The organism is Tepidimonas aquatica (assembly GCF_007556585.1).
Classification (GTDB): domain Bacteria; phylum Pseudomonadota; class Gammaproteobacteria; order Burkholderiales; family Burkholderiaceae_C; genus Tepidimonas; species Tepidimonas aquatica.
Genome location: NZ_VJNA01000006.1, coordinates 56965 through 112832 on the forward strand (window position 1 = coordinate 56965; position 55868 = coordinate 112832).

General features: G+C 67.1%; 48 protein-coding genes and 2 tRNA genes (1 of these 50 running past the window's edge). 37 read left to right on the plus strand and 13 right to left on the minus strand.

Annotated features, from left to right (window positions below; all coding sequences use genetic code 11):
* Together dapD and dapC are read right to left on the minus strand one after the other, a co-directional pair.
* Nucleotides 1–13, minus strand: partial view of a 2,3,4,5-tetrahydropyridine-2,6-dicarboxylate N-succinyltransferase gene (gene dapD, locus Taqua_RS03280; protein WP_144324689.1) — the start only. Its footprint begins 815 nt before the window's first position; the window shows 13 of its 828 coding nt (coding positions 1–13); the start codon lies at nt 11–13; its stop codon lies beyond the left edge, outside the window.
* A 33-nt stretch (nt 14–46) separates the two neighbouring features.
* Entirely contained in the window at nt 47–1288 is a 1242-nt protein-coding gene (dapC, locus tag Taqua_RS03285) for a succinyldiaminopimelate transaminase (protein ID WP_144324691.1), read from the minus strand.
* 42 nt (nt 1289–1330) lie between these two features.
* Between dapC and smc the strand changes: the two genes are divergently transcribed.
* Complete coding sequence (gene smc, locus Taqua_RS03290; protein ID WP_144324693.1) at nt 1331–4864, plus strand: chromosome segregation protein SMC; 3534 nt, start codon at nt 1331–1333, stop codon at nt 4862–4864.
* A complete protein-coding gene (locus Taqua_RS03295; protein WP_144324695.1) occupies nt 4861–5889 on the plus strand; it encodes a cell division protein FtsZ in 1029 nt (342 codons plus the stop codon). Before smc ends, Taqua_RS03295 begins: the two co-directional genes overlap by 4 nt.
* 3 nt (nt 5890–5892) lie before the next feature.
* Here the strand turns inward: Taqua_RS03295 and Taqua_RS03300 are convergent, their stop codons facing one another.
* Nucleotides 5893–6234, minus strand: coding sequence for an Hpt domain-containing protein (locus Taqua_RS03300; protein ID WP_144324697.1), 342 nt, complete (start codon nt 6232–6234; stop codon nt 5893–5895).
* A gap of 226 nt (nt 6235–6460) precedes the next feature.
* On the opposite strand from Taqua_RS03300, the gene Taqua_RS03305 reads away from it, so the two are divergent.
* Entirely contained in the window at nt 6461–6727 is a 267-nt protein-coding gene (locus Taqua_RS03305; RefSeq protein ID WP_144324699.1) for a hypothetical protein, read from the plus strand.
* 65 nt (nt 6728–6792) lie between these two features.
* On the opposite strand, the gene Taqua_RS03310 is transcribed toward Taqua_RS03305, so the two are convergent.
* Together Taqua_RS03310 and Taqua_RS03315 are read right to left on the minus strand one after the other, a co-directional pair.
* Complete coding sequence (locus Taqua_RS03310; RefSeq protein WP_144324701.1) at nt 6793–7338, minus strand: NUDIX hydrolase; 546 nt, start codon at nt 7336–7338, stop codon at nt 6793–6795.
* Nucleotides 7339–7381: 43 nt separating this feature from the next.
* Entirely contained in the window at nt 7382–8425 is a 1044-nt protein-coding gene (locus tag Taqua_RS03315) for a TRAP transporter substrate-binding protein (protein ID WP_144324703.1), read from the minus strand.
* 198 nt (nt 8426–8623) lie between these two features.
* On the opposite strand from Taqua_RS03315, the gene maiA reads away from it, so the two are divergent.
* The 6 genes from maiA to dusA all read left to right on the plus strand — a co-directional run bounded on the left by maiA (nt 8624) and on the right by dusA (nt 15147).
* A complete protein-coding gene (gene maiA / locus Taqua_RS03320; RefSeq protein WP_144324705.1) occupies nt 8624–9298 on the plus strand; it encodes a maleylacetoacetate isomerase in 675 nt (224 codons plus the stop codon).
* Nucleotides 9288–10106 (plus strand): purine nucleoside phosphorylase YfiH/LACC1 family protein, encoded by an 819-nt coding sequence (locus tag Taqua_RS03325; RefSeq protein WP_246094602.1) that lies wholly within the window; start codon nt 9288–9290, stop codon nt 10104–10106. Before maiA ends, Taqua_RS03325 begins: the two co-directional genes overlap by 11 nt.
* Nucleotides 10107–10277: 171 nt before the next feature.
* Complete coding sequence (gene phaC, locus Taqua_RS03330; RefSeq protein WP_144324707.1) at nt 10278–12080, plus strand: class I poly(R)-hydroxyalkanoic acid synthase; 1803 nt, start codon at nt 10278–10280, stop codon at nt 12078–12080.
* Between the two features lie 5 nt (nt 12081–12085).
* A complete protein-coding gene (locus Taqua_RS03335; RefSeq protein WP_144324708.1) occupies nt 12086–13264 on the plus strand; it encodes an acetyl-CoA C-acetyltransferase in 1179 nt (392 codons plus the stop codon).
* A gap of 52 nt (nt 13265–13316) precedes the next feature.
* Nucleotides 13317–14057, plus strand: a complete 741-nt coding sequence (gene phbB, locus Taqua_RS03340; protein ID WP_144324710.1) for an acetoacetyl-CoA reductase — start codon at nt 13317–13319, stop codon at nt 14055–14057.
* Nucleotides 14058–14091: 34 nt separating this feature from the next.
* Entirely contained in the window at nt 14092–15147 is a 1056-nt protein-coding gene (gene dusA / locus Taqua_RS03345) for a tRNA dihydrouridine(20/20a) synthase DusA (RefSeq protein WP_144324712.1), read from the plus strand.
* On the opposite strand, the gene Taqua_RS03350 is transcribed toward dusA, so the two are convergent.
* On the minus strand, nt 15148–15795 hold the full coding sequence (locus Taqua_RS03350) for a GntR family transcriptional regulator (protein ID WP_144324714.1): 648 nt from the start codon (nt 15793–15795) through the stop codon (nt 15148–15150).
* Between the two features lie 93 nt (nt 15796–15888).
* Between Taqua_RS03350 and scpA the strand changes: the two genes are divergently transcribed.
* Genes scpA through Taqua_RS03380 form a run of 6 tightly spaced genes read left to right on the plus strand, consistent with a single transcriptional unit; the run spans nt 15889 to nt 23979 of the window.
* Nucleotides 15889–18063 carry a methylmalonyl-CoA mutase gene (gene scpA, locus Taqua_RS03355; protein ID WP_144324716.1) on the plus strand — a complete coding sequence of 725 codons (2175 nt, stop codon included), beginning with the start codon at nt 15889–15891 and terminating at the stop codon, nt 18061–18063.
* Nucleotides 18060–19082 (plus strand): methylmalonyl Co-A mutase-associated GTPase MeaB, encoded by a 1023-nt coding sequence (meaB, locus tag Taqua_RS03360; protein WP_144324718.1) that lies wholly within the window; start codon nt 18060–18062, stop codon nt 19080–19082. Before scpA ends, meaB begins: the two co-directional genes overlap by 4 nt.
* Nucleotides 19076–19858: a BUD32 family EKC/KEOPS complex subunit gene (locus Taqua_RS03365; RefSeq protein WP_144324720.1), complete on the plus strand. Its 783-nt coding sequence runs from the start codon at nt 19076–19078 to the stop codon at nt 19856–19858. The genes meaB and Taqua_RS03365 overlap by 7 nt, the downstream gene beginning before the upstream one ends.
* Before the next feature lie 16 nt (nt 19859–19874).
* The gene (locus tag Taqua_RS03370; protein WP_144324722.1) at nt 19875–21407 is read left to right on the plus strand and encodes an acyl-CoA carboxylase subunit beta; all 1533 of its coding nucleotides are present in this window, start codon (nt 19875–19877) and stop codon (nt 21405–21407) included.
* 23 nt (nt 21408–21430) lie between these two features.
* Nucleotides 21431–23497: an acetyl-CoA carboxylase biotin carboxylase subunit gene (gene accC, locus Taqua_RS03375; RefSeq protein WP_144324723.1), complete on the plus strand. Its 2067-nt coding sequence runs from the start codon at nt 21431–21433 to the stop codon at nt 23495–23497.
* The gene (locus Taqua_RS03380) at nt 23494–23979 is read left to right on the plus strand and encodes a VOC family protein (RefSeq protein WP_144324725.1); all 486 of its coding nucleotides are present in this window, start codon (nt 23494–23496) and stop codon (nt 23977–23979) included. The genes accC and Taqua_RS03380 overlap by 4 nt, the downstream gene beginning before the upstream one ends.
* On the opposite strand, the gene rsxB is transcribed toward Taqua_RS03380, so the two are convergent.
* From rsxB to Taqua_RS03395, 3 genes are all read right to left on the minus strand, one after another.
* Nucleotides 23967–24644: an electron transport complex subunit RsxB gene (rsxB, locus tag Taqua_RS03385; protein WP_246094603.1), complete on the minus strand. Its 678-nt coding sequence runs from the start codon at nt 24642–24644 to the stop codon at nt 23967–23969. The genes Taqua_RS03380 and rsxB overlap by 13 nt on opposite strands.
* A gap of 6 nt (nt 24645–24650) precedes the next feature.
* The gene (locus tag Taqua_RS03390) at nt 24651–26054 is read right to left on the minus strand and encodes a polyhydroxyalkanoate depolymerase (protein ID WP_144324727.1); all 1404 of its coding nucleotides are present in this window, start codon (nt 26052–26054) and stop codon (nt 24651–24653) included.
* 110 nt (nt 26055–26164) lie between these two features.
* Nucleotides 26165–27361 (minus strand): amino acid aminotransferase, encoded by a 1197-nt coding sequence (locus tag Taqua_RS03395; protein ID WP_144324729.1) that lies wholly within the window; start codon nt 27359–27361, stop codon nt 26165–26167.
* A 169-nt stretch (nt 27362–27530) separates the two neighbouring features.
* On the opposite strand from Taqua_RS03395, the gene uvrB reads away from it, so the two are divergent.
* From uvrB to Taqua_RS03490, 19 genes are all read left to right on the plus strand, one after another.
* Complete coding sequence (gene uvrB / locus Taqua_RS03400) at nt 27531–29600, plus strand: excinuclease ABC subunit UvrB (protein WP_144324731.1); 2070 nt, start codon at nt 27531–27533, stop codon at nt 29598–29600.
* A 56-nt stretch (nt 29601–29656) separates the two neighbouring features.
* Entirely contained in the window at nt 29657–30310 is a 654-nt protein-coding gene (locus Taqua_RS03405) for a LuxR C-terminal-related transcriptional regulator (RefSeq protein WP_144324733.1), read from the plus strand.
* Nucleotides 30307–32256: a sensor histidine kinase gene (locus Taqua_RS03410; RefSeq protein ID WP_144324735.1), complete on the plus strand. Its 1950-nt coding sequence runs from the start codon at nt 30307–30309 to the stop codon at nt 32254–32256. Before Taqua_RS03405 ends, Taqua_RS03410 begins: the two co-directional genes overlap by 4 nt.
* Nucleotides 32257–32381: 125 nt before the next feature.
* Nucleotides 32382–32915, plus strand: a complete 534-nt coding sequence (locus Taqua_RS03415; RefSeq protein WP_132961501.1) for a Fe-S cluster assembly transcription factor — start codon at nt 32382–32384, stop codon at nt 32913–32915.
* Nucleotides 32916–32948: 33 nt separating this feature from the next.
* Nucleotides 32949–34169, plus strand: a complete 1221-nt coding sequence (locus Taqua_RS03420; RefSeq protein WP_144324737.1) for an IscS subfamily cysteine desulfurase — start codon at nt 32949–32951, stop codon at nt 34167–34169.
* 40 nt (nt 34170–34209) lie between these two features.
* The gene (iscU, locus tag Taqua_RS03425; RefSeq protein WP_144324739.1) at nt 34210–34617 is read left to right on the plus strand and encodes a Fe-S cluster assembly scaffold IscU; all 408 of its coding nucleotides are present in this window, start codon (nt 34210–34212) and stop codon (nt 34615–34617) included.
* Nucleotides 34618–34619: 2 nt separating this feature from the next.
* Complete coding sequence (gene iscA, locus Taqua_RS03430) at nt 34620–34943, plus strand: iron-sulfur cluster assembly protein IscA (protein WP_132961498.1); 324 nt, start codon at nt 34620–34622, stop codon at nt 34941–34943.
* Nucleotides 34921–35487, plus strand: coding sequence for a Fe-S protein assembly co-chaperone HscB (gene hscB / locus Taqua_RS03435; protein WP_246094604.1), 567 nt, complete (start codon nt 34921–34923; stop codon nt 35485–35487). The genes iscA and hscB overlap by 23 nt, the downstream gene beginning before the upstream one ends.
* Nucleotides 35487–37382, plus strand: a complete 1896-nt coding sequence (gene hscA, locus Taqua_RS03440) for a Fe-S protein assembly chaperone HscA (protein ID WP_144324741.1) — start codon at nt 35487–35489, stop codon at nt 37380–37382. Before hscB ends, hscA begins: the two co-directional genes overlap by 1 nt.
* Before the next feature lie 2 nt (nt 37383–37384).
* Entirely contained in the window at nt 37385–37723 is a 339-nt protein-coding gene (fdx, locus tag Taqua_RS03445; protein ID WP_144324743.1) for an ISC system 2Fe-2S type ferredoxin, read from the plus strand.
* A 38-nt stretch (nt 37724–37761) separates the two neighbouring features.
* On the plus strand, nt 37762–38472 hold the full coding sequence (gene dnaQ / locus Taqua_RS03450; protein WP_144324745.1) for a DNA polymerase III subunit epsilon: 711 nt from the start codon (nt 37762–37764) through the stop codon (nt 38470–38472).
* Between the two features lie 89 nt (nt 38473–38561).
* Nucleotides 38562–38636, plus strand: a tRNA-Val gene (locus tag Taqua_RS03455).
* A gap of 133 nt (nt 38637–38769) precedes the next feature.
* Nucleotides 38770–40674: a propionate--CoA ligase gene (locus tag Taqua_RS03460; RefSeq protein WP_144324747.1), complete on the plus strand. Its 1905-nt coding sequence runs from the start codon at nt 38770–38772 to the stop codon at nt 40672–40674.
* A gap of 67 nt (nt 40675–40741) precedes the next feature.
* Complete coding sequence (locus tag Taqua_RS03465) at nt 40742–41113, plus strand: ArsR/SmtB family transcription factor (protein WP_144324748.1); 372 nt, start codon at nt 40742–40744, stop codon at nt 41111–41113.
* A gap of 213 nt (nt 41114–41326) precedes the next feature.
* On the plus strand, nt 41327–44209 hold the full coding sequence (locus tag Taqua_RS03470; RefSeq protein WP_144324750.1) for a 2-oxoglutarate dehydrogenase E1 component: 2883 nt from the start codon (nt 41327–41329) through the stop codon (nt 44207–44209).
* Nucleotides 44210–44297: 88 nt separating this feature from the next.
* Nucleotides 44298–45554, plus strand: a complete 1257-nt coding sequence (gene odhB / locus Taqua_RS03475; protein WP_144324752.1) for a 2-oxoglutarate dehydrogenase complex dihydrolipoyllysine-residue succinyltransferase — start codon at nt 44298–44300, stop codon at nt 45552–45554.
* A 19-nt stretch (nt 45555–45573) separates the two neighbouring features.
* Nucleotides 45574–47001 (plus strand): dihydrolipoyl dehydrogenase, encoded by a 1428-nt coding sequence (gene lpdA, locus Taqua_RS03480; protein ID WP_144324754.1) that lies wholly within the window; start codon nt 45574–45576, stop codon nt 46999–47001.
* A gap of 24 nt (nt 47002–47025) precedes the next feature.
* On the plus strand, nt 47026–48177 hold the full coding sequence (zapE, locus tag Taqua_RS03485) for a cell division protein ZapE (protein ID WP_425472578.1): 1152 nt from the start codon (nt 47026–47028) through the stop codon (nt 48175–48177).
* Nucleotides 48178–48293: 116 nt separating this feature from the next.
* The gene (locus Taqua_RS03490; protein WP_144324756.1) at nt 48294–49985 is read left to right on the plus strand and encodes an acyl-CoA dehydrogenase family protein; all 1692 of its coding nucleotides are present in this window, start codon (nt 48294–48296) and stop codon (nt 49983–49985) included.
* Between the two features lie 45 nt (nt 49986–50030).
* On the opposite strand, the gene Taqua_RS03495 is transcribed toward Taqua_RS03490, so the two are convergent.
* The 3 genes from Taqua_RS03495 to Taqua_RS03505 all read right to left on the minus strand — a co-directional run bounded on the left by Taqua_RS03495 (nt 50031) and on the right by Taqua_RS03505 (nt 51544).
* A tRNA-Ser gene (locus Taqua_RS03495) sits at nt 50031–50121 on the minus strand.
* A 48-nt stretch (nt 50122–50169) separates the two neighbouring features.
* On the minus strand, nt 50170–51096 hold the full coding sequence (locus Taqua_RS03500) for an SPFH domain-containing protein (protein ID WP_144324758.1): 927 nt from the start codon (nt 51094–51096) through the stop codon (nt 50170–50172).
* A 28-nt stretch (nt 51097–51124) separates the two neighbouring features.
* On the minus strand, nt 51125–51544 hold the full coding sequence (locus Taqua_RS03505) for an NfeD family protein (RefSeq protein WP_144324760.1): 420 nt from the start codon (nt 51542–51544) through the stop codon (nt 51125–51127).
* Between the two features lie 32 nt (nt 51545–51576).
* Between Taqua_RS03505 and Taqua_RS03510 the strand changes: the two genes are divergently transcribed.
* A complete protein-coding gene (locus Taqua_RS03510) occupies nt 51577–53868 on the plus strand; it encodes an arginine/lysine/ornithine decarboxylase (protein ID WP_144324762.1) in 2292 nt (763 codons plus the stop codon).
* 111 nt (nt 53869–53979) lie between these two features.
* The gene (locus Taqua_RS03515) at nt 53980–54201 is read left to right on the plus strand and encodes an HP1242/YdcH family protein (RefSeq protein ID WP_144324764.1); all 222 of its coding nucleotides are present in this window, start codon (nt 53980–53982) and stop codon (nt 54199–54201) included.
* Nucleotides 54202–54213: 12 nt separating this feature from the next.
* Here the strand turns inward: Taqua_RS03515 and Taqua_RS03520 are convergent, their stop codons facing one another.
* Entirely contained in the window at nt 54214–54765 is a 552-nt protein-coding gene (locus Taqua_RS03520; protein ID WP_144324766.1) for a C40 family peptidase, read from the minus strand.
* 118 nt (nt 54766–54883) lie between these two features.
* Here Taqua_RS03520 and Taqua_RS03525 point away from each other — a divergent pair, with 118 nt between their 5' ends.
* Nucleotides 54884–55480 (plus strand): isochorismatase family protein, encoded by a 597-nt coding sequence (locus Taqua_RS03525; RefSeq protein ID WP_144324768.1) that lies wholly within the window; start codon nt 54884–54886, stop codon nt 55478–55480.
* Nucleotides 55481–55868: the final 388 nt, after the last annotated feature.

Genomic DNA, 55868 nt, shown 5'->3' on the forward strand with positions numbered 1-55868 from the left:
CGTCTTGCGTCATGGTGGGTGCGTGGCGTGATGGGTGGTTGGGGTATCAGGCGCGCACGAAGCGCACGATGCGCTCGGCGGCTTCCAGGCATTCGTCCAGCCCGGCCACCAGCGCCATGCGTACTCGGCCGGCGCCAGGGTTGTGACCCGCGTGCATGCGCGCCAGGAAGCTGCCAGGCAAAACGGTCACATTGTATTGGGCCAGCAACAGCCGCGCGAAATCGGTGTCATCGCCACCATCGACGCCGCCAAAGCGCGCGGGCACCTTGGCCCACAGGTAAAACCCGGCGTCGGGCAGGCGCACGTCCATCACCTCGGCCAGCCGCGGCGTCACGCGCTCGAACTTGGCGCGGTACAGTGCACGGTTGGCCTCGACGTGCGCCTCGTCGGCCCAGGCTGCGGCGCTGGCCTGTTGCACCGCCACGCCCATCGCGCTGCCGTGGTAGGTGCGGTACAGCGTGAAGGCGCGCACGAGGGCCGCGTCGCCTGCCACGAAGCCGCTGCGCAGCCCCGGCGCGTTGCTGCGTTTGGACAGGCTGGTCAGCATCAGCAGCCGCCGAAAATCCCGCCGTCCCAGCGCCACCGCCGCCTGCAGCGCCCCCAGCGGCGGCTCGTCGCGGAAATAAATCTCGCTGTAGCACTCGTCGCTGGCGATGACAAAGCCGAAGCGGTCGCTCAACTCGAACAATCGGCGCCATTCGTCCAGCGGCATCACCGCCCCAGTGGGGTTGCCCGGGGAACAGGCGTACACCAACTGCGTGCGTGCCCACACCGACTCGGGCACGCTGTCCCAATCGGTGGCGAAGTTGCGCGCCGGGTTGCTGGGCGCGTACCAGGGCTGTGCACCCGCCAGCAGCGCTGCTCCCTCGTAGATCTGGTAAAACGGGTTGGGGCACACCACCACCGGCTCGGTGCCGCGCGCAAACGCACGCGGGTCCACCACCACCTGCGCCAGGGCAAACAGCGCCTCGCGCGAGCCCAGCGTCGGCAACACCTGGGTGGCTGGGTCCAGCGTCACGCCGTAGCGTCGTTGCAGCCACGCCGCGCACGCCGCTTTGAGCTCAGCCGTGCCAGCGGTGGCCGGGTAGGTGGCCAGGCCCGCCGGGCTGTCGATGGCCACGTGCAACGCCTGGGTCAGCACCGCCGGGGTCGGGTGGCGCGGCTCGCCGATGCCTAGGTTGATCGGCGTGTAGTCCGGGTTAGGGGTGATGTCGGCGGTCAGCGCGCGCAAGCGCTCGAACGGGTAGGGCTGCAGCCGCTGCAGCAGGGGGTTGCCGGCAAAGTCCATGGGGCGCAATGGTAGCGGCTGGCGCCCGTACACTAGCGCCCCGTGCGCTTGCAGACCATCAAACTTTCCGGCTTCAAGTCCTTTGCCGAGCCCACCACCCTGCACTTGCCCGGGCAGCGCATTGGCGTTGTGGGCCCCAACGGTTGCGGCAAGTCCAACATCATGGACGCCGTGCGCTGGGTGCTGGGCGAGTCCAAGGCCAGCGAGTTGCGTGGCGAGTCCATGCAGGACGTGATCTTCAACGGCACCACCACGCGCAAGCCGGCCCAGCGCGCCAGCGTCGAGCTGGTATTCGACAACAGCGCGCGGCGCGCCGGTGGGCCATGGAACCAGTACACCGAGATCGCCGTGCGCCGCGTCCTGACGCGTGACGGTACCAGCAGCTACTTCATCAACAACCAGCCGGTGCGCCGGCGCGACGTGCACGATGTCTTCATGGGCACCGGCCTGGGGCCGCGCGCCTACGCCATCATCGGGCAGGGCACGATCAGCCGCATCATCGAAAGCCGTCCCGAGGAGTTGCGCCTGTTTCTGGAAGAGGCGGCGGGCGTGTCCAAGTACAAAGAGCGCCGCCGCGAGACCGAACACCGCCTGGCCGACACGCGCGACAACCTGACGCGGGTGGAAGACATCCTGCGCGAGCTGGAGGGACAACTGCAGCGCCTGACCCAACAGGCCGAGGTGGCGCAACGCTACCGCGCGTTGCAGGCGCGCCTGACGCGGCGGCAGCACCAGCAATGGTGGCTGAAGCGGCGCGCCGCGCAGCAGCAAGCCGACCAGCTGCGCGCGCAAGGCCAGCAGGCGGCCGCCGCGCTGCAGGCGCATGCGGCGGAGCTCAGCACGCTGCAAGCGCAGCTGGAGGCGCTGCGCCAAGCGCACTTGGACGCCGGTGAGGCACTGAACCAGGCCCAGGCGGGCTTGTACGAAGCGGGCGCCGAGGTCGCCCAGTGGGAAGCTCAGATCCGCTACGCCGAACAAAGCCGCCAGCGTGCGCTGCAGCGCCAACAGGCGTTGCAGGCGCAGCTGGCCGACTGGCACACCCGGGCCGAGGTGGCCGAGCAGGAACGTGCGGCGACGCTGCAGCAGCTGGACGCCGCCGCGGCCGACGCCGAAGCGCTAAGCGCCCAACTGGACGAATGCGCGCCCCAGCTGCAGGCGCACGACGACGCGCTGACCCAGGCGCGCACCCAACTGCAGCGCCAGCGTGACGGCGTGCACGACGTGCAGCGGGCCTTGGCGGGACTCAGCGCCGAGCAACGTGCGCTGGACGAGCAGCGCCGCGCGCTGACCGAGCGGGCCGAGCGGCTGCAGGCGCAGGCCCGTGCGCTGCAAGCGCCCGACGCGCAGCAGTTGCAGCACTGGCAAGCCGAAGAGCAGCGGGCCGACGAAGCCCGGCAGCAGGCGCAGGCGCGGCTGCAGACCTTGCAGGCCGCCAGCGCCGAGCACGAGACCACGCTTGCCGCGGCGCAGCGCGACGCCCAAGCCCAGGCGCAGCGGTTGGCCGAACTGCAAGCGCGCGTGCAGGCGTTGCAGGCGTTGCAAGACAAGCTGCAGGCCGACGAGCGCTTGCTGCCGTGGTTGCGCGAGCACGGGCTCGACGGCCTGGTCGCGTTGTGGCGCCAACTGCCCAGCGACACCGGCTGGGCCACGGCGCTGGAGGCGGTGCTGCGCGAGCGGGTGCGGGCGCTGGCGGTGGGCCAGCTCGACACGCTGGGCCGCATGGCGCAGACCCCGCCACCGGCGCGGCTGGCGCTGCACGCCGCGCAAGCCGGTGCGGCGGCGGTCGCGGCGGCGTCACCCCCGCCCGGGTGCGTGGCGCTGTTGCAGCATCTGCATCTGCACGATGCCACTTTGTACGCCCTGTTGGCCGACTGGCTGCAAGGCTGGTGGGCGGCCGACGACCTGACGCAGGCGCTGCAGGCGCGCGCACACCTGCGCCCGGGTGAGCGCATCGTCACCCCGCAGGGGCACAGCGTGGGCCGCCACGACGTCAGCTTTTACGCCGCTGACGAACCCCAGGCCGGGCTGTTGGCACGCGCGCACGAGCTCGACCAACTGCAACGCGCGTTGCGAGCGCAGGCCCTGATCGAGGAGCAAGCCCGCCAAGCCGCGCAACGGGCGCAGGCCCAGCTGAGCGAGCTGCGTGCCGCGACCGAAGCGGCGCGGCGCGACGTGGCCGAGGCGCAGCAACGCTGGCATGGCGCGCAGCTGGAGCGACTGCGGCTGCAGCAGCAACACAGCCAAGCCACCGAGCAGCGCCAGCGGCTGCACGACGAGCTCAGCGAAGTGCACGCCGCGCTGGAGGCGTTGGCCGAACGTGCCGAGATGCTGCAGGGGCGGCTGGAAGCGCTGGACGAGGACTTGGCCGTGGCGCAAAACGCGCTAGTGCAAGCCGAAGACGCCGTGCACGAGGCCGAACGGCGCCGCGCGGCCGTGCAAGAGCAGCAGCGCGCGTTGGAGCGGCGCGCGCAAGAGGCGGCGTTCGCGCAGCGCAGCTTGCAGGGCCGGCTGGACGAGCTGCACCGCCAGCACGACACCGCCGTGGCCCAGCAGCAGCGCTTGCAAGCCGAACTTGACGCCCTGCACGCCGAGCTGCAAACCCACACCGACGACGCAGCGCGTGCCGCGCTGGCCGAGGCGCTGCAGCGCCGTGCGCAGGCCGAAGCGCAGCTGGCCGCATGCCGCAGCCGCTACGACGAGCTGGGCATGCAGTGGCGCGCGCTGGACGAGCAGCGCCTGCGTGCCGAGCGCGAGCTGGAGCCCCTGCGCGTCCGCATCACCGAGCTGCAACTGCAGCTGCAAGCCGCCGAGCTGGCCGTGCAACAGCACACCGACGCCCTGCAGCAGGCCGGCGCGCAGGACGAGGCGGTGGCCGCCAGCGTGGCCGAGGACGCCCTGGCGCTGAGCGCGATCGAGGCGGAGCTGCCGCGGCTGCAACGCGAGCTGGCGGCGTTGGGGGCGGTCAACCTGGCCGCGCTGGAAGAGCTGGCCGCAGCGCGCGAGCGCGAACAGTTCCTGCGCCAGCAATCCGACGACCTGCGCCAAGCCATCCACACGCTGCAGGATGCCATCCAGCGCATCGACGCCGAAACGCGCGCGTTGCTGCAGCGCACCTTCGACACCGTCAACGAGCACTTTGGCCGCATGTTCCCCGAACTGTTTGGCGGCGGGCAGGCGCGCCTGATCATGACCGGCGACGAGATCCTGGACGCCGGGGTGCAGGTGATGGCGCAGCCCCCGGGCAAGCGCAACCAGACCATCCACCTGCTGTCCGGCGGCGAAAAGGCGCTGACCGCCATCGCGCTGGTGTTTGCAATATTCCAGCTCAACCCCGCACCGTTTTGCCTGCTGGACGAAGTCGACGCACCGCTGGACGATGCCAACACCGAGCGCTATGCCCGCCTGGTCACGCGCATGAGCCGTGACACGCAGTTCCTGTTCATCAGCCACAACCGCATCGCCATGGAAATGGCCGAGCAGCTGGTCGGCGTCACGATGCAGGAGCAGGGTGTGTCGCGCATCGTGGCGGTGGACCTGCAGCAAGCCGTCGGCATGATGGACAATCCGCAGCCATGAGCGAACACCTTGCGTTGCCGCTGGCCTTAGCGCTGTTCGGGGGGGCGGTGTTGTTGGGCGTTTGGGCCTACCACCAATGGCGAATCCGGCGCCTGCTGCCCCCGGCACCGCGCACCGAACCAGCGCCCGTGGTGGCGCCCGAGCGTGTCGAGCCGCACCTCGAACCCACGCCCCCGACGACGAGCGAGGAGGCCACGGCCCGGCGCGTGCTGTCGCCGACACTGGACGCCATCGTCGAGCTGGCGCTGGAGCGCGTCGTCAGCGGCGAGGCGGTGGTGGCCTCGCTGCCGGCCACCCGGCGCGTCGGCACCAAGCCGTTTGCCATCGAAGCGCTGCCCGAAGGTGCACCGCCTGACGCCTGGGAGCTGCCCCGCGCGGGCCAGCGGTACGCCCGGCTGCGCGCCGGGGTGCAGTTGGCCAACCGCGCCGGCGCGCTCAACGAGATCGAATACTCCGAATTCGTTCACAAGGTCGGCCAATGGGCCGAGCACCTGGTGGCCGCGCCGCCCGACTTTCCCGACATGCTTGGCGTCGTGCAGCGCGCGCGCGAGCTCGATCAGTTCGCTGCCGAGCACGATGCGCAGCTGGCCGTGACCCTGCGCGCACGCCGCACCGCCTGGAACCCGGGGTACGTCACCCAACACGCGCTGCGGCTGGGGTTCGTGCCAGGCACCTTGCCGGGGCGCATGGTGTGGCCAGGCGAGGACGGCACACCGTGCGTGGTGTTGCAGTTCGAATCCCAGGCCGCGCTGGCCGACGACCCCTCGCTGGCGGTGCTGCGCGAGGTGCGTTTGGTGTTGGACGCGCCGCAGATCGCGCAACAGGCGCAACCCTATGCCCGCTTGCGTGAACTGGCCACCGCGCTGGCCCAGGCGATGGACGGCTGGATCGGCGACGACCAAGGCCAGGCGTTGGACGAACGGGCGCTGGACGCCATTGGTACGGAGCTGCAAACCCTGTACGAGCGGTTGCAAGCCCGCGGGCTGCCAGCCGGTTCGCCGCAAGCGCGGCGCCTGTTCAGCTAGGGCTTACACGTAGCCTGCTTCCAGCAGCGCCGAGCGCGTTTGAGCCACCAGCGGCGCCAGGGCCGCCAGCGCCGCGTCGGCCGCCTGGGCGTCGGCGTGCTGCGCTGCGCACTCCAGCAGTGCGGCCTGGCCGGCCAATGCCGCCGCCCCGACATTGCCGCTGCTGCCCTTGAGCATATGGGCCAGCCGCCGCAGCAACGCCCAATCCTGTTGCTGCCGGGCCTGCTCCATGCTGCGCAGCTCGCTATCCAGTTGCGCCGCGTATTGCCGCACGATGGCACGGAAATCCTCGCCGAGCAAATCCAGCATCGTGTCAAGGTTGGCGGTGTCGAGCAAAGCAGACATGGGAAGGGGTGGCCGTGGGTGCGCGTCGCGATGGTAACCGAAGCCTCAGCCGTCCATGCTATGCTGGCACGCCATGAGCGCGCTCGAGCCCAAGCCGACCCATGTCGCGCCGGCCGCGGAGGCGCCGACCCCCCGCATGTGCTGGTGGTGGGCGACGATGACCACACCCGCGCGATGGTCGCGGCGCTGCTGCGGCGTGACGGCTTGCAAGTGACCGAAGCCTCCGATGGCGAGCAAGGCGTGGCGGCTCGACGACGACACGCTGAGCTGGAGCGACGAGTTCGAGCCTTTGGTGGGCATCCGGGTCACGCAAGGGGTGCTGCGCGAAACATTCGTGCAACGGGTGCACGCGCAGGACGCCGCACGCTTGGGCCGCGGTCGATTGGACCTGGGGTTTCGCACCACCCTGCAGGGTGGCGGGCGCATTTTGCGCCAGGTGGGGCAGGCCCTGGAGCAAGGCGGCGAGGGGGTATGGGTCATGGCCGCCCGATGACGGCCGCGGAGCTTGAGGCGTTGGTGCGGCGCGTGCCAGGCACGCGCGCTTGATCCGCGTCGGACTCAGACGATATCGCCGGTGTGCACCCCAAAGTGACCACGGCGGCGGTCGTCGAAGTAGCACCGCAGCGTTTCGTGCACGGTGCGGAAGGCCAGCTCGTCCCACGGCACCTCGTGTTCGGCGAACAGGCGAGCCTCGAGCGTTTCGTGGCCAGGGTCAAAGCGGTCGCTCAACAGCCGCGCGCGGTAGTAAATGTGCACCTGCCCCACACGCGCCACGTTGAGCAGCGTGAACAGTCCTTCCAGCGCGACGTCGGCGCCGGCCTCCTCACGCGTTTCCCGCAAGGCGCCTTCGGCCGTGGTTTCACCCAGCTCCATGAAGCCTGCCGGCAGCGTCCATTTGCCGCGCCGCGGCTCGATGGCACGCCGGCACAGCAGCACCCGGTCGCCCCACACCGGCACGGTGCCCACCACGTTGAGCGGGTTTTCGTAGTGGATGGTTCCGCAGCTCGAGCACACGGCCCGCGCGCGGCTGTCGCCGTCGTCAGGGACACGGTACTCCACCGCGGCCGCGCAGGCACGGCAAAAACGAATCGGGTTGCGCCACATGCGCCGCAGTGTAGCCGCCGCACGGCCCCGAAGGCTGCGGCGGTCAGGCCTTGGTGTGTTTCTCGATCAGCTTGTGTGCCGTTTCAAGCAGATCGCGCCCGTTGAAGCCGCGCTTGTCCATGTCCTGCACCCACTCGACCTCGACCTGACGTGCCTGGCGCCGGAACGCCTGGGCCTCGGCCAGCCCGATGGTGTGGATCTTGTTGCCGCGCTCGACCGCCAACTTGCGCGCCGGGGCGTCGCCCGCCTGTTGGACGCGGCCCAGGAAGGCCGATGTCTCGATCCCCGAGTTGGCGTCAATGACCTTCTTGAGGTCCGGCGGCAACGACTCGTAGCGCGCCTTGTTCATCGCCATCACGAACGTCGTCGTGTACAAGGCCCTGCCCTCGCGGTCGAATTCGCTGTGGAAGGTGGTCAGCTCATGCACCTTGACCGAGGGCACCACCTCCCACGGGATCACGCAGCCGTCGATGACGCCTTTGGACAGCGCATCGGGAATTTGCGGCAGCGGCATGCCCACCGGCGTGGCGCCAAGGTTGCCCAACAGCTTGGTGATCTGGCGCGTCGGGCCGCGCATCTTGAGTCTACGCAGATCGCCCGGTTGCGTGATCAGCTTGGTCTTGACGTGGAACATGCCGGGGCCGTGCACCTGCAGGGCGATCGGGCGCACGTCGCGGAACTCGTCCGGTGCCTTGGTTTGCACGTACTCCCACAGTGCGCGGGAGGTGGCTTCGGCGTTGGTCATCATGAACGGCAGCTCGAACACCTCGATGCGGGGGAAGCGCCCCGGCGTGTTGCCCGGCAGCGTCCAGACGATGTCCACCACGCCGTCCTTGGCCTGGTCGAACAGTTGCACCGGCGAGCCCCCCAGTTGCATGGCCGGGTAGGCTTCGAACTTGATGCGGCCGCCCGAGTCCCTGGTGACTTTGTCCATCCAGGCCTTGTGCATGTTAAGCCAGACGTTGGACGTCGGGGACATGAACGTGTGGAACTTCAGCGTCACGCTGGCCTGGGCAAACCCCGCCAGGGCGGGGGCGCCCAGCGCCACGGCGGCGCCCGATTGAAGCAAGGTGCGGCGGCGAATCATGGTCAGGGTCTCCTACGACGTCGAGCGCTCAGGTGGGCCGCGGTGGTCTCGTGGGCCTTGGAGGCCCACAACGCTGTCAAGGCCGCAGTGTAGCCGCTCAAGGCCAGCGCGGCGCGTCGATCGCCTCGAGGTTTACCCCAGGGTCGCGCGGCGCTCGGCTAGACTTGCAACATCCCCCTCGTTCACCATCGCGCCATCATGAAGCTGTACAACTACTTTCGCTCCGGCACCTCGTTTCGGGTGCGCATCGCCCTCAACCTCAAGGGGCTGTCGTACGACTACATCCCGGTGCACCTGGCCAAGGGCGAGCAACACAGCGACGCCTACCGCGCCATCAGCCCGGACGGCCTGGTGCCGGTGCTCGACGTCGAGGGGCAGCCCGACCACGCGCTGCTGAGCCAGTCGATGGCGATCATCGAATACCTGGACGAAACCCACCCCGAGCCGCCGCTGCTGCCGCGCGACCCTTTGGGCCGCGCGCGTGTGCGGGCGCTGGCGCAGACCATCGCGTGTGAGATCCACCCCATCAACAACCTGCGCATCCTCAAGTACCTGGCCGGACCGCTGGGCCTGAGCGAGGCGCAACGCACCGCCTGGTACAACCACTGGGTCATGGAAGGCCTGCGCGCTTACGAGCGGCGTCTGCAAGACCTGGCGCAGGAGCGTGCGCGCCTGGGTTTGCCACCGTCGGTGTACTCGTACGGTGACACGCCGACGCTGGCCGACTGCTGCCTGGTGCCGCAAATCGTCAACGGACAGCGCTTTGGTCTGGTCTACGAGGGCATACCGCTGACGTTGGCGGTGTTTGAGCGCTGCATGCAGCTCGACGCCTTCCAACGCGCGCACCCCAGCCGCTGCCCCGATGCCGAGTGAGCCTGGCCCGCGTTGGCTCGCGCGCGGTGGCCTGCCGGGGTTGGCGGCGACGCTGGGCGATGGCGCGCACGGTTGGATGAGCACCCGCGTCGGAGGCGTGTCGGTGGGGCCGTGGGCAGCGTTGAACCTGGGTGACCACGTCGGCGACGACCCCCAGGCCGTGGCCACCAACCGCGCGCGGCTGCAGGCGGCGTTAGGTGTGCGACCGGTCTGGTTGCGCCAAGTGCATGGCGTCGGCGTGGTCCGCGTGGATGGCGGCACACCGCCGGGCCAGGTGGCCGACGCCGCCTGGACCGACGCCCCCGGGGTGGCGTGCGTGGTGCTGGTGGCGGACTGCCTGCCGATCCTCGTGGCCAGCGGCGACGGCACGTCGGTGGCGGCGGTGCACGCCGGCTGGCGCGGGCTGTTGGGGCAGGGTGGCGTGGGCGTGCTGGAAGCGTTGGCCGCCGACTGGCCGGCGTGGCGCCTGCGGCGCGACCGCGCCCGCAGCCGGGTCTGGATCGGCGCGGCCATCGGCGCGCAGGCGTTCGAAGTGGGGCCCGAGGTGCAGGCCGCGTTCGTGCAGGCGTGCCGCGACGACGCCGCGGCGTTCGTGCCGTCGCCCCACCAACGCGGGCACTGGTTGGCCAACCTGGCGGCGCTGGCCCGCGCACGGCTGCAGCGCTTGGGGGTGGAGTGCGTGCTGGGGCACGACGGCTCGTCCGCCTGGTGCACCGTCGCCCAGCCCACGGTGTTTTTTTCCCACCGCCGCGACGCGCCACGGTATGGCGCCAGCGGCCGCATGGCGGCCGCCGTGTGGCTGGGGTGAGGACGGCGCACGGTTGGCCAGCGTGTCCGGGTGTGTCATCGGCGCGACGCCGTAAGCGAGGAGACATGCAACCGCGTTACCATGGCAACATGGGCAAGAAAGGGGGCGGCGCCACGCCGCAGCCGGCGGCTTGGTATGCGCACCCCGTCCACAGCATGAGGAGACGACCCCATGGCACAACCGCCACGCAACGACACCACCCCCTGGGCCACCTGGGCTTCGTTCGACGCCAACCCGTGGACGCAGTGGGCGCAGCAAGCGTGGGCCTCGGCCACCAGCGGGTCCGCGCCAGCGTCCGCGCTGGCCGGATTGACCCAAGTGTTGCGCGGCCTGGGGGGGCAGCCGTTGCAGCTCGACGCGGCGCAATGGTTGCAGATCCAGCAAGACTACCTGCGTGAACTGACCGAGCTGTGGCAGCAGGGCACGCACGTCCCCCCGCCGGCGGACAAGCGCTTTGCGGGCCAAGCCTGGGCGAGCAACCCGGTGGCGGCATTCCAGGCCGCGTTGTACCTGCTCAACGCCCGCACGCTGATGCGCATGGCCGAAGCGGTGCAGGCCGACGCCAAGACGCGCGCGCGCATCCGTTTTGCGGTGCAGCAGTGGATCGACGCCACCGCGCCCAGCAATTTTCTGGCATTCAACGCCGAAGCGCTGCAAAAAGCCATCGACACCCGTGGCGAGAGCCTGGCGCGTGGCCTGCTCAACCTGTTGCAAGACCTGCAGCGCGGCCAGGTCTCGATGACCGACCCCAACGCTTTTGAAGTGGGGCGCAACGTCGCCACCACCGAAGGGCAGGTGGTGTTCGAAAACGCGCTGTTTCAGCTGATCGAGTACAAGCCGCTGACGCCCAAGGTGTACGAGCGTCCGCTGCTGGTGGTGCCACCGTGCATCAACAAGTACTACATCCTGGACTTGCAGCCGGACAACTCGTTCCTGCGCTACGCAGTCGAGCAGGGCCACCGGACCTTCGTCATCAGTTGGCGCAATCCCGACGCGTCGCTGGCCCAGGCCACGTGGGACGACTACATCGACGACGCCGTCATCCGTGCCATCGACATCGTGCGCGACATCGGCAAGGCCGACACCATCAACACCCTGGGCTTTTGCGTCGGCGGCACGATGCTGGGCACGGCCCTGGCGGTGTTGGCCGCGCGTGGCCAGCGCAAGGTGCACAGCGTGACCTTCCTGACCACGCTGCTGGACTTCACCGAAACAGGCGTGCTCGACGTCTTCATCGACGAGGCGTTCGTCACGATGCGCGAGTTGCAGTTTGCCAACGGCGGTCTGTTGCCGGGGCGCGACCTGGCCACGACGTTCAGCTTTTTGCGCCCCAACGACCTCGTCTGGAACTACGTCGTCGGCAACTACCTCAAGGGCGAAACGCCGCCGCCGTTTGACCTCCTGTACTGGAACAGCGACAGCACCAACCTGCCCGGCAAGTGGTACGCCTGGTACCTGCGCCATACCTACCTGCAAAACGAGCTGTGCCAGCCCGGCAAGTTGCAGGTCTGCGGGGTGCCGGTCGATCTGGGCGCGATCGACATCCCTGCCTACATCTACGGCTCGCGCGAAGACCATATCGTGCCGATTGGCGCGGCCTACGCCACCACGCGCCACCTGGGCGGCCCGATGCGCTTCGTCATGGGCGCCTCGGGCCACATCGCGGGGGTCATCAACCCCGCCGCCAAGGGCAAGCGCAGCTTCTGGACGGGGCCGAACGACCACTTCCCGCCGACAGTGGACGAATGGATCGGGGCCGCCACCGAACACAAAGGTAGCTGGTGGACCGACTGGTCGCCGTGGCTGGCCGCGCAGGCCGGACGGCAGGTCGCCGCGCCGCGCAGCTACGGCAACCGTCGCTACAAGCCGATCGAACCCGCGCCGGGGCGCTACGTGCGTGTCAAGGCCGACGAAGCCCTGGCCACGCTGCTGTCTGCGCCGCTGGCCTCCGTCAACCCGCAAGCGAAAGGATGAAACCCATGGACGATATCGTCATCGTCGGTGCCGTGCGCACCGCCATTGGCAAATTTGGCGGCACACTGTCGAAAACCCCGGCCACCGAACTCGGGGCCACGGTCGTGCGTGCGCTGCTGGAACGCACCGGCGTGGCGCCGGAGCAGGTGGGTGAAGTCATCATGGGGCAGGTGCTGGCGGCGGGCTGTGGGCAAAACCCTGCACGGCAGGCCTCGATGAAGGCCGGCGTGCCGAAGGAAACGCCAGCGCTGACGATCAACGCCGTGTGCGGCTCGGGCCTCAAGGCGGTGATGTTGGCCGCGCAGGCGGTGGCGTGGGGTGACAGCGAGATCGTCATCGCCGGCGGCCAGGAAAATATGTCGCTGGCGCCGCACGTCCTGCTGGGCAGCCGCGAAGGGCAGCGCATGGGCGACTGGAAGCTGATCGACTCGATGATCGTCGACGGCCTGTGGGACGTCTACAACCAGTACCACATGGGCATCACCGCCGAAAACGTCGCCAAAGCCCATGGCATCACGCGTGAGATGCAGGACGCGCTGGCGCTGGCCAGCCAACAAAAGGCCGCCGCCGCCCAGGACGCCGGCAAGTTCAAGGACGAAATCGTGCCGGTGTCGATCCCGCAGCGCAAGGGCGACCCGCTGGTGTTCGACACCGACGAGTACATCAACCGCAAGACCAGCGCGGAAGCGTTGGCCGGACTCAAGCCCGCGTTTGACAAAGCCGGCAGCGTCACCGCCGGCAACGCCAGCGGCATCAACGACGGCGCGGCAGCGGTGATGGTGATGAAGGCCAGCAAGGCCGCGCAGTTGGGCTTGACGCCGCTGGCACGCATCGCCAGCTTCGCCACCAGCGGCCTGGACCCCGCCACGATGGGCATGGGGCCGGTGCCGGCTTCGCAAAAGGCCTTGCAGCGGGCCGGATGGTCGGTGGACGACGTGGAGCTGGCCGAGCTCAACGAAGCCTTCGCGGCGCAGGCCTGTGCGGTCAACCAGGCCCTGGGCATCGACCCGGCCAAGGTCAACGTCAATGGCGGCGCCATCGCGCTGGGCCACCCCATCGGCGCCTCGGGCTGCCGCATCCTGGTGACGCTGTTGCACGAAATGCAACGCCGCAACGCCCGCAAGGGTCTGGCGGCGCTGTGCATCGGCGGCGGCATGGGCGTGGCGCTCACCGTCGAGCGCTGATCGACCCCGCCTTCCCCCAAGCTTCCAACCCACCAGAGAGGAGACTCCCACCATGGCTCAACAACGCGTCGCCTACGTCACCGGCGGCATGGGTGGCATTGGCACCGCCATTTGCCAGGCTTTGCACGACAACGGCTTCAAAGTCATCGCCGGCTGCGGCCCCACGCGCGACTACCAAAAGTGGCTCGACGAGCAAAAGGCGCTGGGCTACACGTTCTATGCCAGCGTCGGCAACGTCGCCGATTGGGACAGCGTCGTGCAGGCCTTTGCCAAGGCCAAGGCCGAGCACGGCCCGATCGACGTGCTGGTCAACAACGCCGGCATCACGCGCGACCGCTTGTTCGTCAAGATGACAAAGGAAGACTGGGACGCCGTCATCAACACCAACCTGACGTCGATGTTCAACGTCACCAAGCAGGTGGTGCCGGACATGATCGAGCGCGGCTGGGGGCGCATCATCCAGATTTCGTCGGTCAACGGCGAAAAAGGCCAGGCGGGCCAGACCAACTACTCGGCCGCCAAAGCCGGCATGCACGGCTTCACGATGGCGTTGGCGCAGGAGCTGGCCTCCAAGGGCATCACCGTCAACACGGTCAGCCCGGGCTACATCGCCACCGACATGGTCAAGGCCATTCGGCCCGACGTGCTGGAAAAGATCATCGCGCAAATCCCCGTCAAGCGGCTGGGTCAGCCGCGCGAAATCGCCTCCATCGTCGCGTGGCTGGCCAGCGACGACGCCGGTTTTGCCACGGGGGCGGACTTCTCGATCAACGGCGGCTTGCACATGGGCTGACGCCGCGTGCCCAACGGGTGGACAATACGGGGTGATGAACGACACCGCCCCGAGCCCCCAGCCTCCCTTACCAGCGGGTGACCATGCCCGGGCCGCCGCGTGGCGGCTGAGCGTGGCCCCGATGATGGAGTGGACGGACCGCCACTGCCGTTGGCTGCACCGCCTACTCACGCGCCGGGCGCGCCTGTACACCGAAATGGTGACCACGGGCGCGTTGCTGCACGGCGACATCGCACGCCATTTGGCGTTTGATCCGGTCGAACACCCGGTGGCGTTGCAGTTGGGTGGCAACGACCCACGTGAGCTGGCTGTGTGCGCCCGCATGGGCGAGGCTTGGGGCTACGACGAGATCAACCTCAACTGCGGCTGCCCCAGCCCCCGCGTGCAGCGGGGGGCGTTCGGCGCCTGCCTGATGGAGCACCCGCGCCTCGTGGCTGACAGCATGCGGGCCATGCGCGACGCCGTGCGCGTGCCGGTCACCGTCAAGCACCGCATCGGCATCGACCGGGTGGAGGACTACGGCTTCGTGCGTGATTTCGTCGGCACGGTGGCCGAGGCCGGCTGCGACGTCTTCATCGTGCACGCGCGCAACGCCTGGCTGGACGGACTCAGCCCCGCCGAAAACCGCACCGTACCGCCGTTGCGCTACGAGGTGGTGCACCGGCTCAAGCGCGACTTCCCCCACCTGGTCATCGTCGTCAACGGCGGCATCACCACCGATGCGCAGGTGGCCGAGCAGCTGCGCCACGTCGACGGCGTCATGGTCGGGCGCGAGGCGTACCACAATCCCTGGTGGCTGGCCGCGTGGGACGCCTCCTACTTCGGTGCCAGCGGCCCGGCCGTGGACCGCGATGCGGTTGAGGCGGCGATGGTGGACTACATGGCCCGGGTCGGTCCAGCGCTACCCGGCGGGTGGTACGCCATCGCGCGCCACATGCTGGGGCTGCGCCACGGCCAGCCGGGTGCGCGGCGCTGGCGTCAGGTCTGGAGCGACCACCGGCTCAAACGCCGTCCGGTGCATGAGGTGGCCGCGCTGGCACGCGAGGCGCTGCAGGCCGCAGCCCGCACGCCCGAGCGGCCTCTGGCCTGATCACACTGCGGCCTGCAGGCCGTTGGCAAAGTGGCGCCGCACCGCCTCGGCGGCGGCCTTGGGGTTGCGTGCGCACAGCGCGTCCAGGATGGCGCGGTGCTCGGCCAGCGACTCGGCCACCCGTCCTTGCTTGAACAACGACCCGTGGCGGTTGAGCTTCATGACTTTGCGCAGGTCCTGCACCAATTGCTTGCGCCAGCGGTTGTGGCCCAGGTCGAGCACGCGCAAGTGAAACGCCTCGTTGAGCTCGAAAAACCGCTCGCGTGAACCGGTGGCGGGGTCCGCGGCGGCTTCGAGCTGCTCGTGCATGCGGCGCAGCTCGGCCAGCTCCTCGTCGGTGGCGCGCCAGCACGCCGCTTCGGCCGCGTCGGCTTCCAGCAGCGCCAGCAGCTCGTACACCTCGCGCAAGTCCTGCTGCGAAACCTCGGTGACGTAGGCGCCGCGGCGCACTTTCATCGTCACCAGGCCCTCTGCGGCCAGCACCTTGATCGCCTCGCGCAGCGGCGTGCGGCTGATGCCCAGCTCCTGCGCGATCTTCATCTCGTCGATCCACGTCCCCGGCGGCAGCTCACGGCTGAAGATGCGCTGGCGCAGCCAGTCGGCCACTTCTTCGTACAACGCGCGAGAAAGCAGGGGCACGGCGGTCATGGGGCGTATGATACAGGCGCCTGCATGCGTCATCAATAATTATGAATGCGGTAAACTTGCCGCATCCAAGCACGTCACCCCGCTGAGAACCCCATGACCACCACGCCTGAATTCCGTCCCGCCACCCTGGCCGAGTGGGAAGCCGCCGCGCGCAAGTCGCTCAAGGGCGCGCCGCTGGAAAGCCTGAACTGGGTCACGCCCGAGGGCATCACGGTCAAGCCGCTGTACACCGCGGCCGATGTGCGCGACCTGCCGTACACCGACACGCTGCCGGGGTTCGAGCCGTTCATCCGCGGCCCGCAGGCCACGATGTACGCCGTCAAGCCCTGGACGATCCGTCAATACGCCGGGTTTTCCACCGCCGAAGAATCCAACGCCTTTTACCGCAAGGCCTTGGCCGCCGGCGCGCAAGGCGTCAGCGTGGCCTTCGACCTGGCCACCCACCGCGGCTACGACAGCGACAACCCGCGCGTGGTCGGCGACGTCGGTAAGGCCGGCGTGGCCATCGACAGCGTGGAGGATATGAAGATCCTGTTCGAAGGCATCCCGCTGGACAAGGTGTCGGTGTCGATGACGATGAACGGCGCGGTGCTGCCCGTGCTGGCCGGCTACGTGGTGGCGGCCGAGGAGCAGGGCGTGCGCCAGGACCAACTCTCGGGGACGATCCAAAACGACATCCTCAAGGAGTTCATGGTCCGCAACACCTATATCTACCCGCCCGAGCCCTCGATGCGCATCATCGGCGACATCATCGAGTACACGGCGCGGCACATGCCGAAGTTCAACTCGATCAGCATCTCCGGCTACCACATGCAGGAGGCCGGCGCCAACCAGGCGCTGGAGCTGGCCTTCACGCTGGCCGACGGCAAGGAGTACGTCAAGACCGCGCTGGCCAAGGGCTTGGATGTGGACGAGTTCGCCGGGCGGCTGAGCTTTTTTTGGGCGATCGGGATGAACTTTTACCTCGAGATCGCCAAGATGCGGGCGGCGCGCCTGCTGTGGTGCCGCATCATGAAGGGCTTTGGCGCCAAGAACCCCAAGAGCCTGATGCTGCGCACGCACTGCCAGACCTCGGGCTGGAGCCTGACCGAGCAAGACCCCTACAACAACATCGTGCGCACCACCATCGAAGCGATGGCGGCCGTGTTTGGTGGCACGCAGTCGCTGCACACCAACAGCTTCGACGAGGCCATCGCGCTGCCGACCGAGTTTTCGGCCCGCATCGCACGCAACACCCAACTGATTCTGCAAGAAGAAACGCACATCACCAACGTCATCGACCCCTGGGGCGGCAGCTATATGATGGAGGCGCTGACCCAGCAAATGGCCGACAAGGCCTGGGCGTTGATCGAGGAGATCGACGCCATGGGGGGCATGACGCGCGCCGTCCAAAGCGGCTGGGCTAAGCTCAAGATCGAAGCCAGCGCGGCCGAAAAGCAGGCCCGCATCGACAGCGGCAAAGACGTCATCGTCGGCGTCAACAAGTACCGGCTCGACAAAGAGGACCCGGTCGAGATTCTCGAGGTGGACAACCTCAAGGTGCGTCAGGCGCAGATCGCGCGGCTGCAACGCATCCGCGCCACGCGCGACGCCGCGGCGGTGCAGCGTGCGCTGGACGCGCTGACCGAGTGCGCGCGCACGGGCCAGGGCAACCTGCTGGCCCTGTCGATCGAGGCCATGCGCGTCCGCGCGACGGTGGGCGAAGTCTCGGACGCGCTGGAAAAAGTGTTTGGGCGCCACCGCGCCGATACGCAAAAGGTGACCGGGGTGTACGCTGCCGCTTATGACAGTGCCGAGGGCTGGAACAAGCTCAAGGCCGAAATCGACGCCTTTGCCGCCGAGTTTGGCCGACGCCCTCGCGTGATGATCGCCAAGCTGGGCCAGGACGGGCACGACCGCGGTGCCAAGGTCGTGGCCACAGCGTACGCCGACCTGGGCTTCGACGTGGACATCGGTCCGCTGTTCCAAACGCCCGAGGAATGCGCGCGGCAAGCGATCGAAAACGACGTGCACGCGGTGGGCATCAGCACGCTGGCTGCTGGGCACAAGACGCTGGTGCCGGCCATCATCGAGGAGCTGCGCAAGCAGGGGGCGGACGACATCGTCGTTTTCGTCGGCGGCGTCATCCCGCGCCAGGATTACGAATTCCTCTACGAAGCGGGCGTCAAGGGCATATATGGCCCCGGTACACCCATCCCGGCCAGCGCCAAGGACGTGCTGGAAAAAATCCGCCAGGCCCTCACCGAGCGCGGCGCCCAGCGGTCATGAACCCGGCCACCGAAAGCCTGCTGCAGGCCCTGCTGCACGGCGCCCTCATGCAGCAGCGCCGCGCGATGGCCAAGGCCATCACGCTGCTGGAATCGACCCGCGCCGACCACCGCCAACAAGCCGACGCGTTGCTGGATGCGCTGCTGCCGCACACGGGTAAGGCGCTGCGCTTGGGCATCAGCGGCGTGCCCGGCGTGGGCAAGAGCACGTTCATCGAGGCCCTGGGGCTGTGGCTGGTGGCGCGCGGCCACCGGGTGGCGGTGCTGGCCGTCGACCCCAGCAGCAGCGTGTCGGGTGGCTCGATTTTGGGCGACAAAACCCGCATGGAAAAGCTGTCCGTGCACGAGCGTGCCTTCATCCGACCCAGCCCCAGCGGCGGCACGTTGGGCGGTGTGGCTGCCAAGACGCGCGAGGCGATGCTGGTGTGTGAGGCCGCGGGCTACGACATCGTCATCGTCGAGACCGTCGGTGTCGGCCAGAGCGAAACCGCCGTGGCGGGCATGACCGACCTGTTGTGCGTGCTGCAACTGCCCAACACGGGTGACGACCTGCAGGCGATCAAAAAAGGCATCATGGAGGTGGCCGACCTCATCGTCATCAACAAAGCCGACCTCGACCCCGACGCCGCCACCCGGGCGCAAGCCACCATCACCAGCGCGCTGCGGCTGCTGGGGTTGCACGGGCGAGCCACCGATGCCGATGATGACGGCGCGCCGCGCGTGATGCAGCTCAGCGCCTTGCAGGGGCAGGGCATCGAGGCGTTTTGGGACGCGGTGCAGTCGTTCGTCGATCGGCAGCGCCAAAGCGGGCGCATGCAGTCGCGGCGCCAGCGTCAGGCCCAGGCCTGGATGTGGGAGCGCATCGATGCGGGCCTGCGCGAAGCGTTTGCCGGCCACCCCGGCGTGCGCGAGCGCCTGGCCCCGTTGACCGAGGCGGTGCTGGCCGGCCGCACGGTGCCGTCGGTGGCCGCGCGCGAGTTGTTAGCTGTGTTCCTCCGCTCGCAGGAGATGGCATGCTGAGCGCGCGTTCGATCGAAATCATCGAGTCTTCGCCAGGCTGGCGTCGCCATCGGATCGAGTTTTTCGATTTGCCTGAAGGCCGGATGGTGGTCAAGGGACAGCGTCCCGCGCGTGGTCCGTGGGCGCATCGCGTGCTCAATGGAATAGCCGCGTTGGCGGGTGTGCCGTGTCTGAAAGCCGTGCCGGTGCACGGCGGACAAAAGGCTCAGGACGTCGAGGTGAGGCGTTTGCGTGCCCTGGCGGCTGTTGGCGTGCGAGTGCCGAAGGTGCTGCACGTCGCGCAGGACTACTTCGTCATGGAGAACATGGGTAGCACCAACCTGGTGTGTCAGCTTGCCGAGGGGGGGGGGGAAATTGCCCGACAAGCCTGGCTGCGTTGCGCTCAGTATGTGCTTGACGCGCACATGGCGGGCGTCTATTTCAGTCAGTGCTTTGCGCGCAACTTGATTATGCTGCCGCAGGGGGTGGGGGCCATCGATTTCGAGGATGATCCCCTGGAGGTCATGAACTTGACCGATGCGCAAGCCAGGGATTGGCTTGCCTTTTTTCAATCTTCGCTGTGGCTGCTTGATGTCTCACACCGCTGGATCGACGAGCAGCTCGACTTCATCCTATCTCAGGAAACCCCAAAAGTGCAGCGCGCGCTGGCGCTAGCAGCGAATCGGCTGGCCTGGCTGCGGCACTTGTCCAACAATCGCAAGCTATGGGGACGCGACGGCATTGCCATTCGCGCAGCAGCCCTGCATCTGCACCGGTATCGACTTCGACATCCATAAACATCGGAGAGCCTTCATGCAAGACATTCTCGAACAGCTCGAGCGCAAGCGCGCCGCAGCGCGGCTGGGCGGAGGCCCCAAGCGTATCGAAGCCCAGCACGGCAAAGGCAAGCTCACGGCCCGTGAGCGCATCGAGGCGTTGCTCGACGAAGGCAGCTTCGAAGAGTGGGATATGTTCGTCGAGCACCGCTGCACCGATTTCGGCATGGCCGACAACAAAATCCCCGGCGATGGGGTCGTCACCGGTTACGGCACCATCAACGGCCGCCTGGTGTTCGTGTTCAGCCAGGATTTCACCGTCTTCGGCGGTGCACTGTCCGAGGCACACGCCGAAAAAATCTGCAAGATCATGGACCAGGCCATGAAGGTCGGCGCGCCCGTCATTGGCCTGAACGACTCCGGCGGCGCGCGCATCCAGGAAGGCGTTGCCTCCCTGGGCGGCTACGCCGAGGTGTTCCAGCGCAACGTGCTGGCCTCGGGCGTCATCCCGCAAATCAGCGTCATCATGGGGCCGTGCGCGGGCGGCGCGGTGTACAGCCCCGCGATGACCGACTTCATCTTCATGGTCAAGGACACCTCCTACATGTTCGTCACCGGACCGGAGGTGGTCAAGACCGTCACGCACGAAGAAGTCACCGCCGAGGAGCTGGGCGGGGCTGTGACGCACACGACCAAAAGCGGGGTGGCCGACCGCGCGTTCGACAACGACGTCGAAGCGTTGTTGATGGTGCGCCGCCTGTTCAACTACCTGCCGCTGTCCAACCGCGAAAAACCCCCGGTGCGCCGCACCGGTGACCCCATCGACCGCTGCGAGCTCAGCCTGGATACGCTGGTGCCGGACAACCCCAACAAGCCGTACGACATGAAGGAGTTGATCCTCAAGACGGTCGACGACGGCGACTTTTTCGAAATCCAGCCGGAGTACGCCCAAAACATCATCGTCGGCTTTGCCCGCATGGATGGGCAAACGGTGGGCATCGTGGCCAACCAACCGCTGGTGTTGGCCGGCTGCCTGGACATCAAGTCGTCGATCAAGGCGGCGCGCTTCGTGCGCTTTTGCGACGCCTTCCATATCCCCGTCATCACGTTTGTCGATGTGCCGGGGTTTTTGCCCGGCACCGCGCAGGAGTACGGCGGCATCATCAAGCACGGCGCCAAGCTGCTGTATGCCTACGCCGAAGCGACGGTGCCGAAGATCACCGTCATCACCCGCAAGGCCTACGGCGGCGCCTACGACGTGATGGCCTCCAAGCACCTGCGCGGCGACGTCAACCTGGCCTGGCCCAACGCGGAAATCGCGGTCATGGGTGCCAAGGGGGCGGTGGAAATTATTTTCCGCGAGGACAAAAAAGACCCCGCCAAGCTGGCCGAGCGTGAGGCCGAATACAAACGCCGTTTTGCCAACCCGTTCGTCGCGGCCGAGCGCGGCTACATCGACGATGTCATTTTGCCGCACGAGACGCGCAAGCGCATTTGCCGCTCGTTGGCCATACTGAAGGACAAAAAGCTCGACAACCCGTGGCGCAAGCACGGCAACATCCCGTTGTGATGGCGCGTCGATGGAGAACGCCTATGTTTAAAAAAATCCTAATTGCCAACCGCGGCGAAATCGCCTGCCGCGTCATCGCCACCGCCAAAAAAATGGGCATTGCCACCGTGGCGGTGTATTCCGAAGCCGACCGCGAGGCTCGCCATGTGCGCCTGGCCGACGAGGCCGTGTACCTCGGCCCGGCGCCCAGCCGCGAAAGCTACCTGGTGGCCGACAAGATCATCGCCGCGGCCAAGTCCACCGGGGCGCAGGCCATCCACCCGGGTTACGGTTTTCTGAGCGAGAACGAAGAGTTCGCCCACCGCGTGGAGGAAGAGGGCCTGGTTTTCATCGGCCCCAAGCATCAGGCGATCGCCGCGATGGGCGACAAGATCGCGTCCAAAAAGCTGGCCAAGGAGGCCGGGGTCAACACCATCCCAGGTTACAACGACCCCATCGACACGCCCGAGCAGGCGGTGCAGATCGCGCGCGAGATTGGCTACCCGGTGATGATCAAGGCCAGCGCGGGCGGCGGCGGCAAGGGGCTGCGGGTGGCCTACAACGACAAGGAGGCGCTGGAGGGCTTCACCTCGTGCCGCAACGAGGCGCGCGCCAGCTTCGGTGACGACCGCGTCTTCATTGAAAAGTTTGTCGAGGAGCCGCGCCACATCGAGATTCAGGTGCTGGGCGACGCGTACGGCAACGTCGTGTACCTGTGGGAGCGCGAGTGTTCGATCCAGCGCCGTCACCAAAAGGTCATCGAAGAAGCCCCGTCACCCTTCATCAGCGAAGGAACCCGCGCCGCCATGGGTGCGCAGGCCGTGGCACTGGCCAAGGCGGTGAGCTACCAAAGTGCCGGCACGGTGGAGTTCGTGGTCGGCAAGGACCAGAGCTTTTATTTCCTGGAGATGAACACCCGGCTGCAGGTCGAGCATCCGGTGACCGAATGCATCACCGGCCTAGACCTGGTGGAGCTGATGATCCGCGTGGCCGCTGGCGAAAAGCTCCCCTTCACCCAGGCCGACATCCGGCGCGAGGGCTGGGCCATCGAGTGCCGCATCAACGCCGAAGACCCGATGCGCAACTTTTTGCCGTCCACCGGGCGGCTGGTGCATTTCAAGCCGCCGCAGGCCACGATGTGGGCCGGCGACACCGCGCACCGCTACGGCGTGCGCATCGACACCGGGGTGTTCGAGGGCGGCGAGATACCGATGTACTATGACTCGATGATCGCCAAGCTGATCGTGCATGGCAAGGACCGCCAGGATGCCATTGGTATGATGCGCGAGGCGCTCAACGGCTTTGTCATCCGCGGCATCAGCAGCAACATTCCGTTTCAGGCCGCGCTGCTGGCGAACCCGGACTTTGTCGCCGGGCGCTTCAACACCGGTTTTATCGCGCAGCACTACGGGCAAGGGTTCCGTCCGGAGGACATCACCCACGACGATCCCGACTTCCTCGTGGCGCTGGCCGCGTTCGTGCGCCGCAAAAGCCGTGAGTTCGCAGCCAGCATCAGCGGGCAGATGCCGGGCTACGGCGCCAAGATCAGCAAGGACTACGTTGTCATCACGCTGGACGCCGTCGGCGGACAGCATCGTTACACACCGGTCCATGTGGACGAGTATGTGGGTGAAACGGGCTACGCCAGTGTGCGTGTGGGGCAGGGCGACGACGCGCCACGCTACAAGATCACGTCCACCTCGCGCCTGAACGACATCGTCATCCGCGGCGAGTGCAACGGCCGGCCGTTCACCGCCCAGGTCGAGCGTGGCTCGCCGACGCAGCCGCTGGCGTTGGTCGTGCAGCACAACGGCACGCGCCTGACGTGCCTGGTCGTGTCGCCGCGGGTGGCGCAGCTGCACCGCTTGATGCCGCACAAGGCACCGCCCGACATGAGCCGTTACGTGCTGTCGCCGATGCCGGGGCTGCTGGTGGACGTGGCGGTGCAGCCCGGGCAGCGCGTGCAGGCCGGCGAGCGCGTGGCGGTGATCGAGGCCATGAAGATGGAAAACATTCTGTTTGCGCCGGCCGATGGCGTGGTGGCCAAGGTGCTGGCCGCCAAGGGCGACAGCCTGGTCGTCGATCAGCCGATCGTGGAGTTCGAGCGATGAACACGCGTCCGTTTCGGGTGTTGGGTATCCAGCAAATCGCCGTCGGCGGGCCGGACAAGGCGCGGCTGCGGCGGCTATGGGTGGAACTGTTGGGCCTGCAAGTCACCGGCACGTTCGTCAGCGCGCGCGAAAACGTCGATGAGGATATTTGCGCCGTCGGCCACGGACCGCTGCGGGTGGAGGTGGACCTGATGCAACCGCTGGACCCGGACCAAAAGCCCGCAGTGCACGCCACGCCGTTGAACCACGTGGGGCTGTGGGTGGATGATCTGCCGAAAGCGGTCGAATGGCTGACGGCGCAGGGCGTGCGCTTTGCCCCTGGCGGCATCCGCCAAGGGGCGGCCGGCTACGACATCTGCTTCATCCACCCCAAAGGCAACGACGCCTTCCCGCAAGGTGGCGAGGGCGTGTTGATCGAGCTGGTGCAGGCGCCGCCGGAAGTGGTGCGTGCGTTCGAGGCGCTGGCCGCTCAGCCGACCTGACGGCGCGCGGCGCGCGCTTTGTCGATGGCCGCCTGCACCAGCGCCCGCTTGCGTTCCAGCAGCGCGGGGTCGGTGTGTTTGGAATGCGCGGCCAGGTCGGCCAGTTTGGCCTCGGCCTTGGCCAGTTGGCGGGCCTGGTGCTCGTCGGCTTGCCGCTGCAGCCGCTGGCGACGCGCGTGGTAACGCTGGCGCGCGCGTTCGGCCTGCGCGTCGCTCCACGCGGCCCAGCCGGTGCGCCCGGGCGTGGTCACCACCATCTGGATGCAGTCCACCGGGCACACAGGGATGCACAACTCGCAGCCGGTGCACTCGGGCTCGATGACGGTGTGCATCCGCTTGTGCGCGCCGACGATGGCGTCGGTCGGGCAGGCTTTCAGGCACAGCGTGCAGCCGATGCACCAATCCTCGTCGATGACGGCCACGCCCATCGGGCCTTCGGTTCCGCAGTCGGGGTCCAGCGGGATGACCGCCTGGCCGGTCAGCGCGGCCAGGCGCTGCACACCTTGTTGCCCCCCGGGCGGGCAGCGGTTGATGGCCGCGCCCTGGGTTGCGATGGCCTCGGCGTAGGCACGGCAGTCCGGGTAGCCGCAGCGCGTGCACTGGGTTTGCGGCAGCGCCGCGTCGATCCGCGCGGCAAGCTCGGCCTTGTCCACGGTGGATGGCACCGTACCTTACGCTCCGGGTTGTGCACGGCGACGCCGGCGGCTTGCGGCCGGGGTGGTTGACGGCTCGACGCTGCTGTCGCGCTGGATCGCCGCGGCCATCAGTGCCGCTTCGGATTCGTCGTCGGCCGTTTCGACACCGGCCGCTTTCGGTTGGTGGCGGGCGATGAAGTCGCGCACCACCGGGTAGACCTTCTCGCGCCAGCGTCGGCCACTGAAAATGCCGTAGTGCCCGGCACCTTGCACCTCGAAGTGCTCGCGTTCGTCGGCGGCAATGCCGGTGCACAGGTCGTGCGCGGCGCGCGTTTGCCCGCTGCCGGAGATATCGTCCAGCTCGCCCTCCACGGTCAACAGTCCCGTGTTGCGGATATCCTGCGGGCGCACCCGCTCCAGGCGGCCGTCCGGGGCGCGCACGTCCCATGTCCCATGCACGAGGCGAAACTCCTGGAACACCGTGCGGATCGTTTCCAGGTAGTAGTTGGCGTCCATGTCCAGCACCGCGTTGTATTCGTCGTAAAACTGGCGGTGGGCCTCGGCGCTTTCGTTGTCGCCTTGGATGAGGTGTTGAAAGTAGTCGTAGTGGCTGTTGAGGTGCCGGTCCGGGTTCATTGCGATAAACCCGGCATGCTGCAAAAAGCCCGGGTAGACCCGCCGGCCTTCGCCCGGAAAGCCCGGCGGCACACGGTAGACGACGTTGTTTTCGAACCAGGCCAGGCTGCGTTGGGTGGCCAGGTTGTTGACCGCGGTGGGTGAGCGGCGCGCGTCGATCGGGCCGCCCATCATCGTCATCGACAGCGGCGTGCGCTCGCCGCGGCTGGCCATCAGCGACACCGCCGCCAGCACCGGCACCGTGGGCTGGCACACGCTCATCACATGGCAGTTGCCGTAATTGCGCTGCAGGTAGTGGATGAACTCGATGACGTAGTGGACATAATCGTCCAGGTGAAAGTCACCGTCGGCCAGCGGCACCATGCGCGCGTTTTTCCAGTCGGTGATGTACACCTTGTGGTCACGCAACATCGTGCGCACCGTGTCGCGCAGCAGCGTCGCGTGGTGGCCTGACAACGGCGCCACGATCAGCACGACCGGTTCGTCCTTCAGCCGCGCCAGCGTGGCGGGGTCGTCGGCGTAGCGCTTGAAGCGGCGCAGCTGGCAAAACGGCTTGTCGATCTCGACGCGCTCGTGAACCGCCACCTGTACGCCTTCGATCTCGAAGGTGCGGATGCCGAACTCGGGTTTTTCGTAGTCCTTGCCCAGGCGGTGCAGCAGGTCGTACGCGGCGGCGATGCGCTGCGCGAACGGCACCTGCGCCAGTGGCGAGGTGGGCGTGGCGAACATCTTCGCGGCCACCGCCGCGAAGTCGGAAAACGGTTCGATCAACGCGCGCTGCGCCTCGTACAGGTGGTACAGCATGCCAGCTCCTTGGTGTCAATGTTGCGGTGCAGCAAATATAACAGGAAGCTGATGCGCGCGCCACTGGCACAATCCCCGTGGGTCGGTCACCTCGGGGACAACAAGCAAGCTCACAGCACCGCTGCGATGGCCTTGCACACGTAGTCGATGTTGCGGCTGTTGAGCGCCGCCACGCACATGCGCCCGGTGTCGGTGCCGTAGACGCCGAACTCACTGCGCAGGCGCTGCATTTGCTCCTTGGTCAACCCAGAGTAGCTGAACATACCCATCTGGCGGGTGATGAACGACATGTCGCGCTGCACGCCGGCCGCCTGCAAGCCGGTGACCAGCTGCTCGCGCATGGCCTTGATGCGGGTGCGCATGGCACCCAGCTCCTGCTCCCACAAGGCCCGCAGCTCGGGCGTGCCCAGCACTTTGGCCACCACGGCGGCGCCGTGGGTGGGCGGGTTGGAGTAGTTGGTGCGCACGACGATTTTGAGCTGCGACAGCACACGCTCGGCCTCATCCTTGTCGGCGCACACCACCGACAAGGCGCCCACACGCTCGCCGTACAGGCTAAAGCTCTTGGAAAACGAGGTCGCCACGAATACGTCCAACCCCGCCTCGACAAATTTGCGCACGGCGGCGCCGTCTTCGGCGATGCCATGGCCAAAGCCCTGGTAGGCCATGTCCAAAAACGGCACCAGACCGCGCTCACGCACGACGGCCACCACGGCGTCCCATTGCTCGGGCGTGAGGTCGTAGCCGGTGGGGTTGTGGCAGCAGGCGTGCAGCACGACGATGGTGCCGGGGGCGGCCGCGCGCAGGCTGGCCAGCATGCCGTCGACGTTGACGCCGCGCGCTGCGGCGTCGTAGTAGGCGTAGGTGGCCACGGCAAAGCCCGCGTTGCTGAACAACGCGCGGTGGTTTTCCCAGCTTGGGTCGCTGATCAACACCTGGGCGTTGGGGTTGAGCTTGCGCAAAAAGTCCGCCCCGATCTTGAGCGCGCCCGTGCCACCCAGCGCCTGCACGGTGGCCACACGGCCGCTGCGCACCACGTCGCTGTCGGCGCCAAACACCAGCGCCTTGACGGCGTTGTCGTAGGCGGGCAGGCCGTCGATGGGCAGGTAGCCGCGCGGCACCGGCTGCGCCATCAGTTGGGCCTCGGCTTGCTGCACGCACTGCAGCAGCGGCAGCTTGCCGTTGTCGTCGTAGTACACCCCCACGCCCAGGTTGACTTTGGTGGGGCGGGGGTCGGCGGCAAACTGTTCGTTGAGGCCCAAAATGGGGTCGCGCGGGGCCATTTCGACGTGGGCAAACAGCGTCATGATCGGGGGTCTTTCGGGGTCTGAGGGCGGTGGACGGTGCGCAGCGCAAGGTGGTCGCGGCGGCGGCCATGAAGGGAGCGCCCGCGCACGCGCGCAACCGGCTATTGTACGGTCGCCGCAGCGCCCCGCGGCGGGTGCAGCGCCGCGGCGCTCGCTACACTGCGGGCGTATGAGCACTGAGCCGCATGGATCGTTCGTCAGGTTCGAGGGATCGCCCTTCGAGTTGTACCAGCCGTACCCGCCCGCGGGCGACCAGCCCGAGGCGATCGAGCGCCTGGTGGAAGGGGTGCGCGACGGCGAAGCGTTTCAGACGCTGCTGGGGGTGACGGGCTCCGGCAAAACCTACACGATGGCCAACGTCATCGCCCGTCTGGGGCGGCCGGCCATCGTGTTTGCACCCAACAAAACACTGGCCGCGCAGCTGTACAGCGAATTCCGCGAATTTTTTCCGCACAACGCGGTCGAGTATTTCGTCAGCTACTACGACTACTATCAGCCCGAAGCCTACGTGCCGCAGCGCGACCTGTACATCGAAAAGGACAGCGCCATCAACGAGCACATCGAGCAGCTGCGTCTCAGCGCCACCAAAAGCCTGCTGGAGCGGCGCGACGTGCTGATCGTGGCCACGGTCAGCGCCATCTACGGCATAGGCGATCCGCAGAACTACCACCGCATGGTGCTCACGCTGCGCACCGGCGACCGCCTGGGGCAGCGCGACATCATCGCGCAGTTGGTGCGCATGCAGTACCAGCGCAACGAGCAGGAGTTCGTGCGCGGCAAGTTTCGCGTGCGGGGCGATGTGATCGACGTCTTTCCGGCCGAGCATTCGGAACTGGCGCTGCGCATCGAGCTGTTCGACGACGAGGTTGAGCGCCTGAGCCTGTTCGACCCGCTGACCGGCCGCATCGAGCGCACCTTGGCGCGGTTCACGGTCTACCCCGGCAGCCACTACGTCACGCCACGCGAACAGATTCTGCGCGCCATCGACACCATCCAGGCCGAGCTGCGTGAGCGCGTGCGCTGGTTCACCGAGCAGGGCAAGCTGCTGGAAGCCCAGCGGTTGGAACAACGCACCCGGTTCGACCTGGAGATGCTGGCCGAAGTGGGCCATTGCAAGGGCATCGAAAACTACACACGGCACCTCTCGGGCGCCCGCCCAGGCGAGCCGCCGCCGACGCTGGTGGACTACCTGCCGCCCGACGCGTTGATGTTTTTGGACGAAAGCCACGTGATGACAGGGCAGCTGGCCGGCATGTACAACGGTGACCGTGCACGCAAGCAAACCCTGGTCGACTACGGTTTTCGCCTGCCCAGCGCGCTGGACAACCGGCCGTTGAAGTTCGAGGAATTCGAGCAGCGCATGCGCCAGGTCATTTTTGTGTCGGCCACGCCGGGCGAGTACGAGCTGCGCCGCAGCGGGCAGGTGGTCGAGCAGGTGGTGCGCCCGACGGGGTTGGTGGACCCGGTGGTCGAGGTGCGGCCGGCCAGCACCCAGGTCGACGATGCCCTGCACGAGATCCACCTGCGCGTGCAGCGACACGAGCGGGTGCTGATCACCGTGCTGACCAAGCGCATGGCCGAGCAGTTGACCGAATACCTGCACGACAACGGCGTGCGGGTGCGCTACATGCACTCCGACATCGACACCGTGGAGCGGGCCGAAATCATCCGCGACCTGCGGCTGGGGACGTTCGATGTGCTGGTGGGCATCAACCTGCTGCGCGAAGGGCTGGATATCCCCGAGGTGTCGTTGGTAGCGATTATGGACGCCGACAAAGAAGGGTTCCTGCGCTCCGAACGCAGCCTGATCCAGACCATTGGCCGCGCCGCGCGCAACCTCAACGGCATGGCCATTTTGTACGCCGACAGCGTCACCGATTCGATGCGCCGTGCCATCGACGAAACCGAGCGTCGCCGCGCCAAGCAGTTGGCCTACAACGCCGCGCACGGCATCACCCCACGGGGGGTGCGCAAACGCATCAAAGACCTGATCGACGGCGTGGCCAGCGACCGCGCCCAGGTCGTGGCGCAGCGTGCGGCCGAGGTGCGCGCCAGCGTCCAAGAGCTGCAGGACATGGACGAAAAAGACCTCGCGCGTGCCATCAAACAGCTGGAAAAGCAAATGCTGGAGCACGCGCGCAACCTCGAGTTCGAGGCCGCGGCGCGCGTGCGCGACCAACTGCTGGCGCTCAAAGCGCGCGTGCTCGGCGCGCAGCATCCCGACGTCGTCGAAGGTTGACGACCTCCCCCGTTTGGGGGAGGCGGCGCGGCCCGTGCTTGGCCGACAATTTCGCCATGACGGGCACCATGCGCATCTACCTGATCGAAGACGACCGCAGTATCCTGCGCTTCGTCGAAGACGCCCTGGCTGCGCGCAGCGATTTCAAGCTGGTGGGGTACTCCGACACGTTCGCCCACGCGCAGCGTATGGCCCCGCACAGCCGGGCCGACGTGTTTCTGGTCGACCTGGGCCTGCCCGACGGGCGGGGCGAAGATATGCTGCGCGCGCTGGCCAAAGTGCGCCCCGACGCCGAGCTGCTGGTGTTCACCGTGTTCGGCGACGAGTCGCGTCTGATCCGCGCGCTGCAGCTGGGCGCCACCGGCTACGTGCTCAAGGGCTGCAGCGCCGAGGAGCTGATCGAGGCGATCGAACAAATTCGGCAGGGGGGCGCGCCGATTTCACCGCTGCTGGCGCGCATGCTGCTGAAGCAATTTCGCCAGGCCGAGGACGAGCCCGATCCCGCCGATGGCCCGGTGCCGGTGCTGTCGGAGCGCGAAACCGACGTGTTGCGGCTGGTGGCGCAAGGCTACGTCAACAAGGAGATTGCTCAACGGCTGGGTATCGGCGTGTCCACCGTCAGCACCCACATCAAAAACCTGTACCGCAAGCTGGCCGTGCGCACCCGTGTGCAGGTGGTGCGTGCCGCGCAGGCTCGGGGGCTGCTGTGACGACTGGCACCGGCCAACCCGTGGCCGCCCCGCGCTCGGCGGTGCGGGTGTCGTCGCGGGTTCTGACGGTGGTGCTGGCCCTGGCGTTGGCCGGCTTGTTGTGGGTATTGTACATGCTCACCCGGCCGTGGCAGCCGCCGGGCACCTTCAAAGTGGAGACGGCCTTGTTGTCGCTGCCGCATGACCCCGGGCAGCCGCCGCGGCGCGTGACGTTGCCGCACGTCCTCGACGATGAAGGGCCGGCGTGGTGGGATCAAGCGCGCTACCGCATCACCTGGCCCGCCGGGCTGAGCTACGTTGCGGGCGACACGCCGCGGCTGGCGATGCTGATGCCGCGGGTGGGCACGCGGCTGCGGGTGTTGCTCAACGGGCAGGAGATCTACCAGTTTGGCTGGGACGCCGCGCCCGAGGCCAGCGTGCTGGGCCATGCCGTGCCCCACCTGGTGGCCTTGCCCGCCGCGTTGCTGACGGCCCAACCGGCCGACAACGAACTCGTCGTCGAGGTGCAGGCCCGCGTGCTGGAGCGCAGCGGCCTGTGGCCGATCGTGCTAGGTCCCCAGGCCATGTTGCAGGAGCGCCATCAGTCCCTGTTGATGTGGCAAGTCACGGGCTCTTGGGTGATGGCCGCGTTGGCGTTGTTCATCGGCGCGTTGGCGCTGCTGCTGTGGCGGGCCTTGGGAGAGCGGCTGTTCGCGCTGATGGCGGTGGCGGCGCTGGCGCTGGGGGCACGCACCGCGCTGGTCACCGCCGTCGAGCCGCCGCTGCCCCTGGATTGGCTGATTCTGCTGCGCTGGAGCGCCTTCGGTGTGTATGTCGGGTTTTTCGTGCTGACGATCGAGGAGCTGTTCGGCCGGCGGCTGGCCTGGGTACGCCAGGGCGCGTGGGCGACGATGGCGCTGTCGCCGCTGTGGACGGCCGCTGCCTTGTGGTTGCAGTCCTACGACTTGATTCGCGTGTGGGCGGCGCTGATGACCGTGTTTGCCGCCGTGGCGTTGCTCGCCGCGGTGGTGGACCAATGGCGCGCACGGGCGTTGCTGCAGCAGCACCTGCTGGTGGCGTTGGTGGCGCTGTTCACGTGGTTGACGGCCGTGCGGGACTTTGCGGTCATCCAGCTCAACATGCCCGGTGACGGTGACCTGCGCTGGATGACGGTCGGCAGCCTCGTGTTGACGTTGACGCTGGGTTGGGTGTTGGTGGAGCGTGCGGCCGCCTGGGCCCAAACCGTGCACCGCCTCAACGCGACGCTGGCGCAGCGCATCGCGCAGCGCGAGCGTGAGCTCAACGAGGCGTTTGCGCAGCTGCAAGCGGCCGAGCGCCAACGCGTCATCGAAGAGGAGCGCCGGCGCCTGATGCGCGACATGCACGACGGGTTGGGCAGCCAACTGGTGCAAACGCTCAACCTGGTGCGCAACCCCAACGCCCAGCTCGACCGCGACGCGCTGGCGACCATGCTGCGCCAGGCGCTGGACGAGTTGCGCCTGACGCTGGACTCGTTCGAACCGATGGACGGTGACCTGCCAGCCATTCTGGGCACGCTGCGCCGGCGGCTGGGGCCGGCGCTGGAGAGCGTGGGGCTGGAGTTGCGCTGGGAGGTGCAGGACGTGCCACCGTTGGCGATGCTCGACTCGCGCGGGGTCTTGCACCTGTTTCGCTGCCTGCAGGAAATTTTTGCCAACGTGGTCAAGCACGCACGGGCCCGGCGCATCACGGTCAGCACCTGGGTGCGCGAGGACCACGTGATCCTGGCCATCGAAGACGACGGCGTCGGCCTGCCGCCCGTCGAGCAGCGCCCGGCCGAGGGGCGTGGTCTGCGCAACGTGCTGGCGCGTGCGGCCCGCCTGGGCGCCATGGTGCGCTTTTACGATGCCCATCCCGGCACCGGTATCGAGTTCGCTTTCCCGATCGGGCAGGGCAGGCCGGTGTCGGACAGCGGTTGGATGCGCTGAAAAACCGCCGGTCGGCGCGGGGTATTCCCGACTTTTTTGTTCGGCTTTTGCTATACTCTAGCAAAACAGTCAGGAATGCGGACGCCACCGGTGTCCGGACCTGCCGCACGACCAGGAGTGTTGCCATGCGTCTGACCACCAAAGGGCGCTTCGCCGTCACGGCGATGATCGATTTGGCCTTGCGCCAGGCCAGTGGACCGGTCACGTTGGCCGCCATCAGCCAGCGTCAGCACATCTCGCTGTCGTACCTGGAGCAGCTGTTTGGCAAGCTGCGTCGCCACAAGTTGGTCGAGTCCACCCGTGGTCCTGGCGGCGGCTACACCCTGGGGCGCAAGGCCAGCGAAATCACGGTGGCCGACATCATCCTGTCGGTGGACGAGCCCATCGACGCCACGCAGTGTGGCGGCAAGGAAAATTGCCACGGTGAGGGCCAGCCCTGCATGACCCACGAGCTGTGGGAAGAGCTCAACGCCCGCATGCTGGAGTTTTTGCGCTCGGTGACGCTGCAAAAGCTGGTCGACGACCAGCTTGCGCGCGGGGCGGTTGTCGAGCAAGGGCCGTCGCTGAAGCGGGCCATCTCGCCCAACCCCGTGGTCAAACCCATCCGGGTCAACGCCCCCAATTCCGTGTTCGCGCTGGCCACCGCCGGCGCGCACTGACCCACCACCTCGACGCAGCAGGAGAGCGCCGCGATGAGCCACACCCAACACTACCCCTTGTACATGGACTACAGCGCCACCACGCCGGTGGATCCGCGCGTCGTCGAAAAAATGATCCCGTGGTTGCACGAGCACTTCGGCAACCCGGCGTCGCGCAGCCATGCCTGGGGCTGGGAAGCGGAAAAAGCGGTTGAACATGCCCGTGAACAAGTGGCCGACCTGATCGGGGCGGATCCGCGCGAAATCATCTGGACCAGCGGCGCCACCGAGTCGAACAACCTGGCCCTCAAAGGAGCGGCACACTTTTACAAGGACCGCGGGCGCCACATCGTCACCGTCAAAACCGAGCACAAGGCGGTGCTGGACACCTGCCGTCACTTGGAGCGCGAAGGCTTTGAGGTCACCTACCTGGACGTGCAGCCCGACGGTTTGGTGGACCTGGATGCGTTTCGTGCCGCGCTGCGACCCGACACGATCCTGGCCAGCGTGATGCTGGTCAACAACGAAATTGGGGTCATCCAGGACGTGGCCGCGATCGGCGCCATCTGCCGCGAACGAGGGGTGATTTTCCACTGCGACGCCGCGCAGGCCACCGGCAAGGTCGAGATCGACCTGCGTCAGTTGCCTATCGACTTGATGAGCCTGGCGTCGCACAAGACCTACGGCCCCAAGGGCATCGGCGCGCTGTACGTGCGGCGCAAGCCGCGCGTGCGGCTGGAAGCGCAGATGCACGGCGGCGGGCACGAGCGCGGTCTGCGCTCCGGCACGCTGGCCACGCACCAGTGCGTCGGCATGGGCGAGGCGTTTGCCATCGCCAAGGCCGAAATGCCCACCGAGCTGCCGCGCATCCAGCGCCTGCACGACCGCCTGGTGGCGGGGCTGACGCAGATCGAGCAGTCGTACATCAATGGCCACCCGACACGGCGCGTGCCGCACAACCTCAACATGAGCTTCAACTACGTCGAGGGCGAGTCGCTCATCATGGGCATCAAAGGGGTGGCGGTGTCCAGCGGGTCGGCCTGCACCTCGGCCAGCCTGGAGCCCAGTTACGTGCTGCGCGCGCTTGGGCGCAGCGACGAGCTGGCGCACAGCAGCCTGCGCATCACGATCGGGCGCTGGACCACCGAGGCCGACATCGACTACGCCATCGAAGCCATCAAGGCCAACGTGGCCAAGCTGCGTGAGCTGTCGCCGCTGTGGGAGCTGTACCAGGAGGGCGTCGACCTCGATTCGATCCAGTGGGTGGCGCATTGACGCGGCACCCGGTTTTACCAACACCACCAGGAGCGTGACCATGGCATACAGCGACAAGGTCATCGACCACTACGAAAACCCGCGCAATGTGGGCAGCTTCGACAAAAACGACGACACGGTCGGCACCGGCATGGTCGGCGCGCCGGCGTGCGGCGACGTCATGAAGCTGCAAATCAAGGTCAACCCGCAAACCGGGGTCATCGAAGACGCGCGCTTCAAAACCTACGGGTGCGGCTCGGCCATCGCCTCCAGCTCGCTGGTGACCGAATGGGTCAAAGGCAAGACGCTGGACGAAGCGGTGCAGATCAAAAACAGCCAAATCGCCGAAGAACTGGCCCTGCCGCCCGTCAAGATACACTGCTCGATCCTGGCCGAGGACGCCATCAAGGCGGCGGTCGAAGATTACCGCCGCAAGCACGCCGCAGCCGCGCAGGAGCAAACCGCTTGACCATGGCCATCACCCTGACCGAAGCCGCCGCACGGCACGTTCAAAAGTACCTTGCCCGCAGAGGCAAGGGCATCGGGGTGCGGCTGGGCGTCAAAACCACCGGTTGCTCCGGCTTGGCGTACAAGCTGGAGTACGCCGACGAGGCCGCGCCGGAAGACATCGTCTTTGACGCCCATGGCGTCAAGGTGCTGGTGGACCCCAAAAGCCTGCCGTACCTGGACGGTACCGAGCTCGACTTCGTGCGCGAGGGCCTCAACGAGGGCTTCAAGTTCAACAACCCCAACGAGCGTGACCGCTGTGGCTGTGGCGAGTCATTCCGCGTCTGAAGCGACACTGGGTGCGCTGCAGGCCGACGACTTCGCGCTGTTGGGCCTGCCGCGGCGCTTTGCGCTGGACGAGGACGAGCTGAACCAGCGCCGTCAGGCGCTGCAGCGTCTGGCGCACCCCGATCGTCATGCGGCGCAGGGGGCGGCCGCGCAGCGCGTGGCGATGCAGTGGTCGGTGCGCATCAATGAGGCGTACCAACGCCTGCGCGACCCTCTGCGGCGCGCCGCGTACTGGTGCGAACTGCACGGTGCGCCGGTGCAGGCGGAGTCCAACACCGCCATGCCGGCGGACTTTTTGGCGCAGCAAATGCAGTGGCGCGAGGCGTTGGAAGACGCCGGCGGCGACACCAGCGCGCTGCGCGCGCTCGAAGCGGACGTGCAGGCCGAACGCGCCCGGCGGATGCAGGCGCTGGCGCACGCCATCGACGACGCTGGTGACGCCCAGGCCGCGGTGGCGCAAGTGCGCGCGCTGATGTTCATCGAACGCCTGCTGGACGAACTGCACGCGCGGCTGCACGCAGCCGCCCATACGGAACACGATTGATGGCGCTGTTGCAAATCTCCGAGCCCGGCATGACGCCGGACCCCCACCAACGACGCGTCGCCGTGGGCATCGACCTGGGCACGACCCATTCGCTGGTCGCAGCCGTGCGCCACGGCGTGGCCGAGTGCCTGCCGGACGCGCAAGGGCGCGTGATCCTGCCCAGCGTCGTGCGCTACCTGCCGCCGGGCCACCAGCCGTCGCGCCAGATCGGCTTCGACGCTTTGGCCGCCCAGGTGGACGACCCGACCAACACCATCAGCTCGGTCAAACGCCTGATGGGCCGTGCGCTGGCGGACATTGAGCGTGATGGCGTGGCCGCGCGGCTGCCGTACACGGTGGCCGACGGCCCTGGCGGTATCGTCGTGCGCACCGTCGCGGGCGACAAAACCCCCGTGGAGGTCAGCGCCGAGATCCTGGCCACGCTGCGCCAGCGTGCCGAAGACACCTTCGGCACCGAGTTGTACGGCGCGGTCATCACGGTGCCGGCGTACTTCGACGACGCGCAGCGCCAGGCCACCAAAGACGCCGCGCGGCTGGCGGGGCTCAACGTGCTGCGGCTGCTCAACGAACCGACCGCGGCCGCCATCGCGTACGGTCTGGACAACGCCGCCGAGGGGATGTACCTGGTGTACGACCTCGGCGGGGGCACGTTTGACGTCTCGTTGCTGCGGCTGACCAAGGGGGTGTTCGAAGTCGTGGCCACCGGGGGGGACTCGGCCCTGGGCGGCGACGACTACGACCGCGCGTTGGCCGCGTGGGCGTTGCGGGCCGCGCAAGCCGATGCCACGCTGGAGTCGCTGACGCCGCCCTCCCGGGCCGACCTGCTGGCTGAGGCGCGCCGTGTCAAAGAAGCCCTGTCCAGCGCCGGGGCGGGGGAGGCCGTGCCGCTGCGCCTGCCGGCTGCCGTGGGTGGGGCCAGCCTGCCGGTGTCGATGACCGACCTGGACGCCGCCACGCGACCGTTGACCGAGCGCACGCTGCAAGCGGTGCGCCGCGTGCTGCACGACGCGCGTATCGGGGTGGACGACGTCAAGGGCGTCGTGCTGGTGGGCGGATCGACCCGCATGCCGCTCGTGCGCGACGCGGTGGCGGCGCTGTTCGGGCGGCCGCCGCTGACCAACCTCGACCCCGACCAGGTGGTGGCGTTGGGCGCGGCCATCCAAGCCAACCAACTGGCCGGCAACGATCCCGAAGGTGAACTGCTGCTGCTGGACGTGATCCCACTGTCGCTGGGCATCGAGACCATGGGCGGCATCGTCGAGCGCATCGTGCCGCGCAACACCCCCATTCCGACCGCGCGGGCGCAGGATTTCACCACCTTCCAAGATGGCCAGACCGCGCTGGCCATCCATGTGGTGCAGGGCGAGCGCGACCTGGCCAAGGACTGCCGCAGCCTGGCGCGTTTCACGCTGCGCGGCATCCCGCCGATGGCGGCGGGGGCGGCGCGCATCCGCGTCACCTTCACGGTGGACGCCGACGGGCTGTTGACCGTCAGCGCGCGGGAGCTGTCCAGCGGCATCGAAGCGCACGTCGAAGTCAAGCCGTCGTACGGCTTGAGCGACGAGCACATCACCCGCATGCTGCAAGAGAGCTTTGCCAGCGCCGAAGCCGACATGCGCCAGCGCGCGCTGGCCGAGGCGCGGGTTGAAGCCGAGCGCCTGCTGTTGGCCACGCGCCACGCGTTGGCGGTCGATGGCGACTTGCTCGACCACAGCGAGCGCACCGCCATCGACGCGTTGCTGCAGCACCTCGACACCGTGCGCCAGGGCGACGACACGGCCGCCATCACCGCCGCCACCGAAGCGCTGGCCAAAGGTACCGAGGCCTTTGCCGCACGCCGCATGAACCGCAGCATCGCCCAGGCTTTGACCGGGCGCCACGTGGAGTCCATCTGACGATGCCTGCCATCACCGTACTGCCGCACCCGGAGATCTGTCCCCAGGGGGCCACCATCCATGCTCCGACCGGCACCTCGATTTGCGAGGCGCTGCTGGACCACGACATCCCCATCGAGCACGCCTGCGAGATGAGCTGCGCGTGCACCACCTGCCACGTGATCGTGCGGCAAGGCTACGCGTCGCTGGGCGAACCCACGGAAGAAGAAGAAGACCTGCTGGACAAGGCCTGGGGCTTGGCGCCCACCTCGCGCCTGAGCTGTCAAGCCCGTCTGGGCAGCCAGGATGTCACGATCGAAATCCCGCGCTACACCATCAACCACGCGCGCGAGCGGCACTGAAGCGCCGCCGCGCCCACTGGCCTGGCCTTGGACGACCCATGCGTCAAATCGTGCTCGATACCGAAACCACGGGCCTGTCGCCGCACAACGGCGACCGCATCATCGAAATCGGTTGCGTCGAGCTGGTCAACCGGCAACTGACGCACAACAACCGGCACTACTACCTCAACCCCGACCGCGACATCGACGAAGGCGCATTGCGTGTACACGGCATCACGCGCGAGTTTTTGGCCGACAAGCCGCGCTTTGCCGACATCGCCGCCGAGCTGGCCGACTACCTGCAAGGCGCCGAGCTGATTATCCACAACGCGCCGTTTGACCTGGGTTTTTTGGACGCCGAGTTCGGCCGCCTGGGCTTGGGGCCGACCCGCGCGCTGGTGCGTGGCGTGATCGATACGCTGGTGCTGGCCAAGGAAATGTGGCCGGGCAAGCGCAACGGCCTGGACGCGCTGTGCGACCGCCTGGGGGTGGACAATTCGGGGCGGCAACTGCACGGGGCGCTGCTGGACGCCGAGTTGCTGGCCGACGTCTACATCTACATGACCCGCGGGCAGGAGTCGCTGGTGATCGACCTCGGCGCCAGCCTTGGCGAAGGGGCTGGTGACGATGTGCGCCGCGACCTGTCGTCGCTGGAGCTGCCGGTGCTGGCGCCCGACGCCGACGAGCTCGCGGCGCACGAAGCGCTGCTGGCCGCGCTGGACCAGGAAACCAAAGGGCGCACCGTGTGGCGCCGCGTGGGTGCGGTGTGACGCCAAGCGTTGCGCCAGCGCCGCCCGCGCCGAAAATCAGCCGCAAAGTCGTCTATAATAACGCTCATCGACGACGACATGACGTCGCCGGGTGATTAGCTCAGCGGTAGAGCACTGCCTTCACACGGCAGGGGTCAGTGGTTCGATCCCACTATCACCCACCAAGCATATAGCCCAACCCAGCCCGTGTGGCTGGGTTTTTTGTTGCGTGCATGGCGATGTCAGCATCGCGCAAGTCATGGAAACATAATCGTGTCGTGATCAAGCCCCATCACGAGCCCGAGGAGATTGTCCACCATGGCTGCCGACTACGCCGCGTTTTACCGTCGCTCGGTCGAGGAGCGTGACACGTTTTGGGCCGAGCAGGCCCGTCTGATCGACTGGCACCAACCCTTTGCCCGCGTGTGCAACACCGATCGGCCGCCGTTCGTCACGTGGTTCGAAGGGGGGCTGACCAACCTGTGCCACAACGCGGTGGACCGGCATTTGGCTGCGCGTGCCGACCAAAACGCGCTCATTTACGTCTCGACCGAGACCGACACCGAGCGTGCCTACACCTACCGCGAGTTGCACACCGAGGTGCAACGCATGGCGGCGATCCTGCGCTCGCTGGGGGCGGGCAAAGGCGATCGCGTGCTGATCTACATGCCGATGATCCCCGAGGCGGCGTTTGCGATGCTGGCCTGCGTGCGCATCGGCGCCATCCACTCGGTGGTGTTTGGCGGCTTTGCCAGCCACAGCCTGGCCACCCGCATCGACGACGCAGCGCCCAAAGTTATCATCAGCGCCGACGCCGGCATGCGCGGCGGCAAGGTGGTGCCGTACAAGCATTTGTTGGACGAGGCCATTCGCTTGGCGGGGCACAAGCCCGAGCGGGTGTTGATGGTCAACCGCGGTTTGGCGCCCCTGGACCCCGTGCCAGGGCGCGACGTCGATTACGCGGCGCTGCGCCAGCAGCACCTGGACGCGCTGGTGCCGTGCGAGTGGGTGGACAGCGCGCATCCGAGCTACATCCTTTACACCAGCGGCACCACCGGCAAGCCCAAAGGGGTGCAGCGTGACACCGGTGGTTATGCGGTGGCGTTGGCCGCCTCGATGCGCCACATCTACATGGCCAAGCCGGGCGAGACGTACTTTTGCACCAGCGACATCGGTTGGGTCGTCGGCCACAGTTACATCATCTACGGCCCGCTGATCAACGGCATGGCCACGATCATGTACGAGGGCACGCCGATCCGCCCCGACGCGGGCATCTGGTGGCGCCTGGTGCAGGACTACCGCGTTAGCATCATGTTCACGGCCCCCACCGCCGCGCGTGTGCTGAAAAAGCAAGACCCGGCGTACCTGAGCAAGTACGACCTGAGCAGCCTGCGCGCGCTGTTTCTGGCCGGCGAGCCGCTGGACGAGCCCACCGCCACCTGGATCAGCCAGGCGTTGGGCAAGCCGGTCATCGACAACTACTGGCAAACCGAAACCGGTTGGCCTATTTTGGCCATCTGCAACGGCGTCGAGCCGGCCCCGACGAAGTTTGGCTCGCCGGGCAAGGCTGTGTACGGCTACGATGTGCGTCTGATCGATGAGGTGACGGGCGAGGAAATTCACGAACCTGGCCGCAAAGGCGTCATCGCCTTCAACTACCCGCTGCCGCCGGGTTGCTTGCAGACGGTGTGGGGGGATGATCAGCGCTACGTCAAGACCTACTGGTCCAGCATCCCGGGCAAGCAGATGTACAGCACCTTCGACTGGGGTGTGCGTGACGCCGACGGCTACTACTACATCCTCGGCCGCACCGACGACGTCATCAACGTCGCCGGCCACCGCCTCGGCACGCGCGAGATCGAGGAGAGCATCGCCAGCCACCCGGCGGTGGCCGAGGTCGCCGTGGTGGGCGTGGCTGACGCGCTCAAGGGGCAGGTGGCGGTGGCGTTCGCGGTGCTGAAGGACCCGACGCGTGCCGCCACCGAAGCCGACGCGTTCAAGCTCGAGGGCGAGATCATGAAGCTCGTCGATGAGCAGCTGGGCGCGGTGGCGCGGCCGGCGCGGGTGCGTTTCGTCAACCTGCTGCCCAAGACCCGCAGCGGCAAATTGCTGCGCCGTGCCGTCCAAGCGGTGTGTGAAGGGCGCGACCCCGGCGACCTGACGACGCTGGACGATCCGTCCGCGTTGCAGCAGATCCGCGACCTGGTGGCGCCGCCGCGCTGACGCACAGGTGTTTTGGCGTTCGCGGTCTTTGTCGCTATCATTGGCGACAGACTGCGAATGCCGATATATGCAACAACTCACTGACACCCACGCCGTCGTCGACAAGCAGCGTGTATTCGAGCTGGCCGCCGAGCTGTTCGGCATTTTGGCCACGCCGATGCGGTTGCGTATCCTCAACGCCCTGTGCGACAAGGAAAAATCGGTCTCGGAGCTGCTGGCCGAGATCGACACCACTCAGCCCAACCTGTCGCAGCACCTCAATTTGCTGTACCGCGCCGGCGTGCTGGCCAAGCGCAAAGAGGGCACGCAGGTGTACTACCGGGTGCAGAGTGAGCAAGCGGTGGCGCTGTGCCGCACAGTGTGCTCCCAAATCGCCATCGAACTCGACGAGCCCAACGGGGTGCCACCCAACCAGCGCTTGACCCCGCGCGGGGTGTGATCGCGGCGGTGCGGCGCAACGGCAGCCGCAGCACTGCCGTCGGATTCAAACCCGTTACAAAAAAGTCGCCCGCAAACGCTGGGTTGGTGGCACAATTCGGTGTGCACCGGCCCTTCCAGTGTCACAGTCGCGTCCGCCAACCGGTTCAGCCGTGTCGCGGAAGGTGATTCCAACCAGCAGGCTCCCCGCAGGGGAGTGGAGGTCAGCGATTCCATGAGCGAGACGACCAACGTCTACGAGGCGTTCAACGCCAACTCGTACCTCTTCGGGGGCAACGCCCCGTACGTCGAAGAGTTGTACGAGAAGTACCTCACCGATCCCACCAGCGTGCCCGAGTCGTGGCGCGATTATTTCGACGCGCTGCAACACGTGCCCGCCGTGGACGGCAGCGACGCGCGTGACATCCCCCACATGCCGGTCATCAACGCCTTTGCCGAGCTGGCCAAGCAAGGGCCGCAGCCGGTGGTGGTGGCGCAGGGGGCCGACAGCGACATCGCGCGCAAGCGCGTGGCCACCCAGCAATTGATCGCGGCCTACCGCAACCTGGGGGTGCGCTGGGCCAACCTCGACCCGCTGAAGCGCTCCGAGCGGCCCGACATCCCGGAGCTGGAGCCGTCGTTCTACGGCTTCACCGACGCCGACCTGGAAACCGTCTTCAACGTCTCCAACACCTACTTTGGCAAGGAGACCATGTCGCTGCGCGAGCTGCTCAACGCGCTGCGCGAAACGTACTGCGGCACGCTGGGCGCCGAGTACATGTACATCACCGACATGGCGCAAAAGCGCTGGTGGCAGGAAAAGCTGGAAAGCATCCGCAGCAAGCCCAGCTTCACGGCGGAGCAGAAAAAGCACATCCTGGAAAACCTCACCAAAGCCGAGGGCCTGGAGCGCTACCTGCACACCAAGTACGTCGGTCAAAAGCGCTTCAGCCTCGAAGGCGGCGAGAGCTTTATCGCCTCGATGGACGAGCTGATCCAGCGCGCCGGTGCACTGGGCGTGCAGGAAATCGTCATCGGCATGGCGCACCGTGGGCGCCTGAATGTGCTGGTCAACGTGCTGGGCAAGATGCCCAAAGACCTGTTCGCCGAATTCGAGCACACCGCGCCCGAAGACCTGCCCGCGGGTGACGTCAAGTACCACCAGGGCTTTAGCTCGGACGTCTCCACCCCCGGCGGCCCGGTGCACCTGAGCCTGGCGTTCAACCCCTCGCACCTGGAAATCGTCAACCCCGTGGTGGAAGGCTCGGCCCGCGCGCGCATGGATCGTCGTGGTGACCGCAAGGGTGACCAGGTGCTGCCGGTGCTGGTGCACGGCGACGCTGCCTTTGCCGGCCAGGGCGTCGTGATGGAGACGCTGGCGCTGGCGCAAACGCGCGGCTACTACACCGGCGGCACGGTCCACATCGTCATCAACAACCAGATCGGCTTTACCACGTCCGACCCGCGCGACAGCCGCTCGACGCTGTACTGCACCGACGTCGTCAAGATGATCGAGGCGCCGGTGCTGCACGTCAACGGCGACGACCCCGAGGCGGTGGTGCTGGCCACGCAGCTGGCGGTGGAATTCCGGCAGACGTTCAAGAAGGACGTCGTCATCGACATCGTGTGCTTCCGCAAGCTGGGTCACAACGAGCAGGACACGCCCAGTCTGACGCAGCCGCTGATGTACAAGAAGATCGCCCTGCATCCCGGCACGCGCAAGCTCTACGCCGACAAGCTGGTCACGCAGGGCGTGCTGCCGCCGGAAGGCCCCGAGGAGATGGTCAAGGCCTACCGTGCCATCCTCGACGAGGGGCGCCGCACCGTCGACCCGGTGCTGACCAACTACAAGAGCAAGTACGCGGTGGACTGGACGCCGTTCCTCGGCAAGAAGTGGACCGACGTGGCCGACACGGCCATCCCGCTGTCCGAGTGGAAGCGCTTGGCCGAGCGCATCACGACGGTGCCCGACAGCATCACGCCCCACCCGCTGGTCAAGAAGGTGCTGGCCGATCGCGCCGCCATGGGGCGCGGCGAGATCAACGTCGACTGGGGCATGGGCGAGCACATGGCGTTTGCGTCGCTGGTGGCCAGCGGCTACGGCGTGCGCCTGTCCGGCGAGGACTGCGGCCGTGGCACGTTCACGCACCGCCATGCGGTCATCCATGACCAAAACCGCGAGAAGTGGGACGAAGGCACCTACATCCCACTGCAAAACGTGGCCGACAACCAGGCCCCGTTCGTCGTCATCGACTCCATCCTGTCGGAGGAGGCGGTGCTGGGCTTCGAGTACGGCTACGCCTCCAACGACCCCAACACGCTGGTGATCTGGGAGGCGCAATTCGGTGACTTCGCCAACGGCGCGCAGGTGGTGATCGACCAGTTCATCGCTTCGGGCGAGGTCAAGTGGGGGCGGGTCAACGGCATCACGTTGTTCCTGCCGCATGGCTACGAAGGGCAGGGGCCGGAGCACAGCTCGGCGCGCATCGAGCGCTTCATGCAGCTGGCCGCCGACACCAACATGCAAATCGTGCAGCCCACCACCGCCAGCCAGATTTTCCACGTGCTGCGCCGGCAGATGGTGCGTCAGCTGCGCAAGCCGCTGATCGTCTTCACGCCGAAGTCGCTGCTGCGGCACAAAGACGCCTCGTCGCCGTTGAGCGAATTCACCAAAGGGGGGTTCCAGACCGTCATCGGCGAGCAAAACCCCGACGTGGTCAAGAACGCCCAGCGCGTCAAGCGCGTGATCGTGTGCTCGGGCAAAGTCTACTATGACCTGGTGCGCAAACGCGAGGACAAGGGGGCTGACGATGTGGCGATCGTGCGCATCGAGCAGCTCTACCCGTTCCCGCACAAGGCGTTTGCCGCCGAGCTCAAGCGTTACCCCAACACCACCGACATCGTGTGGTGCCAGGACGAGCCGCAAAACCAGGGACCGTGGTTCTTCGTGCAACACAACATCCACGAAAACATGCTGGACGGTCAGCGCCTGGGGTACGCTGGCCGTGCCGCTTCGGCGTCGCCGGCGGTCGGCTACGCCCACCTCCACCAAGAGCAGCAAAAGGCGCTGGTGGAAGCGGCTTTCGGTCGCCTCAAAGGCTTCATCCTGAGCAAGTGACGCCTCGCTGAGTCGCGGGCGCGGCGGGCCTGTCGCGCGGCCCCGCCCCGCACCTGTCCCGAACACGCATCGCAAGGAAACGCATACCATGGCCATCGTTGAAGTGAAGGTTCCGCAGCTGTCCGAGTCGGTCGCCGAGGCCACGCTGCTGCAGTGGAAGAAAAAGCCTGGCGACGCCGTCGCCGCCGATGAAATCCTGATCGAGATCGAAACCGACAAGGTGGTGCTGGAAGTGCCGGCGCCCGCTGCCGGGGTGTTGGCCGAAATCGTCGTCGGTGACGGCGGCACAGTGGTGTCCGACCAGGTCATCGCCCGCATCGACACCGAAGCCAAAGCGGGCGCGGCTGCCCCGGTGCCGGCTCCCGCACCCGCCGCGGCACCGGCGCCGGCGGTGGTCGCCGCCGCGGCCACCCGCAGCGACGTGGCCATGCCGGCCGCCGCCAAACTGATGGCCGACCATGGCCTGGCGCCTGGCTCGGTGGCCGGCACCGGCAAGGACGGCCGCGTGACCAAGGGCGACGTGCTGGCCGCGCTGGCCCAGCCCAAGCCGGCTGCCGCCCCCGCACCCGCCATCCCCACCGGCGTGCCCACCAAGGCCTTGCCGCAGGTGGCCGCCCCCGTCGGACTGCCGCCGGAGCTGGCCAACCGTCCCGAGCAGCGCGTGCCGATGACGCGGCTGCGCGCCCGTATCGCCGAGCGTCTGCTGCAGTCCCAGGCCACCAACGCCATCCTGACCACGTTCAACGAGGTCAACATGGCGCCGGTGATGGAGCTGCGCAAAAAATACCAGGAGAAGTTCGAGAAGGAGCACGGCGTCAAGCTCGGCTTCATGAGCTTCTTTGTCAAGGCGGCCGTGCACGCGCTGAAAAAGTTCCCCATCCTCAACGCCAGCGTCGATGGCAACGACATTGTGTACCACGGTTACTTCGACATCGGCATCGCGGTGGGCTCGCCGCGCGGCTTGGTGGTGCCGATCCTGCGCAACGCCGACCAGCTCAGCTTTGCTGAGATCGAGAAAAAGATTGCCGATTTCGGCAAGCGCGCGGCGGAGGGCAAGCTCGGCATCGACGAGATGACCGGAGGCACGTTCTCGATTTCCAACGGCGGCGTGTTTGGCTCGATGCTGTCGACGCCGATCATCAACCCGCCGCAGTCGGCCATCCTTGGCGTGCACGCGACCAAGGAGCGCCCGGTGGTCGAAAACGGTCAGATCGTGATCCGTCCGATCAACTACCTGGCACTGAGCTACGACCACCGCATCATCGACGGCCGCGAGGCCGTGCTGGGCCTGGTGGCGATGAAGGAAGCGCTGGAAGACCCGGCGCGCCTGCTGTTCAACATCTGACGCCACCAAGGTGACGCATATGGCACAAACCTTCGACGTCGTCGTCATCGGGGCCGGTCCGGGCGGCTACATCGCCGCGATCCGCGCGGCGCAACTGGGCTACAAAGTGGCCTGCATCGACGAATGGGTGGGGCCGGCGGGTGGTCCGGCTCCCGGCGGCACCTGCACCAACGTGGGGTGTATCCCGTCCAAAGCGCTGCTGCAATCGTCGGAGCACTTCGAGCACGCACGGCTGCACTTCAGCGAGCACGGTATCAGCACCGGTAGCGTCAAAATCGACGTGGCCAAGATGGTTGCGCGCAAGGACGCGGTCGTCAAGCAGAACAACGACGGCATCCTGTACCTGTTCAAAAAGAACAAGGTGACGTTTTTCCATGGGCGCGGCTCGTTCGTGCGGGCGGTGGAGGGCGGCTACGAGATCGCCGTCAGCGGCGCCCAAGCGGACATGTTGCTGGGCCGCCACATCGTCGTGGCCACCGGCTCGCGCGCGCGGGCGCTGCCGGGTGTAGCGTTTGACGAGGACAAGATCCTGTCCAACGTGGGCGCGCTGCGCCTGACCTCGGTGCCGAAAAAGCTGGCCATCATTGGTGCTGGTGTCATCGGCCTGGAGATGGGCTCGGTGTGGCGCCGCCTGGGTGCCGAAGTGACGATCCTGGAGGGTCTGCCGACCTTTTTGGCCGCGGCCGATGAGCAGATCGCCAAGGAAGCCAAAAAGGCGTTCGACAAGCAGGGGCTCAAGATCGAGCTGGGCGTCAAGGTCGGCGAGGTCAAGACCAGTCGCAAGGGTGTCAGCATTGCCTACACCACCGCCAGCGGCGAAGCGGCCACACTGGACGCCGACCGGCTGATCGTCTCGATCGGACGGGTGCCCAACACCGAAGGGCTGGGTGCCGACAAGGTCGGCCTGCAGCTCGACGAGCGCGGCGCCATCGTCGTCGACGAACAGTGTCGCACCAACCTGCCGGGTGTGTGGGCCGTTGGCGACGTGGTGCGCGGCCCGATGCTGGCGCATAAGGCCGAAGAAGAAGGCGTGGCGGTGGCCGAGCGTATCGCCGGGCAGCACCCGCACGTGGACTTCAACACGATTCCGTGGGTGATCTACACCAGCCCCGAAGTGGCTTGGGTGGGCGCAACCGAGCAGCAGCTCAAGGCCGCTGGCCGGGCGTACAAGGCCGGCACGTTCCCCTTCTTGGCCAACGGTCGCGCCCGCGCGCTGGGCGACACCACCGGGATGATCAAAATCCTGGCCGACGCCGCGACCGACCAAATCCTGGGCGTGCACATGGTGGGGCCGATGGTGTCGGAGCTGATCGCCGAGGCGGTGGTGGCGATGGAGTTCAAGGCCAGCGCCGAGGACATCGCGCGCATCTGCCACGCGCACCCGTCGTTGTCGGAAGCAACCAAAGAAGCGGCGCTGGCGGTGGATAAGCGCACGCTCAACTTCTGACGCCTGGGTTGTGCGCGGCGCGCCGTGACCACCTCAGCAACCTTTGTGGCGCCGTCCCCCCCGGCCGACGCGGCTTGGGGGCCGGTGCGCCGCGCCTACGAGGCGGCGCTGGCCGCGCATGGCTTCGCTGCCGACCCTGCGCAGTTGCGCGGGGTGGCGGCGCTGGAGCGTTGCGCGGCCGAGTGGACCCACTTCAAGCAACGGCGCTCCAACGCGCTCAAAAAGCTCATTCATCGCTTGCCCATCCCCCGCGGCGTGTACCTGTGGGGCGGTGTGGGCCGCGGCAAAAGCTTTTTGATGGACTGCTTTTACCAGGCTGTGCCACTGCGGCGCAAGACCCGGTTGCACTTCCACGAGTTCATGCGCGAGGTGCACCGGGAACTGGCCGATCTGCAAGGCACGGTGGATCCGCTGGACGCGTTGGCCAAACGCATGGCGGTGCGCTTTCGGCTCATCTGCTTCGATGAGTTCCATGTGGCTGACGTGACCGACGCCATGATCCTGCACCGCCTGCTGGCGGCGATGCACAAGTACGGCATCGGTATGGTCACCACCAGCAACTTCCACCCCGATGGGCTGTATCCCGACGGGCTGCACCGCGACCGCATTCTGCCCGCCATCGAGCTGCTCAAGTGCACGATGGAGGTCGTCAACGTGGACAACGGCACCGACTACCGCCGCCGCGCCCTGCAGCAGGTGCGCACCTACCTGACCCCACTGGGCGAAGCGACCGAACGCGAGATGGAGGCCATCTTCGAGCAATTGGCCGAGGCCCACGGCGAAGACCCGGTGCTGCGCATCGAGGGGCGGGAAATCCGCGCCATTCGTCGTGCCGGCGGGGTGGTGTGGTTCGACTTCCGTACGCTGTGCGGCGGGCCACGCTCGCACAACGATTACCTGGAGCTGGCCAGCCAGTTCCACACGGTGCTGGTCAGCAACGTGCCGCAGATGCCGCCCAACATGGCCTCGGCGGCGCGCCGCTTCACGTGGCTGGTGGATGTGTTGTACGACCGGCGTGTCAAGCTGATCCTGTCGGCCGCCACGCCCCCCGAGCAGCTGTACACCGAAGGGCCGCTGGTGCATGAATTCCCTCGCACCGTGTCGCGGCTGACCGAGATGCAGTCGGCCGAGTACCTGGTCCAACAGCGGCGCGACGTGGACACGGCACTGACCTGACGGGTGACGGCGCCAGCCGCTGTCGCGCAGGCGATGGCGCAGCCATGGCCCCCCCTTGGCGACGCCGCCACGCGGGCCTACCATTGGCCCACGCTTGGGGCAGAGGAGACCGTGGCATGCCAGTGTTCGAGGCCGAGGGCCGTTTACCCGCGCTGTGGAGCACCCACACGGTGGTCAACCAGGTGCCGGAGTGGGCCGATGAAGACCTGTGGGACGCCGACTTGGCGTTGCGTGAAGCGGTTGAGCAAGCCGGTGCCCACTGGGCTGCCGAGCGCCTGCAAGCCTATGCACGACAGATCGGCAGCCCCACAGCACGCGCCGATGCGGTGGCGGCCAATGTGCACGGTCCGCAGCACCGCCCCTACGATGCGCGCGGGCATCGGGTGGACGCCGTTGACTTTCACCCTGCCTGGCACCACCTGCTGGGCCTGTTGCGCCAAGGTGGCTGGGTGACGCTGCCGTGGCGCGACGACCGCCCGGGACGCTGGACCGCCTGGGCGGCGGGGTTTTATCTGCACGGGCAAATCGAGCAGGGCACGCTGTGCCCGGCGACAATGACGCAGGCCGCGGTGCCGTTGCTGCGGCGCGAGCCGGCGCTGTGGGCGCAGGTGGGCGATCCACTGCTCAGCGACGCTTACGACCCGCGCGACGTCCCGCTGCAGGCCAAGACGTCGATATGGGTGGGCATGGGCATGACCGAAAAGCAAGGCGGCTCCGACGTACGCGCCAACACCACGACGGCGTGGCCGCTGGACGGCGGGGGCCGTGGTGGCGTGTACCGCTTGCGCGGACACAAGTGGTTTTACTCGGCGCCCAGCAGCGACGCGCACCTGGTCAGCGCGCGCATCGGGCCGGACGGTCCCATGGGGTGTTTTTGGGTGCCGCGCTGGTGGGGCGCGCAGCGCAACGCGGTGCGCATCCAGCGCCTGAAAGACAAGCTGGGCAATCGCAGCAACGCCAGCGGCGAGGTCGAGTTCGAAGACGCCTTGGGCATCCTGATCGGCGAAGAGGGGCGCGGCATCGCCACGCTGGTCGAAATGGCCAGCTACACCCGCATCAACTGCGTGCTGGGCAGCGCCGCCATTGTGCGCGCGGCGTTGGTGCAGGCGCTGCACAGCGCCCGCCACCGGCAAGCGTTCGGGCGGGCGCTGGTGCGGCAACCTGCGATGCGCGGCGTGTTGCTCGATCTGGCGCTGGAAAGCGAGGCCGCGCTGCAGCTGGGCCTGCGGCTGGCGCAGGCGTGCGAGGACACCTTGCCGCTGGATCAGGCGTGGCGGCGCATCGTCACCCCGGCGGCCAAGTTTTGGGTGTGCAAACGCGCCATCGCGGCCACGGCCGAGGCCATGGAGGTGTTGGGCGGCAACGGCTACGTGGAGGAGGGGACACTGGCGCGCTTGCTGCGCGAAGCGCCCGTCAACTCGATTTGGGAGGGGTCCGGCAACGTCATGTGCCTGGACGTGCTGCGGGCCGTGCAGCGCCAGCCCGAGGCCGCGCAGGCGCTGCTGAACGACTGGCGGCAGGCCTTGCAAGGGGACGCCGCCGCGCTGCGCGCGTTGCAACAGCTGGCCGCGGCTTGGCAGCGGGAGGCTGACCCGGCGTCGTTGGAACATCGGGCCCGCTGGGTCGCGCAGACGCTGGCGTTGCTGGCCCAAGCGGTGCTGCTGCGCACGCGCGCTCCCGCAGCCGTGGCGGACGCGTTCATCGGCACCCGGCTAGGCGAGGCAGCGCAGGGCCAAACATTGGGGGTGATCGATGCCCGCGCCTGGTCCACCGATGCGATTTTGGCGCGGGCATTGCCCGATGGCTGACTGGGCTGTGCCCACGCGGGCCAGCCAAGCGGCGTGCAGCCGTGCTGGCGGAGAGAGGGGGATTCGAACCCCCGAGGGGCTGTTAACCCCTACACGCTTTCCAGGCGTGCGACTTCGACCGCTCATCCATCTCTCCGCGTCGAAGCCCTCCATTGTACACGGCCGTTGCGACCGCCGCGGGGCGTCAACGTCCTGCAGCGGGTGCGCGCTTGCCGTCGATCAACTGCATCGCCGAGCCGATCAGCGTGGCGACTTCGGTCATGTTGCTGGGCACGATCAGCGTCGTCGTGGCGTCGTGCGCGACACGGGCGTAGGCCTCGACGGCCTTTTCGGCGACCTTGAGCTGCACGGCCTGCTCGCCGCCGGGTTGCCGGATCGCGGCCGCGATGCGTTCGATGGCCTGCGCCGTGGCCTCGGCCACTTCGCGGATCGCCGCAGCTTCGCCCTGGGCCTGGTTGATGGCGGCTTGCTTTTCGCCTTCGGACTTGGCGATGAAGGCGGCACGCTCGCCCTCGGCCAGGTTGATCTGCTCCTGCCGTTTGCCTTCGGAGGCGGCGATCAGCGCGCGCTTTTCGCGCTCGGCGGTGATTTGCGCCTGCATCGCACGCAAAATCTCAGCAGGCGGCGTCAAGTCCTTGATTTCATAGCGCAATACCTTGACACCCCAGTTCAGCGCCGCCTCGTCGATGGCGTTGACAACCTGGGCGTTGATCATCTCGCGCTCCTCGAACGTCTTGTCCAGCTCCAGCCGTCCGATCACCGACCGCAACGTGGTCTGCGCCAGTTGCGTGATCGCCAGCACATAGTTGGACGAGCCGTAGCTGGCGCGCATCGGGTCGGTGACCTGAAAGTACAGGATGCCGTCGACCTTGAGCTGGGTGTTGTCCTTGGTGATGCAGATCTGCTCGGGCACGTCCAGCGGGATCTCTTTCAAGCTGTGCTTGTAGGCCACTTTCTCGATGAAAGGTACGACGAAGTTCAGGCCGGGCGCCAGGGTGCGGTCGTAGCGGCCCAGCCGTTCGACCACCCAGGCGGTTTGCTGCGGCACAACCTTGATCGACTTGACGACGAAGATGACCGCAACGACGGCGATGACGAACGCGATTTCCATCGGAAGCTCCCTATGAGGTGAGGTTTGGTCAGGCGACGGGTTGCAGCACCAGGCGGTTGCCGTGCACGGCGTGGATGCGCCAAACGCCGGGGCGGCGCTCGCTGCCGGGCAGGGCTTCGGCCACCCACTCGGCGCCACGGTAGCGCACGCGCGCGGTGCCGTCGGCGTCCCACGCCGCCACGTGCACGGTTTGCCCGATGTCCAAGTCCGCCAACGCGGGCGGGGTGTGGCCACGGTGGCGCAACCGCCGCCACGCCCACGCGGCAACGCTGACGGCGGCCACGCCCGCCGCGGCCAGCAGTTGCTGACTCACGCCCGCGCCGGCATGGGCAGCCACGGCACCGCCGGCGGCGCCCAAAGCCAGCATCAGCAACAAGAAGGTGCCGCTTGTCAGCTCGGCGGCCACCAGCGCACCGGTCAGCACCCACCACAGCGTGGCGTCATCCATCGGCCATCCCCTTGGCATACACTCGCGTGCTTATGAAATTCCGCTTTCCTATCGTCATCATCGACGAAGATTACCGGTCCGACAACACCTCGGGCCTGGGCATCCGGGCGCTGGCGCAGGCCATCGAGGCCGAGGGTTTCGACGTCGTTGGCGTGACCAGCTACGGGGACCTGAGCCAGTTCGCCCAGCAGCAAAGCCGCGCCAGCGCCTTCATTTTGTCGATCGACGATGAGGAGGTCAGCGGCAACCCCGACGACGACCCGGCGGTGCAAAACCTGCGCGCCTTCATCCAGGAAGTGCGGCGCAAAAACGCCGAGGTGCCGATCTACGTCTACGGCGAGACGCGCACCAGCCGCCACCTGCCCAACGACATTCTGCGCGAGCTGCACGGCTTCATCCACATGTTCGAGGATACGCCGGAATTCGTCGCTCGGCACATCATCCGCGAAGCCAAGGCCTACCTGGAGTACATCCAGCCACCGTTTTTCAAAGCGCTGTTGGACTACGCGGAGGACGGCTCGTACTCCTGGCACTGTCCGGGGCACTCGGGCGGGGTGGCGTTTCTGAAGACGCCAGTGGGGCAGATGTTCCACCAGTTTTTTGGCGAGAACATGCTGCGCGCCGACGTGTGCAACGCCGTCGAAGAGCTGGGCCAGTTGCTCGACCACAACGGCGCCATCGGCGAGGCCGAGCGCAACGCCGCGCGCATTTTCAACGCCGACCACTGCTTCTTCGTCACCAACGGCACCAGCACCAGCAACAAGATGGTCTGGCACCACACGGTGGCGCCGGGCGACGTGGTGGTGGTGGATCGCAACTGCCACAAGTCGGTGCTGCACGCGATCATCATGACCGGGGCGATCCCGGTGTTCCTCAAGCCCACGCGCAACCACTACGGCATCATCGGCCCGATTCCACAAAGCGAGTTCGAGCCCGCCGCGATCCAGGCCAAGATTGCCGCCCATCCGCTGCTGCAGGGGGTGGATCCAGCGCAGGCGCGCCCCAAGATCCTGACGCTGACGCAATCGACCTACGACGGTGTGCTGTACAACACCGAAACGATCAAGCGCATGCTCGACGGCTACGTGGACAACCTGCACTTCGACGAAGCGTGGTTGCCGCACGCGGCGTTTCACCCTTTTTATGGCACCTACCATGCGATGGGGCGCAAGCGCGCGCGGCCACAGCACTCGGTGGTGTACTCGACGCAGTCGATCCACAAGCTGCTGGCGGGCATCAGCCAGGCTTCGCAGGTGCTGGTGCAGGACTCGCAAACCCAAAAGCTAGACCGGCACCTGTTCAACGAAGCCTACCTGATGCACACCTCCACCAGCCCGCAGTACAGCATCATCGCCAGCTGCGACGTGGCCGCGGCGATGATGGAGCCGCCCGGCGGCACCGCGCTGGTGGAAGAAAGCATCATCGAGTCGCTGGACTTTCGGCGCGCGATGCGCAAGGTCGACGCCGAATTTGGCCCCGACGAATGGTGGTTCCAGGTCTGGGGCCCGGAGGCGCTGGCCGAAGAAGGCATTGGCCGCGCCACCGACTGGGTGCTCAAGCGCACCGACGCCGACGGGGTACAAACCAGCGACGGCGAAGACGCCTGGCACGGCTTTGGCGACATGGCGCCGGGCTTCAACATGCTCGACCCCATCAAGGCCACGATCATCACCCCGGGGCTCAACTTGAAGGGCGACTTTGCGCCGACCGGCATTCCGGCCAGCATCGTGACGAAGTTTTTGGCCGAGCACGGCGTGGTGGTGGAAAAAACGGGCCTGTACTCGTTTTTCATCATGTTCACCATCGGCATCACCAAAGGCCGCTGGAACACGCTGCTGACGGCGCTGCAACAGTTCAAAGACGACTACGACCGCAACCAACCGATGTGGCGGGTGATGCCGGAGTTTTGCCGCAAGCAACCGCGCTACGAACGCATGGGGCTGCGCGACCTATGTCAGTTCGTGCACGAGATGTACGCCGAATACGACGTGGCGCGCCTGAGCACCGAGATCTACCTGAGCGACCTCACGCCGGCGATGAAGCCCAGCGACGCCTACGCCCAGATCGCGCGCCGCAACACCGAGCGCGTGCCCATCGACGAGCTGGAGGGGCGCGTCACCACCGCGCTGATCACGCCGTACCCGCCGGGCATCCCGTTGCTCATCCCGGGTGAAGTGTTCAACCGTAAGATCGTGGAATACCTGAAGTTTTCGCGCGAGTTCAACGAGCGCTGCCCCGGCTTCGAGACCGACATCCACGGCCTGGTGGTGGAGGAGGGGTTGGACGGCCGCAAGCGCTACTACGCCGACTGCGTGCGCCAGTGACCGCCGCGGTTGCGCTGGGTCAAACTCTGCGCGCGCGGGCTGCGGTGCCTCGCACGGGATGCGCTACAGTGTGTCATCGGTCCCAGGGGCCTGACGTAGGAGTATGCAACCATGTTTCCCGAGTACCGCGACCTGATCAGCAAGCTCAAAACCACCGACACCCACTTCGCGCGCCTGTTCGACAAACACAACGAACTCGACGAGCGCATCCAGCGTATGGAGCAGGGCATCGAGCCGGGTACGCACGAACAGATCGAAACGCTGAAAAAAGAAAAACTGCTACTGAAAGACCAGCTGTACGACGTGCTGCGCAAAGCCGCGGCCGCCACCTGACGTCACGGCGAGTCACTCGGCGCGGGCCTGCACCGTCGGGACTTCGACGCGACGCGCGCCGTCGAAGCGGGCGCGCCAATACGGGCCGTCCATGCGCTCCAGCCGCACGTGCGCGCCAGGCCGCGGCGAGTGCACAAAACGCCCCTGTCCGACGTAAATACCCACATGGCTGTAAGGCCGGCCCTGGGTGTTGAAAAAGACCAGATCCCCGGGCGCGAGCTCATCGGCCTCGATGGGGCGGGTCGCTTGGGCCTGTTCGGCCGCCGTGCGCGGCAGCGCCACGCCCAAGCCCTCGCGGAACGTGCTTTGCACGAAGCCGCTGCAGTCCACACCCTGGTCCATGTCGGTGCCACCACGACGGTAAGGTACCCCCACGTACGCCATCGCCAGCACCAGGGCACCGGCGCGCTGGCGCTCCTGCTCGCCGGGCGCCGGTCGCTCGTTCCCTGCTGGCGCGATCTCTCCTCGCTGTCGCAGCCATGCCGTGATAGGATCGTGCCCCGAGGCGTCCGGGGCAGCAACACGCGCAGGCGCTGCGCAGCCAGCCAGCAACATCGCGGCCATGGCTGCGCCAACACCCCAAACGTTGCATCGCGTGGCGCCCATCGTCATGCCGGCAACGATAGCCGCTGCTGGCAATGACGTCAACGCCCGGGCGCCAACCACAACCCACAGGACCACGATGTTGTTGGATGCAAGCGACTGCCAGCTGGTGCTGGTGGACTACCAAGCACGGCTGATGCCGGCCATTGCCCACGGCGAGGAGGTGCTCGACCGTGCCGGTCGCCTCGCCGCGTTGGCCACGCTGTTCGGCGTGCCTTGCTGGGGGACCGAACAGGTGCCTGACAAGCTGGGCACAATGCCGGCGACGCTACGCCGCGCCTGCCAGCAGGTGTGGGCCAAGGCCGCTTTTGACGCCAGCGACACGCCTCTGCAGCAACACCTGTGCGCGTCACCGCGCCCGGCCGGCAACGCGCGCAGCCTGCCACGGCACCTACAAAAGCCAGCGGCGCCACCGCGCCACACCGTGGTGCTGGCCGGCTGCGAGGCGCACGTGTGCGTGATGCAAACCGCGTTGACGCTGCTGGAGCACGACGAGCTCGAGGTGGTGGTGGTCACCGACGCCTGTGGCTCGCGCCGGGAACGTGACCGCGACGCGGCGTTCGACCGGCTGGCGGCCGAGGGGGCGACCCTCGTCACCACCGAGATGGTGGGCTTCGAGTGGCTGCGCAGCGCACGCGACGAACGCTTCGCCCAGGCGCTGGCCATCCTGAAGTAGCGGTTGTCCATGGACCGCTCCCCGGGAACACGGGGACGTTGACGGGCGGCTTCGAAAAAGCCGGCGTCTATCATAGAGATTAGCTATTTGTAAATAAGAATATCACAATATTTAGGGTAAATGCCCATGGTGAACTCGATGCTGAGGATCCGATAATCGGCTGCCGGTCGGTTGCTGACCGTTTGTGATTCGTTTTCGATCAGGAGATGGAGCATGTCTATCATTTCGAGACAGCGTCGTCGGGTGTTGCGCGCCGGCGGTGCTGTGGCGACGCTGGTGTCGCTGGGGGTGATCACGAGCGAGCAGGCGCTGGCGCTGCCGCGCGAGGCGTTTGCGAGCAAGAGCCTGGCCGAGGCGCTCAATGCGGTGGGTGGTCAGCCGGCCACGA

Excerpts from the sequence above, each read along its gene's own strand:
- dapC (WP_144324691.1), bottom strand. The coding sequence starts at position 1,288 with ATGGACTTTGCCGGCAACCCCCTGCTGCAGCGGCTGCAGCCCTACCCG.
- Taqua_RS03295 (WP_144324695.1), top strand. The coding sequence starts at position 4,861 with ATGAGCGAACACCTTGCGTTGCCGCTGGCCTTAGCGCTGTTCGGGGGG.
- Taqua_RS03300 (WP_144324697.1), bottom strand. The coding sequence starts at position 6,234 with ATGTCTGCTTTGCTCGACACCGCCAACCTTGACACGATGCTGGATTTG.
- Taqua_RS03305 (WP_144324699.1), top strand. The coding sequence starts at position 6,461 with ATGGCGAGCAAGGCGTGGCGGCTCGACGACGACACGCTGAGCTGGAGC.
- Taqua_RS03310 (WP_144324701.1), bottom strand. The coding sequence starts at position 7,338 with ATGTGGCGCAACCCGATTCGTTTTTGCCGTGCCTGCGCGGCCGCGGTG.
- Taqua_RS03315 (WP_144324703.1), bottom strand. The coding sequence starts at position 8,425 with ATGATTCGCCGCCGCACCTTGCTTCAATCGGGCGCCGCCGTGGCGCTG.
- maiA (WP_144324705.1), top strand. The coding sequence starts at position 8,624 with ATGAAGCTGTACAACTACTTTCGCTCCGGCACCTCGTTTCGGGTGCGC.
- Taqua_RS03325 (WP_246094602.1), top strand. The coding sequence starts at position 9,288 with ATGCCGAGTGAGCCTGGCCCGCGTTGGCTCGCGCGCGGTGGCCTGCCG.
- phaC (WP_144324707.1), top strand. The coding sequence starts at position 10,278 with ATGGCACAACCGCCACGCAACGACACCACCCCCTGGGCCACCTGGGCT.
- Taqua_RS03335 (WP_144324708.1), top strand. The coding sequence starts at position 12,086 with ATGGACGATATCGTCATCGTCGGTGCCGTGCGCACCGCCATTGGCAAA.
- phbB (WP_144324710.1), top strand. The coding sequence starts at position 13,317 with ATGGCTCAACAACGCGTCGCCTACGTCACCGGCGGCATGGGTGGCATT.
- dusA (WP_144324712.1), top strand. The coding sequence starts at position 14,092 with ATGAACGACACCGCCCCGAGCCCCCAGCCTCCCTTACCAGCGGGTGAC.
- Taqua_RS03350 (WP_144324714.1), bottom strand. The coding sequence starts at position 15,795 with ATGACCGCCGTGCCCCTGCTTTCTCGCGCGTTGTACGAAGAAGTGGCC.
- scpA (WP_144324716.1), top strand. The coding sequence starts at position 15,889 with ATGACCACCACGCCTGAATTCCGTCCCGCCACCCTGGCCGAGTGGGAA.
- meaB (WP_144324718.1), top strand. The coding sequence starts at position 18,060 with ATGAACCCGGCCACCGAAAGCCTGCTGCAGGCCCTGCTGCACGGCGCC.
- Taqua_RS03365 (WP_144324720.1), top strand. The coding sequence starts at position 19,076 with ATGCTGAGCGCGCGTTCGATCGAAATCATCGAGTCTTCGCCAGGCTGG.
- Taqua_RS03370 (WP_144324722.1), top strand. The coding sequence starts at position 19,875 with ATGCAAGACATTCTCGAACAGCTCGAGCGCAAGCGCGCCGCAGCGCGG.
- accC (WP_144324723.1), top strand. The coding sequence starts at position 21,431 with ATGTTTAAAAAAATCCTAATTGCCAACCGCGGCGAAATCGCCTGCCGC.
- Taqua_RS03380 (WP_144324725.1), top strand. The coding sequence starts at position 23,494 with ATGAACACGCGTCCGTTTCGGGTGTTGGGTATCCAGCAAATCGCCGTC.
- Taqua_RS03390 (WP_144324727.1), bottom strand. The coding sequence starts at position 26,054 with ATGCTGTACCACCTGTACGAGGCGCAGCGCGCGTTGATCGAACCGTTT.
- Taqua_RS03395 (WP_144324729.1), bottom strand. The coding sequence starts at position 27,361 with ATGACGCTGTTTGCCCACGTCGAAATGGCCCCGCGCGACCCCATTTTG.
- uvrB (WP_144324731.1), top strand. The coding sequence starts at position 27,531 with ATGAGCACTGAGCCGCATGGATCGTTCGTCAGGTTCGAGGGATCGCCC.
- Taqua_RS03405 (WP_144324733.1), top strand. The coding sequence starts at position 29,657 with ATGACGGGCACCATGCGCATCTACCTGATCGAAGACGACCGCAGTATC.
- Taqua_RS03415 (WP_132961501.1), top strand. The coding sequence starts at position 32,382 with ATGCGTCTGACCACCAAAGGGCGCTTCGCCGTCACGGCGATGATCGAT.
- Taqua_RS03420 (WP_144324737.1), top strand. The coding sequence starts at position 32,949 with ATGAGCCACACCCAACACTACCCCTTGTACATGGACTACAGCGCCACC.
- iscU (WP_144324739.1), top strand. The coding sequence starts at position 34,210 with ATGGCATACAGCGACAAGGTCATCGACCACTACGAAAACCCGCGCAAT.
- iscA (WP_132961498.1), top strand. The coding sequence starts at position 34,620 with ATGGCCATCACCCTGACCGAAGCCGCCGCACGGCACGTTCAAAAGTAC.
- hscA (WP_144324741.1), top strand. The coding sequence starts at position 35,487 with ATGGCGCTGTTGCAAATCTCCGAGCCCGGCATGACGCCGGACCCCCAC.
- fdx (WP_144324743.1), top strand. The coding sequence starts at position 37,385 with ATGCCTGCCATCACCGTACTGCCGCACCCGGAGATCTGTCCCCAGGGG.
- dnaQ (WP_144324745.1), top strand. The coding sequence starts at position 37,762 with ATGCGTCAAATCGTGCTCGATACCGAAACCACGGGCCTGTCGCCGCAC.
- Taqua_RS03460 (WP_144324747.1), top strand. The coding sequence starts at position 38,770 with ATGGCTGCCGACTACGCCGCGTTTTACCGTCGCTCGGTCGAGGAGCGT.
- Taqua_RS03465 (WP_144324748.1), top strand. The coding sequence starts at position 40,742 with ATGCAACAACTCACTGACACCCACGCCGTCGTCGACAAGCAGCGTGTA.
- Taqua_RS03470 (WP_144324750.1), top strand. The coding sequence starts at position 41,327 with ATGAGCGAGACGACCAACGTCTACGAGGCGTTCAACGCCAACTCGTAC.
- odhB (WP_144324752.1), top strand. The coding sequence starts at position 44,298 with ATGGCCATCGTTGAAGTGAAGGTTCCGCAGCTGTCCGAGTCGGTCGCC.
- lpdA (WP_144324754.1), top strand. The coding sequence starts at position 45,574 with ATGGCACAAACCTTCGACGTCGTCGTCATCGGGGCCGGTCCGGGCGGC.
- Taqua_RS03490 (WP_144324756.1), top strand. The coding sequence starts at position 48,294 with ATGCCAGTGTTCGAGGCCGAGGGCCGTTTACCCGCGCTGTGGAGCACC.
- Taqua_RS03500 (WP_144324758.1), bottom strand. The coding sequence starts at position 51,096 with ATGGAAATCGCGTTCGTCATCGCCGTCGTTGCGGTCATCTTCGTCGTC.
- Taqua_RS03505 (WP_144324760.1), bottom strand. The coding sequence starts at position 51,544 with ATGGATGACGCCACGCTGTGGTGGGTGCTGACCGGTGCGCTGGTGGCC.
- Taqua_RS03510 (WP_144324762.1), top strand. The coding sequence starts at position 51,577 with ATGAAATTCCGCTTTCCTATCGTCATCATCGACGAAGATTACCGGTCC.
- Taqua_RS03515 (WP_144324764.1), top strand. The coding sequence starts at position 53,980 with ATGTTTCCCGAGTACCGCGACCTGATCAGCAAGCTCAAAACCACCGAC.
- Taqua_RS03520 (WP_144324766.1), bottom strand. The coding sequence starts at position 54,765 with ATGGCCGCGATGTTGCTGGCTGGCTGCGCAGCGCCTGCGCGTGTTGCT.
- Taqua_RS03525 (WP_144324768.1), top strand. The coding sequence starts at position 54,884 with ATGTTGTTGGATGCAAGCGACTGCCAGCTGGTGCTGGTGGACTACCAA.